This window comes from Celeribacter indicus (genome assembly GCF_000819565.1).
Classification (GTDB): Bacteria; Pseudomonadota; Alphaproteobacteria; order Rhodobacterales; family Rhodobacteraceae; genus Celeribacter; species Celeribacter indicus.
Genome location: NZ_CP004393.1, coordinates 1,545,877 through 1,600,473, shown reverse-complemented (window position 1 = coordinate 1,600,473; position 54,597 = coordinate 1,545,877). Strand labels below are relative to the sequence as shown.

57 protein-coding genes (1 of these 57 only partly in view) are annotated in these 54,597 nt (G+C 68.8%); 25 read left to right on the top strand and 32 right to left on the bottom strand.

Features of this window, described 5'->3' with window-relative positions:
- Positions 1–82: 82 nt before the first annotated feature.
- Positions 83–1,084: a TRAP transporter substrate-binding protein gene (locus P73_RS08095; RefSeq protein WP_043869216.1), complete on the bottom strand. Its 1,002-nt coding sequence runs from the start codon at positions 1,082–1,084 to the stop codon at positions 83–85.
- 513 nt (positions 1,085–1,597) lie between these two features.
- On the opposite strand from P73_RS08095, the gene P73_RS08090 reads away from it, so the two are divergent.
- Both P73_RS08090 and P73_RS08085 read left to right on the top strand, forming a co-directional pair.
- Entirely contained in the window at positions 1,598–1,972 is a 375-nt protein-coding gene (locus P73_RS08090; RefSeq protein ID WP_043869215.1) for a hypothetical protein, read from the top strand.
- Complete coding sequence (locus tag P73_RS08085) at positions 1,969–2,178, top strand: helix-turn-helix transcriptional regulator (protein WP_043869214.1); 210 nt, start codon at positions 1,969–1,971, stop codon at positions 2,176–2,178. Before P73_RS08090 ends, P73_RS08085 begins: the two co-directional genes overlap by 4 nt.
- On the opposite strand, the gene P73_RS08080 is transcribed toward P73_RS08085, so the two are convergent.
- Positions 2,169–3,407, bottom strand: coding sequence for a sigma-54-dependent transcriptional regulator (locus P73_RS08080; protein ID WP_043869213.1), 1,239 nt, complete (start codon positions 3,405–3,407; stop codon positions 2,169–2,171). The two genes, P73_RS08085 and P73_RS08080, sit on opposite strands and share 10 nt — an antisense overlap.
- Positions 3,404–5,209, bottom strand: coding sequence for an ATP-binding protein (locus P73_RS08075; protein ID WP_082033153.1), 1,806 nt, complete (start codon positions 5,207–5,209; stop codon positions 3,404–3,406). Before P73_RS08075 ends, P73_RS08080 begins: the two co-directional genes overlap by 4 nt.
- 61 nt (positions 5,210–5,270) lie before the next feature.
- On the opposite strand from P73_RS08075, the gene P73_RS08070 reads away from it, so the two are divergent.
- The 5 genes from P73_RS08070 to lexA all read left to right on the top strand — a co-directional run bounded on the left by P73_RS08070 (position 5,271) and on the right by lexA (position 10,011).
- The gene (locus tag P73_RS08070; RefSeq protein WP_043869212.1) at positions 5,271–6,455 is read left to right on the top strand and encodes a cytochrome P450; all 1,185 of its coding nucleotides are present in this window, start codon (positions 5,271–5,273) and stop codon (positions 6,453–6,455) included.
- Between the two features lie 46 nt (positions 6,456–6,501).
- Positions 6,502–7,308, top strand: coding sequence for an indole-3-glycerol phosphate synthase TrpC (gene trpC / locus P73_RS08065; RefSeq protein ID WP_043869211.1), 807 nt, complete (start codon positions 6,502–6,504; stop codon positions 7,306–7,308).
- A gap of 11 nt (positions 7,309–7,319) precedes the next feature.
- The gene (gene moaC / locus P73_RS08060) at positions 7,320–7,796 is read left to right on the top strand and encodes a cyclic pyranopterin monophosphate synthase MoaC (RefSeq protein ID WP_043869210.1); all 477 of its coding nucleotides are present in this window, start codon (positions 7,320–7,322) and stop codon (positions 7,794–7,796) included.
- On the top strand, positions 7,797–8,969 hold the full coding sequence (locus P73_RS08055; protein ID WP_043869209.1) for a molybdopterin molybdotransferase MoeA: 1,173 nt from the start codon (positions 7,797–7,799) through the stop codon (positions 8,967–8,969).
- A 337-nt stretch (positions 8,970–9,306) separates the two neighbouring features.
- Positions 9,307–10,011: a transcriptional repressor LexA gene (lexA, locus tag P73_RS08050; RefSeq protein WP_043871504.1), complete on the top strand. Its 705-nt coding sequence runs from the start codon at positions 9,307–9,309 to the stop codon at positions 10,009–10,011.
- 410 nt (positions 10,012–10,421) lie between these two features.
- On the opposite strand, the gene P73_RS08045 is transcribed toward lexA, so the two are convergent.
- On the bottom strand, positions 10,422–12,584 hold the full coding sequence (locus P73_RS08045) for a ComEC/Rec2 family competence protein (RefSeq protein ID WP_074743139.1): 2,163 nt from the start codon (positions 12,582–12,584) through the stop codon (positions 10,422–10,424).
- A gap of 80 nt (positions 12,585–12,664) precedes the next feature.
- Here P73_RS08045 and gltX point away from each other — a divergent pair, with 80 nt between their 5' ends.
- Both gltX and gltA read left to right on the top strand, forming a co-directional pair.
- Entirely contained in the window at positions 12,665–14,095 is a 1,431-nt protein-coding gene (gene gltX, locus P73_RS08040) for a glutamate--tRNA ligase (protein ID WP_043869208.1), read from the top strand.
- A gap of 197 nt (positions 14,096–14,292) precedes the next feature.
- On the top strand, positions 14,293–15,591 hold the full coding sequence (gene gltA, locus P73_RS08035) for a citrate synthase (protein ID WP_043869207.1): 1,299 nt from the start codon (positions 14,293–14,295) through the stop codon (positions 15,589–15,591).
- 121 nt (positions 15,592–15,712) lie between these two features.
- Here gltA and P73_RS08030 read toward each other — a convergent pair whose 3' ends face one another.
- The 11 genes from P73_RS08030 to P73_RS07985 form a co-directional block, all read right to left on the bottom strand.
- Positions 15,713–16,489, bottom strand: coding sequence for an enoyl-CoA hydratase-related protein (locus P73_RS08030; protein WP_043869206.1), 777 nt, complete (start codon positions 16,487–16,489; stop codon positions 15,713–15,715).
- Positions 16,490–16,676: 187 nt separating this feature from the next.
- Positions 16,677–17,126, bottom strand: coding sequence for a cytochrome c-type biogenesis protein (locus P73_RS08025; RefSeq protein WP_043869205.1), 450 nt, complete (start codon positions 17,124–17,126; stop codon positions 16,677–16,679).
- Entirely contained in the window at positions 17,123–19,093 is a 1,971-nt protein-coding gene (locus P73_RS08020) for a heme lyase CcmF/NrfE family subunit (protein ID WP_043869204.1), read from the bottom strand. Before P73_RS08020 ends, P73_RS08025 begins: the two co-directional genes overlap by 4 nt.
- Positions 19,094–19,253: 160 nt before the next feature.
- The gene (locus P73_RS08015; RefSeq protein ID WP_043869203.1) at positions 19,254–19,676 is read right to left on the bottom strand and encodes a hypothetical protein; all 423 of its coding nucleotides are present in this window, start codon (positions 19,674–19,676) and stop codon (positions 19,254–19,256) included.
- Between the two features lie 138 nt (positions 19,677–19,814).
- Complete coding sequence (locus P73_RS26180; protein ID WP_169747680.1) at positions 19,815–19,991, bottom strand: hypothetical protein; 177 nt, start codon at positions 19,989–19,991, stop codon at positions 19,815–19,817.
- A complete protein-coding gene (locus P73_RS08010; RefSeq protein ID WP_043869202.1) occupies positions 19,988–20,569 on the bottom strand; it encodes a holin family protein in 582 nt (193 codons plus the stop codon). Before P73_RS08010 ends, P73_RS26180 begins: the two co-directional genes overlap by 4 nt.
- Entirely contained in the window at positions 20,560–21,171 is a 612-nt protein-coding gene (locus P73_RS08005; RefSeq protein ID WP_043869201.1) for a holin-associated N-acetylmuramidase, read from the bottom strand. The genes P73_RS08010 and P73_RS08005 overlap by 10 nt, the downstream gene beginning before the upstream one ends.
- Before the next feature lie 105 nt (positions 21,172–21,276).
- Entirely contained in the window at positions 21,277–21,738 is a 462-nt protein-coding gene (gene ccmE / locus P73_RS08000; RefSeq protein ID WP_043869200.1) for a cytochrome c maturation protein CcmE, read from the bottom strand.
- An 18-nt stretch (positions 21,739–21,756) separates the two neighbouring features.
- Positions 21,757–22,785 carry an N-acetyl-gamma-glutamyl-phosphate reductase gene (gene argC, locus P73_RS07995; protein WP_043869199.1) on the bottom strand — a complete coding sequence of 343 codons (1,029 nt, stop codon included), beginning with the start codon at positions 22,783–22,785 and terminating at the stop codon, positions 21,757–21,759.
- A 110-nt stretch (positions 22,786–22,895) separates the two neighbouring features.
- Complete coding sequence (locus P73_RS07990) at positions 22,896–23,708, bottom strand: glutamate racemase (protein WP_043869198.1); 813 nt, start codon at positions 23,706–23,708, stop codon at positions 22,896–22,898.
- Position 23,709: 1 nt separating this feature from the next.
- Entirely contained in the window at positions 23,710–24,669 is a 960-nt protein-coding gene (locus P73_RS07985) for a lysophospholipid acyltransferase family protein (protein ID WP_052453112.1), read from the bottom strand.
- A 247-nt stretch (positions 24,670–24,916) separates the two neighbouring features.
- On the opposite strand from P73_RS07985, the gene P73_RS07980 reads away from it, so the two are divergent.
- The 5 genes from P73_RS07980 (at position 24,917) to grxD (ending at position 29,614) form a co-directional block, all read left to right on the top strand.
- Positions 24,917–25,822 carry a LysR family transcriptional regulator gene (locus P73_RS07980; protein ID WP_043869197.1) on the top strand — a complete coding sequence of 302 codons (906 nt, stop codon included), beginning with the start codon at positions 24,917–24,919 and terminating at the stop codon, positions 25,820–25,822.
- A gap of 373 nt (positions 25,823–26,195) precedes the next feature.
- The gene (gene purL, locus P73_RS07975) at positions 26,196–28,355 is read left to right on the top strand and encodes a phosphoribosylformylglycinamidine synthase subunit PurL (RefSeq protein ID WP_043869196.1); all 2,160 of its coding nucleotides are present in this window, start codon (positions 26,196–26,198) and stop codon (positions 28,353–28,355) included.
- Positions 28,356–28,426: 71 nt separating this feature from the next.
- Complete coding sequence (locus P73_RS07970; RefSeq protein WP_052453111.1) at positions 28,427–28,921, top strand: hypothetical protein; 495 nt, start codon at positions 28,427–28,429, stop codon at positions 28,919–28,921.
- 70 nt (positions 28,922–28,991) lie between these two features.
- On the top strand, positions 28,992–29,222 hold the full coding sequence (locus tag P73_RS07965) for a BolA family protein (protein ID WP_043869195.1): 231 nt from the start codon (positions 28,992–28,994) through the stop codon (positions 29,220–29,222).
- A gap of 32 nt (positions 29,223–29,254) precedes the next feature.
- Entirely contained in the window at positions 29,255–29,614 is a 360-nt protein-coding gene (gene grxD, locus P73_RS07960) for a Grx4 family monothiol glutaredoxin (RefSeq protein ID WP_043869194.1), read from the top strand.
- A gap of 118 nt (positions 29,615–29,732) precedes the next feature.
- Here the strand turns inward: grxD and P73_RS07955 are convergent, their stop codons facing one another.
- The 3 genes from P73_RS07955 to P73_RS07945 are packed head-to-tail and all read right to left on the bottom strand — an operon-like array spanning position 29,733 to position 31,020.
- Positions 29,733–30,089 carry an MliC family protein gene (locus tag P73_RS07955; protein ID WP_052453110.1) on the bottom strand — a complete coding sequence of 119 codons (357 nt, stop codon included), beginning with the start codon at positions 30,087–30,089 and terminating at the stop codon, positions 29,733–29,735.
- The gene (locus tag P73_RS07950) at positions 30,079–30,486 is read right to left on the bottom strand and encodes a cell division protein ZapA (protein WP_043869193.1); all 408 of its coding nucleotides are present in this window, start codon (positions 30,484–30,486) and stop codon (positions 30,079–30,081) included. The genes P73_RS07955 and P73_RS07950 overlap by 11 nt, the downstream gene beginning before the upstream one ends.
- A 3-nt stretch (positions 30,487–30,489) precedes the next feature.
- Positions 30,490–31,020 (bottom strand): hypothetical protein, encoded by a 531-nt coding sequence (locus P73_RS07945; RefSeq protein ID WP_043869192.1) that lies wholly within the window; start codon positions 31,018–31,020, stop codon positions 30,490–30,492.
- Positions 31,021–31,344: 324 nt separating this feature from the next.
- Between P73_RS07945 and tkt the strand changes: the two genes are divergently transcribed.
- The 6 genes from tkt to P73_RS26100 all read left to right on the top strand — a co-directional run bounded on the left by tkt (position 31,345) and on the right by P73_RS26100 (position 37,159).
- Positions 31,345–33,366 carry a transketolase gene (tkt, locus tag P73_RS07940; protein WP_043869191.1) on the top strand — a complete coding sequence of 674 codons (2,022 nt, stop codon included), beginning with the start codon at positions 31,345–31,347 and terminating at the stop codon, positions 33,364–33,366.
- Between the two features lie 271 nt (positions 33,367–33,637).
- A complete protein-coding gene (gap, locus tag P73_RS07935; protein WP_043869190.1) occupies positions 33,638–34,636 on the top strand; it encodes a type I glyceraldehyde-3-phosphate dehydrogenase in 999 nt (332 codons plus the stop codon).
- A gap of 152 nt (positions 34,637–34,788) precedes the next feature.
- Entirely contained in the window at positions 34,789–34,932 is a 144-nt protein-coding gene (locus P73_RS26175; RefSeq protein WP_043869189.1) for a hypothetical protein, read from the top strand.
- Positions 34,933–35,087: 155 nt separating this feature from the next.
- Positions 35,088–36,089: a type I glyceraldehyde-3-phosphate dehydrogenase gene (gap, locus tag P73_RS07925; protein ID WP_043869188.1), complete on the top strand. Its 1,002-nt coding sequence runs from the start codon at positions 35,088–35,090 to the stop codon at positions 36,087–36,089.
- Between the two features lie 124 nt (positions 36,090–36,213).
- A complete protein-coding gene (locus P73_RS07920) occupies positions 36,214–36,864 on the top strand; it encodes a MarC family protein (RefSeq protein ID WP_082033151.1) in 651 nt (216 codons plus the stop codon).
- Between the two features lie 136 nt (positions 36,865–37,000).
- The gene (locus tag P73_RS26100) at positions 37,001–37,159 is read left to right on the top strand and encodes a DUF1127 domain-containing protein (protein WP_139267102.1); all 159 of its coding nucleotides are present in this window, start codon (positions 37,001–37,003) and stop codon (positions 37,157–37,159) included.
- Positions 37,160–37,165: 6 nt separating this feature from the next.
- On the opposite strand, the gene coaD is transcribed toward P73_RS26100, so the two are convergent.
- The 3 genes from coaD to P73_RS07905 all read right to left on the bottom strand — a co-directional run bounded on the left by coaD (position 37,166) and on the right by P73_RS07905 (position 39,211).
- A complete protein-coding gene (gene coaD / locus P73_RS07915; protein WP_043869187.1) occupies positions 37,166–37,660 on the bottom strand; it encodes a pantetheine-phosphate adenylyltransferase in 495 nt (164 codons plus the stop codon).
- 121 nt (positions 37,661–37,781) lie between these two features.
- Entirely contained in the window at positions 37,782–38,216 is a 435-nt protein-coding gene (locus tag P73_RS07910; protein ID WP_043869186.1) for a CBS domain-containing protein, read from the bottom strand.
- Positions 38,217–38,311: 95 nt separating this feature from the next.
- Positions 38,312–39,211, bottom strand: a complete 900-nt coding sequence (locus P73_RS07905; protein WP_139267101.1) for a LysR family transcriptional regulator — start codon at positions 39,209–39,211, stop codon at positions 38,312–38,314.
- A gap of 102 nt (positions 39,212–39,313) precedes the next feature.
- On the opposite strand from P73_RS07905, the gene P73_RS07900 reads away from it, so the two are divergent.
- The gene (locus P73_RS07900) at positions 39,314–40,813 is read left to right on the top strand and encodes a CoA-acylating methylmalonate-semialdehyde dehydrogenase (protein ID WP_043869185.1); all 1,500 of its coding nucleotides are present in this window, start codon (positions 39,314–39,316) and stop codon (positions 40,811–40,813) included.
- 168 nt (positions 40,814–40,981) lie between these two features.
- A complete protein-coding gene (locus P73_RS07895; RefSeq protein WP_043869184.1) occupies positions 40,982–41,185 on the top strand; it encodes a YgaP family membrane protein in 204 nt (67 codons plus the stop codon).
- 15 nt (positions 41,186–41,200) lie between these two features.
- Here P73_RS07895 and P73_RS07890 read toward each other — a convergent pair whose 3' ends face one another.
- Genes P73_RS07890 through P73_RS07880 form a run of 3 tightly spaced genes read right to left on the bottom strand, consistent with a single transcriptional unit; the run spans position 41,201 to position 42,676 of the window.
- Complete coding sequence (locus tag P73_RS07890) at positions 41,201–41,857, bottom strand: Crp/Fnr family transcriptional regulator (protein ID WP_043869183.1); 657 nt, start codon at positions 41,855–41,857, stop codon at positions 41,201–41,203.
- A 49-nt stretch (positions 41,858–41,906) separates the two neighbouring features.
- Complete coding sequence (gene soxZ, locus P73_RS07885) at positions 41,907–42,236, bottom strand: thiosulfate oxidation carrier complex protein SoxZ (RefSeq protein ID WP_043869182.1); 330 nt, start codon at positions 42,234–42,236, stop codon at positions 41,907–41,909.
- Between the two features lie 14 nt (positions 42,237–42,250).
- The gene (locus P73_RS07880; protein WP_043869181.1) at positions 42,251–42,676 is read right to left on the bottom strand and encodes a thiosulfate oxidation carrier protein SoxY; all 426 of its coding nucleotides are present in this window, start codon (positions 42,674–42,676) and stop codon (positions 42,251–42,253) included.
- A 652-nt stretch (positions 42,677–43,328) separates the two neighbouring features.
- Between P73_RS07880 and P73_RS07870 the strand changes: the two genes are divergently transcribed.
- On the top strand, positions 43,329–43,658 hold the full coding sequence (locus P73_RS07870) for an ArsR/SmtB family transcription factor (RefSeq protein ID WP_052453547.1): 330 nt from the start codon (positions 43,329–43,331) through the stop codon (positions 43,656–43,658).
- Positions 43,659–43,735: 77 nt separating this feature from the next.
- Here P73_RS07870 and P73_RS07865 read toward each other — a convergent pair whose 3' ends face one another.
- The gene (locus P73_RS07865; protein ID WP_052453546.1) at positions 43,736–44,983 is read right to left on the bottom strand and encodes a glycerate kinase type-2 family protein; all 1,248 of its coding nucleotides are present in this window, start codon (positions 44,981–44,983) and stop codon (positions 43,736–43,738) included.
- A gap of 632 nt (positions 44,984–45,615) precedes the next feature.
- On the opposite strand from P73_RS07865, the gene P73_RS07860 reads away from it, so the two are divergent.
- Entirely contained in the window at positions 45,616–46,725 is a 1,110-nt protein-coding gene (locus P73_RS07860; RefSeq protein WP_043869178.1) for an S-(hydroxymethyl)glutathione dehydrogenase/class III alcohol dehydrogenase, read from the top strand.
- Positions 46,725–47,564, top strand: coding sequence for an S-formylglutathione hydrolase (fghA, locus tag P73_RS07855; RefSeq protein ID WP_043869177.1), 840 nt, complete (start codon positions 46,725–46,727; stop codon positions 47,562–47,564). Before P73_RS07860 ends, fghA begins: the two co-directional genes overlap by 1 nt.
- 15 nt (positions 47,565–47,579) lie before the next feature.
- On the opposite strand, the gene P73_RS07850 is transcribed toward fghA, so the two are convergent.
- The 7 genes from P73_RS07850 to P73_RS07820 all read right to left on the bottom strand — a co-directional run.
- Positions 47,580–47,783, bottom strand: a complete 204-nt coding sequence (locus tag P73_RS07850; protein ID WP_043869176.1) for a formate dehydrogenase subunit delta — start codon at positions 47,781–47,783, stop codon at positions 47,580–47,582.
- Positions 47,780–48,502, bottom strand: coding sequence for a formate dehydrogenase accessory sulfurtransferase FdhD (gene fdhD, locus P73_RS07845; protein ID WP_052453109.1), 723 nt, complete (start codon positions 48,500–48,502; stop codon positions 47,780–47,782). The genes P73_RS07850 and fdhD overlap by 4 nt, the downstream gene beginning before the upstream one ends.
- The gene (gene fdhF, locus P73_RS07840) at positions 48,499–51,402 is read right to left on the bottom strand and encodes a formate dehydrogenase subunit alpha (RefSeq protein WP_043869175.1); all 2,904 of its coding nucleotides are present in this window, start codon (positions 51,400–51,402) and stop codon (positions 48,499–48,501) included. The genes fdhD and fdhF overlap by 4 nt, the downstream gene beginning before the upstream one ends.
- Positions 51,399–52,916 carry a formate dehydrogenase beta subunit gene (locus P73_RS07835; protein ID WP_043869174.1) on the bottom strand — a complete coding sequence of 506 codons (1,518 nt, stop codon included), beginning with the start codon at positions 52,914–52,916 and terminating at the stop codon, positions 51,399–51,401. The genes fdhF and P73_RS07835 overlap by 4 nt, the downstream gene beginning before the upstream one ends.
- Positions 52,913–53,386, bottom strand: coding sequence for a formate dehydrogenase subunit gamma (locus tag P73_RS07830; RefSeq protein ID WP_043869173.1), 474 nt, complete (start codon positions 53,384–53,386; stop codon positions 52,913–52,915). Before P73_RS07830 ends, P73_RS07835 begins: the two co-directional genes overlap by 4 nt.
- A gap of 119 nt (positions 53,387–53,505) precedes the next feature.
- Positions 53,506–54,396: a LysR family transcriptional regulator gene (locus tag P73_RS07825; protein WP_043869172.1), complete on the bottom strand. Its 891-nt coding sequence runs from the start codon at positions 54,394–54,396 to the stop codon at positions 53,506–53,508.
- 56 nt (positions 54,397–54,452) lie between these two features.
- Positions 54,453–54,597, bottom strand: the final stretch of a protein-coding gene (locus P73_RS07820; protein WP_052453108.1) for a cupin domain-containing protein. It continues 428 nt past the right edge of the window; only the last 145 of its 573 coding nucleotides appear in the window; its start codon lies off the right edge, out of view — the gene reads right to left on this strand; it ends in the stop codon at positions 54,453–54,455.

The window sequence follows — 54,597 nt, the reverse complement described above, 5'->3', positions numbered from 1 at the left end:
CCGCGGCGCGCGCCCGCGCGCGGGATGCGGGCGGCGCGGCCCCGCCCTGTCGGAGGACGGGACCGGCCGGCGGCCGGCGCGGTCAGTGTTTCGCGTTGATCTCCTGGGCGAGCGCGATGTTGTCGGCGCCCACGCCGTCCTCGAACTGCGCCCAGACCGGCTTCATCACGTCGACCCAGGCCTGGCGCTGTTCGTCGGTCAGCTCGCGGATCTCGCCGCCCGCCTCGAGGATCGCCTGACGGCTCTCCGCCTCGACCTCTTCCACGGCGGCGTTCCGCTCGACCGTCACCTCGTGCATGATGGTCTGGAGCTGGTCGCGCACCTCCGGCTCGAGCCCGTCCCACCAGTCCGAGGAGGTCACGACGAGATAGTCGAGCACGCCATGGTTGGTCTCGGTGATGCCGTCCTGCACCTCGAAGAATTTCTGGCCGTAGGTGTTCGACCAGGTATTCTCCTGCCCGTCCACGACGCCGGTCTGGAGCGCGCCGTAGACCTCGGAAAAGGCCATCGGCTGCGGGCTCGCGCCCAGCGCCTGCATCTGCGCCACGAGCACGTCGGAGGGCTGCACCCGGAACTTCAGGCCGCGCGCGTCTTCCGGCAGGATCAGCGGCTTGTTGGCCGAGAACTGCTTCATCCCGGAATGCCAGAATTCGAGCCCGGTGAGCCCGCGGCGCTCCATCGAGGATTTCATCGCCTGGCCGGCTTCGGAATTCTGGAACTCGTCCACGGCGGGCATGTTCTTGAACATGAAGGGCAGGTCGAACAGGCCGAACACCTTGGTGAAGGTCTCGAATTTCGACAGGCTGGGCGCGGCCATCTGCACATCGCCCTGGAGCATCGCCTCGAGCACCTGGTCGTCGTTGTAGAGCGTGGAGTTCGGATAGACCTCGACGCAGGCGGTGCCGTCCATCTCCTCGTCGACCCGGTCGGCAAAGAGCTGGGCCGCGATCCCCTTCGGGTGCTTGTCGCCGTTCGTCACATGGCTGAACTTGATCACCATCTCGCCCGCGTCGCAGGCGGCGAAGGCGGTGGTGGCGGTCGTGGTCAGCGCGAGCGCGGTGGCTGCGGTGGCAAGAAATCTCATGTCTGTCCTCCCGTTCATGATCATCCGTGACACCGCACGACGGTGCGCGGCGGTGTCACCTGCGCCAAGGAAGACCGGGCGCGCAGAGCCGGGCAAGGGGAGCGGCGCGTCGGCGGGAATTTTCCTGAAAGCCACGCCTTAACAACCCGTTACGCCTCACAGCAAACGCATATCCGCCATGCACCTTGCGCAAGTGTGCGATTTTCCGCACGCAACTTTCTTGCGCATGTGCAGGATTCCGCACATCGCCCGGCGGCGACTCGCCGGTCCGTCCGCCTCCGGCCTGGGCGCGCGCCCTGCTTTTTGCTGCCGGAAATACTCGAAACGGCGCGCCCCTGGCCGGCCGCGCGACGTGAGTATTTGGCGCAGCAAAAAAGCGCCATGCTGCGCGGTCGGACGCCGCGCGGGCGGTGTTCGGGAGGTTCGGTCGGCTTGTCGGACTGTAAAGCTCGCTTGACAGCCTCTCGGCGGCGGGATATGTAAAGCAAACTTTACATTTCGCGGAGTCGTCCCATGCACGCCAAAGCCCTCCGACGCGCCCTTCTCGGGCTCCTGCCCTATCCTGTGCTGCTTGTGGCGGCGAACGCTCTCTCCAGCCGCCTGCCCGGCGACAGTCCGCTGCAGATCGCCCTCGTCGCCCTGCCGGTGATCGGCTGCCTCGCGGTGCTCCGGGCCGTCACGGACACGATCCGCAGCCTCGACGAATACCAGCGCAAGCAGAGTTTTGAGGCGATCGTCTTCGCCTTCGCCGCGACGGCGCTGACCACGTTCACCTGGGGCTTCTTCGAGGATGCCGGGATGCCGAAACTGCCGACCTTCGCCATCTGGCCGGTCATGGCCGGCTACTGGCTTCTCGGCGGGGCCTGGGTGAGCGTCCGCAGCCGATGAAGAACCGGCTCAAGGAATTGCGCGCCGAATTCGGACTGAGCCAGCAGGAGCTCGCCACGCGCGCGGGGGTATCGCGCCAGACCGTGATCGCCGTCGAGAAGGGCAGATACGATCCCTCCCTGCCGCTGGCCTTCGTCCTCTCGGGCATCTTCGGGCGGCCGATCGAACGGATCTTCACGCCGGACACCGATCCCGCTCAGCGGTAATCCTCCGCCCGCACCCCGTGGCGGGTGAGCTTGTCGTAGAAGGTCTTGCGCGGCAGTTTCAGCCCGCGCGCGGCTTCCGTCGCGTTGCCGCAATGGCGTTGCAGCGCGGCGATGAGGAGCGAGCGTTCGACCTGGGCGAGCTGTTCGGCGAGGCCGAGCTCCTCCTGCGCCTCGCCCTCCGTCAGACCCATGGCGAAGCGCATCGCGGCATTCATCAGCGAGCGCGCGTTGCCCGGCCAGTCCTGCGCCATCAGCCGGGCGATCACCTCGGGCGTGATCTCCGGCACGGGAAGGTCGGATTGTTCGCAGGCGATGTCGACGTAATGGCGAAACAGCGTCGGAATGTCCTCGCGCCGCTCGCGCAGCGGCGGAATGCGGATCACGGCGGCGTCGAGGCGATAGAACAGGTCGGGGGAGAAGCGGCCGAGCTCGACCTCGCCGGCGAGATCGGCATAGGTGCCCGCGATCAGCCGCGGGCGGTCGTGCGCCTCGAGCAGTTCGAGCAGCGCGAACTGCACCGGGCTCGACAGCCCCATGATCTCGTCGAGGAAGACCGAGCCCTCCTTCGCCGCGCCGAACAGCCCCGCGAGGCTGTCGGGCGTCATCGCCGCGGCGGGCTGCTTGACGAAGGGCGCCATCGAGCCCGCCGACAGCAGGTGCACGACCTCGGCCATCTTCGCCGTACCGACGCCGGGCTCGCCGGTGACGAGCACATCCGCACCCGACCGCGCCAGCGCGCGCGCCTCCGCCCGCATCCGCTTCGACAGATCGGAGGTGCCGCGCAGCAGCCGCGCGGCGGCATCGCCGCGCTCGACCTGGCGCTTCAGCCGCCGGTTCTCGAGCACGAGGGCGCGGGTCTTCAGCGCCTTTTCGACCACCGCGATCAGATCCTTCGGCGCGCAGGGCTTCTCGAGGAAGTCGAAGGCCCCGCCGGAGATCCCGCGCACCGCCATCGGCACGTCGCCCTCCCCGGTCAACAGGATCACCGGCAATTCGGGATCGACCGACTGGGCATGGTCCAGAAGCGCGAACCCGTCCTTTCCGGGCATGCGGATGTCGGTGACGACGATGCCCGCGAAATCGCGCGCGATATGGTCCTTCGCCTCGATATAGCTGCCCGCGGGGATCGGGCGGAGGTCGGCCAGTTCGAGCGTCTGGCCCAGCGCCTCGCGCACGCTCGCGTCGTCGTCCACGAGAAGCACCCGCTCGGGTGTCGATGTCCGGCTCATTCCGCGGCCTCCCCCGGTGTCGTGACGCGCGCCGGCGTCAGTTCGATGGTGAACTCGGCCCCGCCGCCCGCGCGGTTCGCCCCGCGGATCCGCCCGCCGAAGGACTGGATCAGGCCATAGGAGATCGACAGGCCGAGGCCCATCCCCTCGGAGGCGCCGACCGGCTTGGTCGTGTAGAACGGATCGAAGATCTTCTCCGGCTCCGCGATCCCGCCCCCGGTGTCGCTGACGCGGAGCCGGGTCGGATCGCCCGGCTCGATGCGGATCCCGAGGCGTTTCTCCGGGCTCTCGCGCATCGCGTCCACCGCGTTCGACAGCAGGTTCATCACCACCTGCTGCAACCGCACCTCCCCGCCCCGCACCCAGACCGGCCCCGCCGGCGCCCAGTCGAGCGTGACGCCGGCGTTGGCGATCTTCGCCTGGGTCATCTCCAGCGCGGCCTCGACGACCGAGGTCAGCTCGACATCGGTGATCGTCTCCGGCTCCTGCCGCGCGAAGGCGCGCAGGTTCTTGATGATCCGCCCCATGCGCCGCGCCAGTTCGGAGATCCGTTCGAGATTGTCGGCGGCGCGGTCCGGCCGGTCGCGGTCGAGGAAGGTGCGGGCATTCTCCGCGAAGGAGCGGATCGCCATCAGCGGCTGGTTGAGCTCGTGGGAGATCCCCGCCGACATCTCGCCCAGCGCGGAGAGCTTTCCGGCCTGCACCAGATCGGCCTGCGCGCGTTTCAGCCGCGCCTCCGCCTCCTCGCGCTCGTGCACCTCGCGCAGGAGTTCGCGGTTCGCCACCTCGAGCGCCTCGGTGCGTGCGGCGACGCGCGCCTCGAGCCGGGCGTTGGCCTCTGCGAGCGCGCGCCGCCGTTCGGCCACGAAGATCAGCGCCATCACGAAGAGCAGCACCACGACCGCCGCCATGCCGCCCTGCAACCCGGCGCGCGAGAGGACCGGGGCGAGATCCATCAGCAGTTCCGCCTCGAGCCCCACGACCGGCAGCGGCTGTGTCAGATGCAGCGCCGGCGAGGGGATATAGGGCCCGGCGGAGAGGCGCCAGATGTCGTGCCCGCCGATCCTGTGCCGCGCCTCGACCGGCATCGGCCCGGCCAGCCCGCCGCGCAGGATCAGCTCGCTGCGGTTGGAGACGAAGACGACGCCGTAATCGTCGGTGAAGAATGCCGCCGAGGGCTCGCTGGGCCAGCCCCATTCGATCAGCGCGACATCGACATTGACGATCACCGCCGCCGCCGCGCGGCCGCCCCCGGCAAAGACCGGCGCGGCGAAGACATAGCGCCGGCGTCCGCGGGAATCGACGAAATGGGCGATGCCGAGCGCGCCGGTCATCGCGCGCGCATGGGCGGCCTGCGCGCCCCTCGGCCGCTGTTCCTCCCCCGCGGCGGCGAGCACGCGGCCGTCGCGGGCGACCAGCATCAGCGATTGCGCCCCGGTCTTGTCGGCCATGCCCTGCATCAGCTCCACCGCCGCCCCGACCGTCGCCGCGCCCGGTGCGCCGCCCGGTGCCCCGCCGCTCTCCGCCGTCCCCGCCCGCGAGAGGGCGAGCACGGTCGGATGGTCGGAGAGGAACACCGCAAGCTCGCGATAACGCTGAAGCCCCGCCGCGAGCCGGTCGGAGGCGAGCGCGAGATCCGCCCGGCCCCGCTCCGCCGCCTGGTCGAGTTCCGCACGCAGGCTCAGCGCGAAGACGGCAAGGCCGAAGGCGACCACCGCGACGAGCCCCGCCACGGGCCAGACCAGCCGGTGGAACACGGGCCGGGGCAGGTCTGCGGGCATGTCGGGCGTCGGGGCGGTCATGGGCGCGCAGGATAGGAAAGCTCTCTTGCAAAGGGAAGAGCGCGCGGGGCAGTCTGGCGGCATGAAACGCTTTTCCATGCCGCCCTCCGATCCCGCCTTCGTCCAGGATCCCTATCCGTTCTACGACCGGCTGCGCGCGGGCGGGCGGATGGTGCATTGGGAGGAGCTCGACCTTCCGGTGATCGCGGGCCATGACGGCGTGTCGATGGCGCTGCGCGACACGCGCTTCGGCCGTGAGGCGCCGGAGGGATTCGCCCCCGCGATCCCCGACCACCTGCGGCCCTTCTACGAGATCGAGGCGCATTCCATGCTCGAGCTCGAGGGCGAGCGGCACAGGCGCCTGCGGTCGCTGGTGCTGCGCGCCTTCACCTCCCGCCGGGTGCGCGCGCTGCTCCCCGATCTCGAGGAGATCACCGACGGTCTGATCGACCGCTTCCCCGCCGGGGAGGCCTTCGACCTGCTGCCGGCCTTCTGCCAGCAGGTGCCGATCCGGGTGATCTCCCGCCTGCTGGGCGTGCCGGAGGAGATGGGGCCGCGCCTGCTCGGCTGGTCGCATGCGATGGTGGCGGTCTACACCCCCACCCGCACCCGCGCGATGGAGGAGGCCGCCGCGCGCGCCGCGACCGAATTCGCGGAATTCCTGCGCGGCTATGTCGAGGAGCGCCGGGCGCGGCCCGCCGACGATCTCATCACCCATCTGATCGCCGCCGAATCCGAGGGCGAGAGGCTGTCGACCGACGAGCTGATCTCCACCTGCGTGCTGCTTCTGAACGCGGGTCACGAGGCGACGGTCCATGCGCTCGGCCTCGCCGTGAAGACGCTGCTGGAGCGGCGGACGCCGCCCGCGTTCCTTGGGGCGGACCGGATCGACGGCACGGTCGAGGAGCTGTTGCGCTTCGACCCGCCGCTGCACCTGTTCCAGCGCTGGGTCAACGAGGACACGGTGTTCCTCGGGCAGGAGCTGAAACGCGGAGACCGGATCGGGCTGTTGCTCGGGGCGGCGAACCGCGACGACGACGCCTGGGACGATCCACATGCCTTCGATCCCGCGCGGAAGGTGAAACAGAACATGTCCTTCGGCGCAGGCCTGCATTTCTGCGTCGGCGCGCCGCTCGCGCGGCTCGAGATGCGCGTCGCCCTGCCGCGCCTGTTCGACCGCTGCCCCGGCCTGCACCTGACCGAGCCGCCGGTCTATGCCGACACATGGCATTTCCACGGGCTCGACCGGCTGATGGTGCGCCTGTGACGCATTGGTTCTTTCCATCGCGGGGTCACGGCTGTATCACGATCCCATGACAACCGTTCTCGACAAGATCAAGGCCTACAAGCTCGAAGAGGTCGCCGCCGCGAAACAGGCGGTGCCGCTCTCCGCGCTCGAGGCCGAGGCCCGCGCGCATTCCGCGCCCCGCGGCTTTGCGGCGGCACTGCAACAGGCGGCGAAGACCGGCTACGGCCTGATCGCGGAGATCAAGAAGGCCTCGCCCTCCAAGGGCCTGATCCGGCCCGATTTCGACCCGCCCGCGCTGGCCCGCGCCTATGAGGCGGGGGGCGCGACCTGCCTGTCGGTGCTGACCGACACGCCGTCCTTCCAGGGCGCGCCGGATTATCTGAAGGCCGCGCGGGCGGAGGTCGCCCTGCCGGTGCTGCGCAAGGATTTCATGTATGACACCTATCAGGTCGCGGAGGCCCGCGCCTGGGGCGCCGATGCGATCCTGATCATCCTGGCCTCGGTCGAAGATGCCCAGGCCGCCGAGCTCGAGGCGGCGGCGGCGGACTGGGGCATGGACGTGCTCGTCGAGGTGCACGACGCACGGGAACTCGAGCGCGCGAGCCTGCTGAAATCGCCGCTCCTCGGCATCAACAACCGCAATCTCAAGACCTTCGAGACCTCGCTCGACACCACGCGGACGCTCTCGCGCCTCGCGCCGGCGGACCGGACGCTCGTCTGCGAAAGCGGGCTGTTCACCCCCGGCGACCTCGCCGACATGGCCGCCTATGGCGCGCGCTGCTTCCTCATCGGGGAAAGCCTGATGCGGCAGGAGGACGTGGAAACCGCGACGCGCGCGCTGCTGGCCGATCCGGTCTCCGGCAGGATGTGAGGGGGCCCGGCATGGCGGAGCTGACCCATTTCGACGAGGGCGGAAACGCCCATATGGTCGATGTCTCCGGCAAGGCGGTGACCGACCGCCTCGCCATCGCGGAAAGCGCGGTGAGGATGCGGCCGGAGACGCTGGCCCTCGTCACCGAGGGCACGGCGAAGAAGGGCGACGTGCTGGGCGTCGCGCGGCTCGCGGGCATCATGGGGGCGAAGAAGACCGCCGACCTGATCCCGCTCTGCCATCCCCTGCCGGTGACGAAGGTCACGCTCGACCTCACCCCCGACGAAAGCCTGCCCGGCGTGCGCATCCGCGCGAGCGTGAAGACCTCCGGCCAGACCGGGGTGGAAATGGAGGCGCTCACCGCCGCCACCGTCGCCGCGCTCACCGTCTACGACATGCTGAAAGCCGCCGAGAAGGGGATGGAGATCGTCTCCACCCGCCTGCTGCGCAAGGAAGGCGGCAAATCCGGCACCTATGAGGCCGATTAGATGATCTCCGTGTCCGACGCCCTCGAGAACGTGCTCGCCCTCTGCGCCCCGCTGCCGACGGAGACCGTGCCGCTGCGCGCCGCCCATGGCCGGGTGCTCGCGCGCGATGCGCTGGCCCGGCGCGACCAGCCGCCCTTCGCGGCCTCGGCGATGGACGGCTACGCGCTGCGCTCCGCCGACTGCGCGCCCGGCGCGTCCTTTGCCGTCGTGGGCGAAAGCGCGGCGGGCCACGGGTTCGACGGGACCGTCGGCACCGGGCAGACCGTGCGGATCTTCACCGGCGCGCCGGTGCCCGCCGGGGCCGACCGCGTCGTCATCCAGGAGGACGTCACGCGGGCGGGCGACCGGATCACCCTCTCCGCACCGATCGGGGACAACACCAACATCCGTCCCGCCGGCGGCGATTTCCGCGCCGGCGACCGGCTGGAGGCCCCGCGCCGGCTGACCCCGCGCGATGTCGTGCTGCTCGCGGCGATGAACCTGCCGGAGGTCGAGGTCTACCGCCGCCCCGAGGTCGCGCTCATCGCCACCGGCGACGAGCTCGTGATGCCCGGCGAAGAGCCCGGCCCGTCGCAGATCATCGCCTCCAACACCTTCGGCCTCGCCGCCATGGTGGAGGCGGCGGGCGGCGTGGCGCGCGTGCTGCCGATCGCGCCCGACGACGAGCCCCTCCTGCGCCAGAGCTTCGCGCTGGCCGGGGGCGCGGACCTGATCGTGACCATCGGCGGCGCCTCCGTCGGGGATCACGATCTCGTCGGGAAGGTCGCCGCGGACCTCGGCCTCGCGCGGGCCTTCTACAAGGTCGCGATGCGGCCCGGAAAGCCGCTGATGGCCGGGCGCATGGGCGGCTCCGTGATGCTGGGCCTGCCGGGCAATCCCGTCTCCTCCATGGTGACGGCGCAGGTCTTCATGCTGCCCGCCCTCGCCGCGATGCAGGGCCTGCCGCCCGCCCCGCCGGTGCCGCAGAGCGCGCCCCTGCTCGAGGATGTGGCCGCGAACGGACCGCGCACCCATTACATGCGCGCGATCCGCGAGGCCGGCGGCATCCGCCCCTTCGCCAGCCAGGACAGTTCGCTCGTCTCGATCCTGTCGCGCGCCGATGCGCTGATCCTGCGCCCGCCCCACGATCCCGCCCGCCGCAGGGGCGAGCCGGTCGATTACCTCGCGATCTGAGGCGCCCGCCCCGCCGCCGCGGCACGCTTAACCCCGAATTAACCGCTGTCCCTCTTTCCTGCTCCCGAGGCGCCGGACGCCTCCGTTTCGAAGGAGAGGAAAGTTGACACATTTCGGGAACACCGGTAGAACATTTTCAGAACATGCGTCGAAAGCCGTCTGGCATCTCGTGGAGACGGGCGGACCTGTCGCCTTCGGGCGGGCGCCGGAAACGGGCGGGATGCGCATATCGGGCGCGCAGCCGCCGGTGCCGGTGCTCCGGGATCCCCGCGGGGGCGGCGGCACGACCGGCGCGCAATGGCGACACCCGCAGGAGACGGGACAGAGGAGCGAGCAGATGCTGACGAAGAAACAACTCCAGCTTTTGGACTTCATCCACACGCGCATGGCGCGGGACGGCGTGCCGCCCTCCTTCGACGAGATGAAGGAGGCGCTCGACCTGCGCTCCAAATCCGGCATCCACCGGCTGATCACCGCGCTCGAGGAACGCGGCTTCATCCGCCGCCTCGCCCATCGCGCGCGCGCCATCGAGATCGTGAAACTGCCCGACAGCCTCGCCGGCACGGCGGGCACCGCGCCCGGCTTCGCCCCCCGCGTGATCGACGGCGACCGCCCCGACGCGCCGCCGCACGCCGCCGCGATTGAGGTCTCCGCCGCCGCCGTGAGCCTGCCCGTCATGGGCAAGATCGCCGCCGGCGTGCCGATCGAGGCGATCGCGGACGGGGCGGTGACCGTCGCTGTGCCGGGCTCGATGCTCTCCGGGCGGGGCAACCATTACGCGCTCGAGGTCAAGGGCGAGTCGATGATCGACGCCGGGATCAACAGCGGCGACATCGTCGTGATCCGGGAAACGTCCAGCGCGGAGACCGGCGGTATCGTCGTGGCCATGGTCGAGGGCTACGAGACCACGCTCAAGCGCTACCGCCGCCAGGGCGACATGGTCGTGCTCGAGGCGGCAAACCCCGCCTTCGAGGATCGCGTGTTGCCCGCCGACAAGGTCGAGGTACAGGGCCGCCTCGTCGGGCTGATCCGCAGCTACTGACCCGCGCCCCGACATGCGGCCGCGCCTGACGCGGGCCGGTCGGGCGCTCACGGCGGGGCCGGACGGCACCGGCCACGTCACAGCCTGCGGAAGCCCGCCGCCGTCGCGGTTTGTGCACCGCCCGACATGCGGCCGTGCCTGACACCTGACCACCCCCGCGCTCCCGGCGGGACCGGACGACACCAGCCACGTCACCGCCTGCGAAGGCCAGCCGCCCCCGGCGGCTTACGCCCGTCCGGCTTGCGGCCGCGCCTGACGCCTGACCACCCCGCCCTGGCGATAGAACCGGACGACACCGGCCACGTCACAGCCAGCAACGGCCCGGCCTGCGCGGGCGCCGCGACGGCCTCGCCTGACGCCCGAGGCGCGGCGATCCCAGAGGCGCTGTCTTGCCCAAGGGACGGCTTCCCCTAATGCCCGGCCAGCCGCGCCCCGGCGGCGGGATCGAACAGCAGGCCCGACGCCCCCTGCGGCAGCGCCGCCTGTGCCGCGGCGGCGGACGGGGCGCCCGGCCCGCGCAGGGCGGGCGCGGTCCAGAGCCGCGTGCCGGCGGCCGCCTGGGCCGTCCGCAGCCGCACGCCGCCGCGCGTTTCCCCGACGGCAAGCGCACCGCTCGCCCGCAGGAAGCCGAGATCCGCGAGCAGGCAACCGCCGGGCGGCGGCGGGCCCTCCCAGAGCCGGTTGACGATCACCAGATCCTGCGCGGCACAGGCCGCCGCCGCCCGCGCCTGCCAGCCGCGCCCCGTGACATGGGCGATGCGCAGCCCGCCGATGTCGAGCGGCGGCATCGGGCGCGCGGCGGCCATCGCCTGATCCGGCAGGTCTCCGTCGTTCTCGAGCCAGACTTCGGCGGCAAAGCCGCTGCCCGTCGCCTTCGACAGCGCCCGCCCCTCCGCCCCCATCCGCCCGACCAGCCCGCCATCCCCGGAAACGAGCAGCGCCGGCCGTTCGGCAAGGCTCCAGGCCAGGACTCCCGCGACCACCGGCGCGAGGCCCAAAAGCCGCACCCGGCCGCGCCAGAGGAGGACGAAGAGGCCGCCGAGGGCGAGCAGTGGCAGGGTTTCCGGCGGCGGGGCGGGAACGCGGCTCACCGCGCCCTCCCAGCCGGAGACGGTCGCCGCGACGAAAAGCACCCAGCGGATGCCGAGCCCCATCGCCCAGAGCGCCGCGCCCGACAGGCCAAAGGGCGCAAGCACCAGCGCGACCACCGCGGCGGGCATGATGAGCGCGCCCATGACGGGCACGGCGGCGAGGTTGGCGATCAGGCCGAAATCCGCGATCCGGTTGAAATGCGCGGCGGCGACGGGCGCGGTGGCGAGCCCCGCGACGGCGGAGGAGAGCACCACCGCCGCCACGCCGCGCAGCGGTTTCGGCCAGCGCGCCATCGGGCTCCCCCGGCGCAGCAGGGTGAAGACGGCGACGAGCGCGGTGGTCGCGGCAAAGGACATCTGGAACCCCGGCTCGGGCAGCACCTCGGGACGGAAGGCGAGGATCAGCAGCGCGGCGAGCGCGACCGCGCGCAGGGAAATCGCCTGACGGTCGATCAGGATCGCGCCGAGCATGACGCAGACCATGACAAAGGCCCGCTCGGTCGCCACGTTCCAGCCCGACAGCGCCAGGTAGAACAGCCCCGCCGCCATCGCGCCCGCCGCCGCCAGCTTCTTGAGCGGCCATTTCAGCGCCGCGCCGGGGACGAGCGCCAGCGCGAGGCGCAGGGCAAAGAACACCGCCCCCGTCAGCAGCCCCATGTGCAGCCCCGAGATCGCCAGCAGATGCGACAGGTTCGCCGCGCGCAGGCTCTCGGCCGTCTCCTCCCCGATGCCGGAGCGGTCGCCGGTGAGGATCGCGGCGGCGAAGGCGCCGGTCTGGCCCGGCAGCCGGGTCTGGAGCGCGGCGGAGAGCGCCTGGCGCTGGCGGTGGATCCAGAGCGCGGCGCCGCGGTCCGTCTCACCGAGCCGCAGCACCGGCACGCGGGTGTAGCCGACCGCGCCGAGCCGGTCGAACCACGCGCTGCGCCGGAAGTCGAAGCCCCCCGGCTCCGCCGGTCCGGGCGGCGGCGACAGATGCGCCGTCAGGCCGAGACGCGCGCCCGGTTCCGGCGTGACGAAGCCCTGCGCGCCATGCAGCGAGACGCGCACGCGCAGGGGCGTGCGGTCCGGCGCCACGTCGCGGAGCCGCACCCGGTCGAGCGTGAGGCGCAGCGCGTCGGAGGCGGAGCGGTCGATCGCGACCACCCGTCCCTCCACCGGGCCGTGGTAGCGAAAGCCCAGCACCGGGGCCGCGACCGCATGGGTCCGCAGCCCCGCCGCGAGACAGCCGAGGCCGAAGGCGAGCGTGCCGACCAGCAGCGGCGCGAGGCGCGGCGGCATCCGGCGCAGGAGCAGGAGCGCCGCGGCCAAGGCGACCGCGAGGAGCGCGAGCGTGGCCCGCGCGGGGTCGTGCGGCAGCGCAAAGAACAGGCCGACACCGCCGCCGAAGCAGACCGGCAGCCAGAGGACCAGCCGGCCGCGCTGCGCCTCGACGAGATCGGGCAGACCTCCGGCCGCTCTCCGCAGGGGGTGCAGCCTTGTCACCCTTGTGTCCCTTTCCGCGTTATCCTATGCCCTTCTCACCATTCATCCGCCATCCTGGTTACCAAAGGCTTAACATTCCCATGTCCGCGACCCCCGCCGCCCGTGACGTCGTCACCCGCATCGCCCCCTCGCCCACAGGCGACATGCACATCGGCACCGCCCGCACGGCCCTGTTCAACTGGCTCTACGCCCGCGGACGCGGCGGGAAATTCCTTCTGCGGATCGAGGACACGGACCGCGCGCGCTCGACCGAGGCCGCGACGCAGGGCATCCTTGCGGGCATGGACTGGCTCGGGCTCGACCATGACGGCGAGGTGGTGAGCCAGTTCGCCCGCGCCGGCCGCCATGCCGAGGTCGCGCGCCAGATGCTCGCGGAGGGCAAGGCCTACAAGTGTTTCTCCACCCAGGAGGAGATCGAGGCCTTCCGCGAGGCCGCCCGTGCCGGGGGCCGCTCGACGCTGTTTCAAAGCCCGTGGCGCGACGCCCCGCCCGAGACCCATCCCGACGCGCCCTATGCGATCCGCGTGAAGGCGCCGCGCGAGGGCGTGACGGTGATCCGCGACGAGGTCCAGGGCGATGTGACGATCCGCAACGACCAGCTCGACGACATGATCGTGCTGCGCTCCGACGGCACACCGACCTACATGCTCGCCGTTGTCGTCGACGATCACGACATGGGCGTGACCCATGTGATCCGCGGGGACGACCATCTCAACAACGCCGCGCGGCAGATGCTGATCTATGCCGCGATGGAATGGCCCCTGCCCGTCTACGCCCATATCCCGCTGATCTTCGGCCCCGACGGCAAGAAGATGTCGAAGCGTCACGGCGCCACCGGCGTCGCGGAGTACAAGGCCATGGGCTATCCCGCCGCCGGCATGCGCAACTACCTCGCGCGGCTCGGATGGAGCCACGGGGACGACGAATTCTTCACCGACGATCAGGCGCGGGAGTGGTTCGACCTGTCGGGAATCAACAAGGCCCCGGCGCGGTTCGACACGAAGAAACTGGAGAATATCTGCGGCCAGCACCTCGCGATCATGGAAGATGCTGAAATCTTGGGCGAAGTCGCCGGGTATCTCGAGGCGAGCGGTCAACCCGCATTGATGCAGAGCCAGCTTGCGCGTCTTGGGCAAGCCCTGCCCTTTCTCAAGACCGCGGCAAAGATCTATCCGCAACTCCTTGAAAAAGCCCGGTTCGCCCTGGTCGAACGGCCCGTGGATCTCGACGAGAAAGCCGCGAAACAGCTCGGCTCTGTATCCAACGGTATACTGGAAGAATTGACGCCGCACCTGCAAAATGTTAGCTGGAAGCGCGACGATCTGGAGGAGGCCGTCGGCCGGGTGATGGAGGCGCAGGACATCGGGTTCGGCAAGGTGGCCGGCCCCCTGAGAGCCGCACTCGCCGGCCGCACCGTCACCCCCAGCGTCCTCGACATGATGATCGTGCTGGGCCGCGAGGAAACGCTGGCCCGCCTCAAGGACTTCATGGCGCAGGGACGCGCGGCCTGAGCGGTCGGGTCCGCGGACGGGGGGTCGGATCTCCGGCCGTCCCCGCGGCGCGGGATCGCGGGACGAATTTCGGGATCCTCCGCGGATCCCCAGCCTGGACGGCGCCCGGCAGCCGGGTGCCCGCCTGACCACCAACGGCGCATCCGCGTCCCGCGAAGGCGGAGCGGGGGCGTTCGTTGCCAACCGAAGGAACGATTATGGCAGACACTCAGAAAACAGCGACACTCACGCTTGACGGCAAGTCCTACGAGCTTCCCGTTCTCTCGCCCACCGCCGGACCTGACGTGATCGACATCCGCAAGCTCTATGGCCAGGCCGACGTGTTCACCTACGATCCCGGCTTCACCTCCACCGCCTCCTGCGACAGTGCGATCACCTATATCGACGGCGAGGCGGGCCTGCTGCTGCACCGCGGGTATCCGATCGGCGACCTCGCCGAAAAGTCGCATTTCCTCGAAGTCTGCTATCTCCTGCTCTACGGGGAACTGCCGACCGCCGCGCAGATGGAGGATTTCGAAGGCCGCATCACCAAGCACACGATGGTGCATGAGCAGATGCTGAAATTCTTCTCCGGCTTCCGCCGCGACGCGCATCCGATGGCGATCATGGTCGGGGTCGTGGGCGCGATGTCCGCCTTCTACCACGACAGCACCGACATCTCGGACCCCTGGCAGCGCGAGGTCGCCACGATCCGCCTGATCGCCAAGATGCCGACCATCGCCGCGATGGCCTATAAATACACGATCGGCCAGCCCTTCGTCTATCCGCGCAACGATCTCGACTATGCGTCGAACTTCCTGCGCATGTGCTTCTCCGTCCCGGCGGAGGAATACGAGGTGAACCCGATCCTCGCCCGCGCGATGGACCGCATCTTCATGCTCCACGCCGACCACGAGCAGAACGCCTCCACCTCCACCGTGCGCCTCGCCTCCTCCTCGGGCGCCAACCCCTTCGCCTGTATCGCGGCGGGCATCGCCTGCCTCTGGGGCCCGGCCCATGGCGGCGCGAACCAGGCCTGCCTCGAGATGCTGCGCGAGATCGGTTCGGTGGACCGCATCCCGGAATTCATCGCCCGCGCCAAGGACAAGAACGATCCGTTCCGCCTGATGGGTTTCGGCCACCGGGTCTACAAGAACTTCGACCCGCGCGCGACCGTGATGAAACAGTCCGCCGACGAGGTTCTGGAGCTTCTGGGCATCGAGAACAACCCGACCCTCCAGGTCGCCAAGGAACTCGAAAAGCAAGCGCTGGAAGATCCGTATTTCACGGAGAAGAAACTCTTCCCGAACGTGGATTTCTACTCCGGCATCATCCTCGAGGCGATGGGCTTCCCGACCTCGATGTTCACCCCGATCTTCGCGCTGTCGCGCACGGTCGGCTGGATTTCCCAGTGGAAGGAGATGATCGAGGATCCGGCGATGAAGATCGGCCGCCCGCGCCAGCTCTACACCGGCGCCACCGAACGCCCCTATGTGGATATCGAGAACCGCGGCTGAGGCCGGCGCTCTCGCCCCGACGGAAAACCCGGCCTCGCGGCCGGGTTTTTTCATGCCGGGACCGGCACCCGCACCGCGACGCTCAGGCGGCGGCGCGCCCCCCCGGACGCGCCCGCCGCGCTCAGCGTCCCTCGTAGGAGGGTTTGCGCTTCTCGAGGAAGGCGAGCACGCCTTCCTTGAAATCGCGGGTGCTGCCGCATTGGGTCTGGAGCTTTGCCTCGAGCGCAAGCTGGTCCTTCAGGCTGTTGTCGAAGGACGCGTGCATCGCCCGTTTCACATTGCGGTAGGCGACCGTCGGCCCCTTGGCCAGATAGGCCGCCCGCGCGCGCCAGTGCGCCTCGAAATCGCTGTCGGGCACCGCCTCGTAGATCATGCCCCAGGCCATCGCCTGCGCCGCCGAGATCTCGTCGGCGAAAAGCGCCGAGCCCATGGCGCGGGCCAGCCCCACGAGCCGCGGCAGCACATAGGTACCGCCCGCGTCCGGGATCAGGCCGATGCGGGAGAAGGCCTGGACGAAGACCGCCGATTGCGTCGCGATCACCACGTCGCAGGCCAGCGCGAGCGAGGCGCCCGCCCCCGCCGCCGCGCCGTTGACCGCGGCGATGGTGGGCGCCGGGCTGTCGTGGATCGCATGCAGCATCGGCTCGTATTCGTCGCGCAGCGTCCGTTCGAGATCCGCCGTCGCGGCATTCACCCCGTCCCCGAGATCCTGGCCCGAGCAGAAGGCGCGGCCCCCGCCGGTGAGCACGATCACCCGCGCCGATGCCGCGGCATCGCGCACCGCATGGGTGATCTCCGCCCGCATCTGCGTGTTGAGCGCGTTGCGCACCGCCGGGCGGTCGAGCGTCACGACGGCAACCCCGTCCTCGCGCGCGACGCGAATGGTCTCGTACTGCATGCGGATATCCTCCCTCGCCTGGTCGCCCTCAGGATAGGGATCGGCCGGCGCTTGGAAAGCGGAACGCCCCGTCACGCAGGGATTTCATGGGTCCATGGTGCGGGCATCGGGCGTCTGTCGGGGGCGCCCGCGCCCGGCCGGGGCGCGCGCGGCGGCCGGGTCATGAGTATTTGGAGCAGCAAAAAGCCTAGTCGTTCAGCAGCGACCGGAGGCGTTTCTCCTCCTCCTCGGTGAGATCGGCCTGTTCGGGCGCATGGCCGCGGCGGCGGATGAAGGCGAAGCCGATGCCGAGCGCGACGAGCAGCATCGCCGGGCCCGCGATCCAGAGGAGCTTGTTGGCGCCGGTGAGCGTCGGTTTCAGCAGCACGTATTCGCCGTAGCGGTCGACGATATAGTCCACCGCCTCCTCGTTCGTGTCGCCCGCCACGAGCCGCTCGCGCACGAGCAGGCGCAGGTCCTTCGCGAGTTCCGCGTTCGATTCGTCGATGTTCTCGTTGCGGCAGACGAGGCAGCGCAGGCCCTGCGAGATGTCGCGCGCCCGCGCCTCGAGCGCCGGGTCGTCGAGCATCTCCTCGGGCTGGACCGCGTGAAGCGGGGCGGCGAGGCAGAGCATCAGGACGAGGAGGAGGCGTTTCATTCGGCAGGCACCTCCCTCGGGGCCGGCGCGGCCTTGCGCGCGCCCGCGGCGACGCGGTAGCGGCGGTCGGTGAGCGAGAGCACGCCGCCGAGCGCCATGATGATCGCGCCGCCCCAGATCCAGTTCGCGAGCGGCTTGATATAGGTGCGCACCGCCCAGCCGCCATTCGCCTGGACGTCGCCGATCACGAGGTAGACGTCGCGCCAGAAGCCGTTGTCGATTCCCGCCTCGGTCGTCGGCATCTGCGCCACCGGGTAGGAGCGTTTCTCCGGGTGGAGGGTGGCGACGCGCCTGTCGCCGTCGAACACCTGTATCGTCGCCATGGTGGTGACGTAGTTCGGCCCCTGCCGGCGCTCGACCGCATCGAGCGCGATGGTGTAGCCCGCGACCTCGAAGCTGTCGCCCTCCTGCACCACGCGGATGTCCTCGACCGTCCAGGCGGTCAGCCCGGCGATGCCCATCATGGTGATGCCGAGCCCGCCATGGGCGAACAGCCGGCCCCAGTCGGCGCGCGGCAGGCGGGTGAGCCGGCCGAGGTTCGGGCGCCGGCCGGTGCGCAGCAGCAGGTCCTGCACCGCCCCCGCGACGAGCCATGTGCCGAGCGCGAGGCCGATCGGGCCGAGCAGGGTCTGCTGCGTCTGGATCGCCCAGACGAGGCCCAGCACGGCGAGGGCGAGGATCAGGGAGGGGATGAGCTTTTTCGCCGTGGCGCCGAGGCGCGCGCGTTTCCACGGCAGGATCGCGCCCACGGGCAGGATGATCGCGAGGGCGGTGAAGAAGGGCGTGAAGGCCGCGTTGAAGAAGGGCGCGCCGACCGAGAGCGTGCGGTCCCAGAAGGCTTCGGCGACGAGCGGCCAGATCGTGCCGATGAAGACGACGAAGGCCGCGACGGCGAGCAGGATGTTGTTGATGACGAGCGCGCTTTCCCGCGAGACCATGGAGAAGACGCCCTTGGCCTGCATCGCGGAGGCGCGCAGGGTGAAGAGGGTGAGCGCCCCGCCCATGAAGACCGCGAGGATCAGCAGGATGAAGACGCCGCGTTCGGGATCGTTGGCGAAGGCGTGGACCGAGGTGATGACGCCCGAGCGCACGAGGAAGGTGCCGATCAGCGAGAAGCCGAAGGCGAGAATCGCGAGCAGGATGGTCCAGCTTTTCAGCGCTTCGCGTTTCTCGACGACGATGGCGGAATGCAGCAGGGCGGCGGCGAAGAGCCAGGGCATGAAGGAGGCGTTTTCCACCGGATCCCAGAACCAGAACCCGCCCCAGCCGAGTTCGTAATAGGCCCACCACGACCCGAGCGCGATGCCGATGGTGAGGAAGACCCAGGCCGCGAGCGTCCAGGGCCGCACCCAGCGGCCCCAGGCGGCGTCCACCCGGCCCTCGAGCAGGGCGGCGACGGCGAAGGAGAAGGTCATCGAGAGCCCGACATAGCCGAGGTAGAGGAAGGGCGGGTGGAAGGCCAGGCCGGGATCCTGGAGGAGCGGGTTGAGATCCTGCCCGTTCATCGGCGGCATGGCGAGGCGCTGGAACGGGTTGGAGGTGAAGAGGATGAAGGCGAGGAAGGCGACCCCGATCGCGGCCTGGACGCCGAGGACGCGGGCGCGCAGCGTCACGGGCAGGTTGCCGCCGAACAGCGCCGCCGCGCCGCCGAAGAGCGCGAGGATCAGCACCCAGAGGAGCATCGAGCCCTCGTGGTTGCCCCAGACGCCGGCGACCTTGTAGAGCATGGGTTTGAGCGTATGCGAATTCTCGACCACCACCCTCAGCGAGAAATCCGAGGTGACGAAGGCATAGGTCAGCGCGCAGAAGGAAAAGGCGATGAGCGCGAGCTGCACCATCGCCGCGGGTTCGCCGGCCGCCATCAGCGCGCGCCGGCCGGTCTGTGCGCCCCAGAGCGGCAGCACGGTCTGGACCACGGCCACGAAGAAGGCCAGCACGAGGGCGAAATGTCCAAGTTCCACGATCATCGGGGATCTCCTCTTTGTCTGATGTTCTACACGGAATTGCCCGGCCTCGCCAATGGGCTGCGCGCCGATGTCGCAAGGGCCGGCGTACAGGCCTGCGCCTGCGCGGGAGAGGGACCGCGCGGGCCCCTCTCCCTGTCTCCTTTCCCCGTCCGCTCCGACGCTACAGGAGCAGGACCACCCCGAAGGAGACGAGCGCCGCCGCCAGGACCGGCACGAGGAAGGCCCCACCCCTGAGGCCGAACGTGCCCTGGATCACCGCGAAGTGAAGGACGGCGCCGCAGATCAGGATCGACAGGACGACGAAGAGCGCGGCCGCCTCCTGTCCCCAGGCGGGATGGTCCGCGATCTCGAGGAGCCACCACCAGCCGATCGTGAGCCCCGATCCGGCCCAGGAGAGCGACATGCCGAGCGCGAGCGGCGTCGCGCGCAGCTGCCACAGCCACAGGAAGGTGGCGGAGATCATCAGCGCCATGAGCGCGATCGTCCCGTAGGCCAGGAGCATCGCCGCCTCGTAGCCGAGGCCGCGCATGGCGAGGGCGCTGGCGCTCAGGACCAGGGCGTAAAGCGAAACGAGCTGTCTCATGGGGTCAACATCTCCCTCACGGCGGCATCGAGCGCATCGGCCGCCTCGCGGTTTCGTCTCAGCGCCCGGACGAGCGAAGGCCCGGACAGGAGGTCTCTCACGAGGCCGGCGAGCCGGCGTGCAAGGCATGTCATCGGCTCACCCCCTCGGCAGGCGTTCGCGGATCATCGTGGTCATCTCCACGAGGATCTGGGTGTTCTTGTCGAGCGTCGCGCGGGTCGCGTGATCGCGTTGCAGGTCGCGGTGCAGCAGGAAGACCACCAGCAGCGCCCAGGGCCCCTGTTCGGTGAGGGCCAGCACGAGAGCGTCGGTCATCCCCGTCCCTCCCGCCAGGCGGCGAGCGCGGGATTGGCGGCCCCGGCGCCGGGCAGGTCGCCCGCCTCCGCCCCGGCGCCGGAAACGGGCGGTCCCGCGCCCTCCGCCCCCGCCCCGAGCGCCCTCAGCGCGGCGAGATTGGCCTTCACCACCGGCGCCTGCGCCATCGTCGCCGCGACGGAGCGCTGGAATTCCTGCGACTTCACCTGATAGCGCGCACCGAAATAGAAGGAGACGATGGTGCCCAGGAGCCACCACATCGGTTCGGGAATGAGGGCGATGCCCTGCATCCGGGAGGCGAACCAGATCGGGTCGACCATGGCCGAGATGCAGAGCCCGATCGTGCCGAAGGCCATGAGCGGGCGCGGCACGCGGTTGAGCGCGTCCATGACGCGGTCGAAATACCCCGTGCGCGGTGCGGCGAATTCGGCGGCGAACTGCTCCATCGCCGCCTTTCGGTGGCCCGCCTCGCGGTCCGCCGCGCCTTCGGCATTCTCGAAGAAGACCTCCGCCGTGTCCTTCACGACATTGCGTCCGTCGCCGAACATCAGCTCGAAGATGCGTCCGATCAGCCCCATGGCGCCACCCGTGCGGCATGCTCGGCCTCCGTCAGGTGATAGCGCGGGGAGATGAACTCCTCTGCCCGGCGGATCCAGCCGCCCTTGCCGCCGTCGCGCCGGCGCGCGTATTTGCGCGAGGCCGGGCGGCGGTCGGCGAGGGCATAATAGTAGTTGCGCCGGGCGATCCCGTAGGCATCCGCGAGGTGATGCGGCGCAAGCGATTGCGCGAGAAGGGCGGCCTCGATGGTCTTCGGCCCGATGAGGCCGTCCACGGCGATCCCCTGCCCCATGTCGTTCAGAAGGCGCTGGAGGATGCGCACCGCATTCGCCCCCGCGTTCACATACATGTCGAAGACGCTCGCCTGGAGCAGCGGCGGCAATTCGTCGATCCGCGGGCGGCGGAAGTAATGTTCGACGAAGATGTCGCGCGCCCCCTCGCGGGTGAGCTTGCGCAGGTCGCCCTCCGTCACCCGCCCGTCGCCGTCGAGATCCATGCCCAGCGCGCGCATCGTGCCGATGGTCACGCCGTATTTCGTCGCCCCGCCCGGATCGTCGGGATCGTTCACGAACCCGCCCTCCCGCGCGATGATGTCATCTGCGATCTGCTGAACTGTCTGCATTGCCTCTGTCCCACCAGTTGATGAGACAAGCATCGCGCAAAAAGGTTAACGCCCGCGAACCAGAGCGCGCGGGCTTTAAACGGATCCTTATCCAGGACGCGAGATTCAGCTTTCGGGGGCGTCGGGGGACTTGTAGACGCCCTGTTCCTTGAGCGCGTCCATCACTTCCTTGGGCATGTAGGTCTCGTCATGCTTGGCCAGGATCTCCGAGGCGACGAACACGCCCTCGACCAGCGTGCCGGTGCCGATCATGCCCTGATTCTCCCCGAAGAGATCGGGCAGCACGCCGGTGAAGCGCACCGGCACCGTCGCGCCGCCGTCGGTGACGGAAAAGCGCACCTCCGTCCCGGCGCCGCGCACGAGGGAGCCGTCCTCGACGAGCCCGCCCAGGCGGAAGATCTCGCCCTCGCGCGGCGGCTCCTCGGCCACCTGGGTGGGGGAGCGGAACAGGTTGATCCCGTCGCGCATCGCATAGCCGATCATCGCGGTGGACAGCGCGAGCGCCACCGCGGCCACCGCGAAGATCTGGATGCGGCGTTTCTTCTTGAGGTTCTTCAAACCGGCCATGGCTGTCTCCAAAATCTCCTACGGATAGACGGGCGCGGCCATGAGCCCCGCCGTCTCCTCGAGTCCGAGCATCAGGTTGGCGTTCTGGATCGCCTGCCCCGAAGAGCCCTTCGTGAGGTTGTCGAGCGTCCCGACGACGATGGTGCGCCCCGGAATCCGGTCCTCGACCACGCCAATATGACAGAAATTGGAGGCCCGCACATCCTTCATCGAGGGGGCTGCGCCGAAAGGAAGCACCTTGATGAACGGTTCGTTCATATAGGCATCCGCGAGCGCGTAATGCACCGCCCCGGCCTCGCCCTGCACATAGGCGGTGGCGAGGATGCCGCGGGTCGCGGGGATGAGCGTCGGGGTGAACTGGATCTTCACCTCGCGCCCGGCGACGCGGGAGAATTCCTGGTCGAATTCGCCCAGGTGCCGGTGCCGGCCGCCGAGGGAATAGCCGAAGACATTGTCGTGCAGCTCCCCGAACAGCAGGTGCTCCTTGAGCGAGCGGCCCGCGCCCGAGACGGCGACCTTCAGGTCGAGGATGATCTGGTCGAGGTCGATCACCCCGGCGGCGATCAGCGGGCGCAGGATGAACTGTCCCGTCGCCGCGTTGCAGCCCGTGCCGGCGACGAGCCGCGCGCCGCGGATCTCCTCCCGGTAGAATTCGGTGAGGCCGTAGACGGCCTCCTTCTGGAGCTCCGGGGCGGAATGCGGCTTGCCATACCAGGCCTCGTAGGCCGCGGGATCGCGCAGCCGGAAATCGGCGGAGAGGTCCACCACCTTCACCTCTGCGGGAAGCGCGCCGATCACCGCCTGCGAGGTCGCATGCGGCAGGGCGCAGAACACCAGATCGACGCCCGCGACGTCGATCTCCTCGATCCTGCACAGCTCCGGCAGGTCCATGTGGCGCAGATGCGGATAGACCTCTGCCATTGCCATGCCGGCCTTGCGGTCGCCCGAGAGCGCCACGATCTCCATCTCGGGATGGGTGGCGATCAGTCGGACGAGTTCGGCTCCGGTATAGCCCGAGGCTCCGAGAATGGCGATTTTCCTGGTCATGAGGTGCTCTTTCATATTGTCGGGCCCGTTGCCTTTGATCCAGGTCAGGATCGGGCCATAAAACTGGGGATTGCGGTGGCATGTCGCAAGAAGGGGACGCGGTCCGGCGGTCAGACCTTCACGAAATCGACCTTTCGTCGCAGGAACTGCGTCGCGCCGCGGCCGACCTTCACCGGGTCGCCGGTGGTGAGGAACTTGCCCTGCGTCCCGCTGCCGAGCATGCCGGGATGGCGTTGCAGGTAGTCGGCGAGGCTCGCGGCGACGAGGCTCGCCTGGCTGTAGACGGTGACCTCCGGCCCGAGCGCGTCCTTGAACGCCTCCTCCATCATCGGATAATGGGTACAGCCGAGGATCGCCGCGTCGGGATGGGGCATCTTGCGCCGGAGCGCGTCGACATGGGACCGCACCAGCGCATCCGCGAGGATCAGGTCGCCGTCCTCGATCGCATCGACCACGCCGCCGCAGGCCTGCGCCTCCACATCCACGCCGATCGCGCGGAAGGCGAGCTCGCGCTGGAAGGCACGGGAGGCCACGGTCGCGGGCGTGGCGAAGAGCGCGACATGTTTCACCGCCACCTCGCGCGGCGGGGAATTGTCGCCCCAGTGCCGTTCGGTCAGCGCCTCGATCAGCGGCACGAAGACGCCGAGCACCCGCTTCTCGCGCGGGATCCAGCTTTCCTGCATCCGCCGCAGCGCCGCCGCCGAGGCGGTGTTGCAGGCGAGGATGACGAGGTCGCAGCCTTCCTCCCAGAGCCTTTCGACCGCCCGCGTGGTCAGCGCATAGATGTCGTCCGCCGTGCGCACGCCATAGGGCGCATGGGCGCTGTCGGCGAAATAGACGAAAGGCACCTCCGGCAACCGCTTCGTCACCGCGTCGAGCACGGTCAGCCCGCCCAGTCCACTGTCGAAAATGCCCACTGCCATCTCAATACCGGTCCTTCAGGCCCTTTCTCGGCGCCCCGCCCGCCCTGCCGCGTGCGCCCGGCCGATGTTTTTCCTCGAACTCGAAGCCAAGGCCGGGGTCGGCCAGAGGCGTCGGAGATAACGCATAGGTCTCGGCGCGCAGAAAATCCATAAGCATTTTCGGATCGCCGCGGAAACGCGCAAGCTCCGCCGCCGGGATCGGACGCCCGATCGCGACCCGGACCGGCGCGCCGGTGCGGGCGCGGAATTCCCGGATCAGGAGCCCCATGCGCAGCGTGCCGTGCAGGTGGCTCGCAAGCTGGAAGAGCCGGGAATTCGCGCCGTCGAAATAGACCGGCACCACCGTCGCCCCGGATTTCGCCACCATCTTCGCGGTGAAGGCCCGCCAGCCCGGATCCATCGGCCGCCCCAGCGGCCGCGCCGCCGTGGAGACGGTGCCGCCCGGAAAGATCCCGATGCAGCCGCCCGCGCCCAGCAGATCCACCGCCGCCCTGCGCGTGGCGAGGTTGAGCGCCACCGCCTCCTTCGTCTCCTCGAAGGAGACCGGCAGGATGACCCGCTCGAGATCCTCCGCCTTCCTGAAGACGCGATGCGCGAGGATGCGGAACTCCGGCCGCCGGACCGACAGGATATGGCCCAGCATCAGCCCATCGAGAATGCCGTAGGGATGGTTGGCGACCACGACCAGCGGCCCCTCGCGCGGGATGTCGTCGAGCCGCCCGCGCGCGATCTCGAGCTCGAGCCCGTATCGCTCCACCATCACCGCCCAGAAATCGCGTCCCGCCGCCACCTCGCGGTCGTAGCCCTCGGCCCGCCGGATCAGCGCCATCCGCCCGGTCGCGTTCTCCATCAGCCGGATGAGCACGCGCCCCGTCCGGCTCCGCGCGGAATGCGCATAGGTGATGTCGCGCGCGATCTGCCGTGCCGACGGCCCGTCCTGCCCGCCTGTGTGTGTCCGCATGCCTGTCCGGTCTCCTCGCCTCGCCCCATCCTACACCGGCGGGACGGACCGGGACAATTTGTCCGCCTGCCCGAAATTCCGGCAATCGTGCAGACTGTCTTCATAAAATCGTGTTAGCGTCCCGACTGCGCCTTGCGATCCGCGCAAAAAACCAGAATGAAGCGCCCGAATTGCCTCGCGCGGCCGTGGTCTCGTCGTATGATGACCGCGCCCGAGGAGGACCGGGCACAGGGAACAGGGTGAGAGTATGGACTGGGACAAACTGAGAATTTTTCACGCGGTGGCCGATGCGGGCTCGCTCACCCATGCCGGCGACATCCTGCATCTGAGCCAGTCCGCCGTCTCCCGCCAGATCCGCGCGCTCGAGGAATCGCTCGGCACGACGCTGTTCCACCGCCACGCCCGCGGCCTGATCCTGACCGAACAGGGCGAACTCCTGTTCGAGGCGACCCGCGCCATGGCCAAGCGGCTCGAAGCCGCCGCCGCGCGGATCCGCGACAGCGAGGAGGAGGTCTATGGCGAGTTGCGCGTCACCACCGCCACCGGCTTCGGCACGCTCTGGCTCGCCCCGCGCCTGTCGAAGCTCTATGACAAGTACCCGGATCTCAAGATCGACCTGATGCTCGAGGAGCGCGTGCTCGACCTGCCGATGCGCGAGGCCGATATCGCCATCCGCATGAAGGAGCCGTCCCAGGCCGACCTCATCCGCAAGCGCCTGATGAACATCCGCATGCGGCTGTTCGCGACCCAGCATTACATCGACGCCCACGGCATGCCGGAGACGATGGCCGACCTCGCCCATCACCGGCTGATCTGCCAGAACCCGAACGCGCCGCAGGTCGCCGCCGGCGCGCGGCTCGTCGAGGAGCTCAACGAATACGACATCCGCTCGAAGCTTTTCGTGAACAACTATTTCGGGGTGTTGCAGGCGGTGCTGAACCACCTCGGCATCGGCGTGCTGCCCGATTACCTCGTCGAGAGCTCGCCCAACCTCGTGCGCGTCCTGCCCGACGTGGAAAGCGGCGAAGTCCCCGTCTTCCTCGCCTATCCCGAGGAATTGCGGCACTCGAAGCGGGTCGAGGTCTTCCGCGACTTCATCACCGAAGAGATCAACGCCCATCGCCGCCAGATGCGCGAGGACGAGGATTTCTGAACGCGCGGGCGCGGGTCCCCGCCGCCTCCGCCGGGGGGCCGCCCGGACCGGCGCTTTCGCCCTTGTCTGCAAGGGATATGCAATCCCTGCATAGCGGCATTGCGCCGCGCAGGGGCGAAAATCCTTGAACCGTTCACAAACCGCCCCTAAATGCATCATTGAAGCCGCCGGATGAGGCAACTCATGGCGGTTTTACCTCCCTGTTGGACTTGGGCCGAGCTTTGCTCGGCCTTTTTTTTGCGCCGGCGCCCTCTCCCCCGCCTCTCCCCCGCCTGTGCTCCCTTTCGGCACCGCAGATGCCTTCCCCCTTTTCCCGATGCCCGCCATGCCCTAAGAGAGCGCGAGCATGACGACTGCCGCCCGAGGGGAATCCATGACCGAACCTGCCATCACCGAAGAGATCATCGCCGCCCATGGCCTCAAGCCGGAGGAATACGCCCGGATCCTGCGTATCCTGAACCGCGAACCGAGCTTCACCGAACTCGGGATCTTTTCGGCGATGTGGAACGAACACTGTTCCTACAAATCCTCGAAGAAACACCTGCGCACCCTGCCCACCACCGGTCCGCAGGTGATCTGCGGCCCCGGCGAGAATGCCGGCGTCGTGGATATCGGCGACGGTCAGGCCGTGGTCTTCAAGATGGAGAGCCACAACCACCCCTCCTATATCGAGCCCTACCAGGGCGCCGCGACCGGCGTCGGCGGCATCCTGCGCGACGTCTTCACCATGGGCGCGCGCCCGGTCGCGGCGATGAATTCGCTCTCCTTCGGCACGAAGGAGCACCGGAAGACCAGGCAGCTCGTCCATGGCGTCGTCGAGGGCGTCGGCGGCTACGGCAACTGTTTCGGCGTGCCGACCGTGGGCGGCGAGGTGCGCTTCCACGCCGCCTATAACGGCAACTGCCTCGTGAACGCCTTTGCCGCCGGCCTGGCGGACGCGGACAGGATTTTCTACTCGGCGGCCTCCGGCGTCGGCATGCCCGTCGTCTACCTCGGCGCGAAGACCGGCCGCGACGGCGTCGGCGGCGCGACGATGGCCTCGGCCGAATTCGACGACACGATCGAGGAGAAGCGCCCCACCGTCCAGGTCGGCGACCCGTTCACCGAGAAACGGCTGATGGAGGCGACGCTCGAACTGATGCAGACCGGCGCGGTGATCTCGATCCAGGACATGGGCGCGGCGGGCCTCACCTGTTCGGCCGTGGAGATGGGCGACAAGGGCGGGCTCGGCATCCGCCTCGATCTCGAGAACGTGCCGCAGCGCGAGACGGGCATGACCGCCTACGAGATGATGCTGTCGGAAAGCCAGGAGCGCATGCTCATGGTGCTCAAGCCCGAGAAGGAGGCCGAGGCCCGCGCCGTGTTCGAGAAATGGGATCTCGATTTCGCCATCGTGGGCGAGACGATTTCGGAGGACCGCTTCCTCATCATGCACGACGGCCGCTGCATGGCCGACCTGCCGCTCTCCACCCTCGCCTCCTCCGCGCCGGAATACGACCGCCCCTGGGTGCCGACGCCGGTGGCGGAGCCGCTTGCCGAGGTGCCGCAGATCGACCCGATCGACGGGCTCAGGGGGCTGATCTCCTCGCCCAACTACGCCTCCAGGGGCTGGGTCTACGAACAATACGACACGCAGGTGATGGCCGACACCGTGCGCCGGCCGGGGCTCGGCGCCGGGGTGATCCGGGTGCACGGCACGGAGAAGATGCTCGCCTTCACCTCCGACGTCACCCCGCGCTACGTGCGCGCCAACCCGGTCGAGGGCGGCAAGCAGGCCGTGGCCGAAGCCTATCGCAACCTCACCGCCGTGGGGGCGAAACCGCTCGCGACCACCGACAACCTCAATTTCGGCAATCCCGAAAAGCCGGAGATCATGGGCCAGTTCGTCGGCGCGCTGGACGGCATCGGCCAGGCGGTCGCCTTCCTCGACATGCCGATCGTCTCCGGCAACGTGTCGCTCTACAACGAGACCGACGGCGAGGCGATCCTGCCCACGCCCACGATCGGCGCGGTCGGCCTCATCGCCTCCGCCGGGGATCTCATCCAGGGCCAGCCGCGGCCGGGCGACATCGCCGTGCTGATCGGCGAGACCGCCGGCCACCTCGGCCAGTCCGCCCTGCTTTACGAGGTGTTCAACCGCGAGGACGGCGACGCGCCGCATGTGGATCTCGCCGCCGAGAAGCGCAACGGCGAGTTCGTCCGCGCCAACCGCGCGCTCTTTTCCGCCGTCACCGACCTCTCCGACGGCGGCCTCGCGCTTGCCGCCTTCGAGATGGCCGAGGATGCCGGCCTCGGCGTCACGCTGGAGAGCGGCGACACCGCGACGCTCTTCGGAGAGGACCAGGCGCGCTATCTCGTCGCCTGCTCCTTCGACCAGGCCGAGGCGCTGATGGTCGCCGCCGGCCAGGCGGGCGTGCCCGTCGCCACGGTCGGCCGGTTCGGCGGCGACACGGTGAGGTTCGACGGCTCGGAGGCGCCGCTGTCCGACCTGTCCGCCCTCTACCGCGGCACCTTCGGCGAGATCTTCGGCTGAGTCTCCTTTGTGCCCCAAATACTCAGTCAAAGGCCCGCACCCCGCGGGCCTTTCGTGGTAAGGTCACGGCCATGACCGACCTGCCCGACCTGCCCGATCTTACCTCCGATTGCAGCCGGTGCGCCGCGCTGTGCTGCGTCGGCCTCAGGCTCGAGAAGGGCGAGCTCTTCGCCTTCGACAAGCCCGCGGGCGCGCCCTGCCCGAACCTCGAAGGCCACCTCTGCGCGATCCATGACCGGCTCGCGGAGAGCGGCAATCCGGGCTGCGTGCTCTACGACTGTGCCGGGGCGGGGCAGCGCGTGGTGCAGATGCGCTTCAACGGCGAGAGCTGGCGCGAGGATCCGACGCTCCTGCCGGCGATGCTGCGCGATTTCGCGGCGCTCAAACCCCTGCACGAACGCATGGCGCAGCTTGTGGAGGCCGGCGCGATGGACCTGCCGCCGGAGCTCGAGGCGGAGCGCCTGCGGCTGTTGCGCAGATGTGCGCGGCTCTGGTCGGACAGCGATGCGCTCGCCGCCGGCTACGCCGCCTTCCTCGACCGGCTCGCGCCCTTCGCCGCCCGCTAGCGGCTTGCAGCGGACGCCTGCCTCTCCTACATTCAGCCACGAAGACAGAACCGCCGAGGAGCGTCCCCGCATGGCCATCACCGCCGCCGATATCGAGCACCTCATCCGTGAGGCTTTCCCGAACGCCCGGATCACCGTCCAGGGCGACGACGGCCAGCATTTCGCCGCCGAGGTGGTGGACCCCTCCTTCAAGGGCATGAATCGTGTGCAGCAACAGCGCGCGGTGAATGCCGCCATCCGCGACAAGCTCGACAGCGGCGAATTGCACGCGCTTGCGCTCACCACCCGTTCGCCGGACTAATCCGCCCGCCACGGGCCGAAAGGATCATCGACATGACCGCCCAGGAGACCATCCAGAAAACCGTCGACGAGAACGATGTCGTTCTCTTCATGAAGGGCACGAAGCTCATGCCGCAATGCGGGTTTTCCTCCCGCGTCGCGGGCGTGCTGAATTTCATGGGCGTCGACTATCTCGACGTCAACGTCCTTGCCGACGAGGCCATCCGCCAGGGGATCAAGGACTTCTCCGACTGGCCGACCATCCCGCAGCTCTATGTCAAGGGCGAGTTCGTCGGCGGCTGCGACATCATCACGGAGATGACCCTGTCGGGCGAGCTCGACCAGGTCTTCGCCGACAAGGGCGTCGCCTTCGACCGCGAGAAGGCGGAACAGATCCGCGCCGCCAACGCCTGACCGTCGTTTGACCGGGGCCTGAGCGGGCGCGACCGCAGGCGCGCGGGCGGTGTTTCCCCGCGCGCGCCTCTCGAGCGGCCCCGGACCGCCTCCCGATCGCCCGGCCCCGCGCCCGGCGTCAGCCCGCCTTGCAGAAGGCGTAGAGCGTCACGCTCTCTCCCACCTCGGCGTCGAAATAGTTGAGCATGGCCTCGCCGCCCTTTTCCCACCATTCATAGGCCGACACCTTGCCGGTGGCCCCGAGGTAGCGCGCGCCGGAGGCGGAGACCGCGCGGCCCAGCGACAAGAGCCGCCCCTCGGCCTGCACCACCGCGTAATCCTGCCCGGCATAGACCACGTCGATCTCCACGCCGCGCTCGCAGGTATAGGTGACGACCTCGGGCGCGGGCACCGTCTCCGGGACGTCCTGCGCCGTGGCGGCGAGCGGCACGAGAAGGAGCGCCAGCGCCAGGGGACGGCTGCGGTCAGGTGCCATTGACCATCCCCAGCCGCTCCTCGAGCGCATCCGCCATCGCCTCCGCCCGCGCGGCCATTTCCGCGAGCGTGTCCGTCACTTCCGCGGGCACGACCGGCACCTCGATCTTCTCGGGCTCGGGCGCGGGGCGGGCGCGCATCTCCTCGATCAGCGCCTCCTGCGCGCCGAGCTTGTCCTCGAGCCCGCGCATCTGTTCTTCCATCCCCGCGGTCTTGTCCGCGAGCATGAGCCCCGCCATCAGCAGCATCCGCTCCGGCGGCAGGCGGCCGATCTGGCTTGCGAGCACCGTCGCCTCGTTGTCGAGCAGGGCCGCGGCGGCCTTGAGGAAATGCTCCTCCCCGTCCTGGCAGGCGACGTCGAATTCCTTGCCGCCGATGGAGATTCTCACTTCAGGCATGGCTCAGGCCTCCCCGGATTGCTGTGCGCCCGGCACGCGGGCCATGACCGCCTTCAGCTCCGCGAGGATCGCGTCGAGCTCGGTCGCCTCGGCCGAGCGCGCGGCCTTCAGCGCCTCGAGCTCCGCCCGCATCCCCGCGTCGATCAGCGCGGGATCTCCGACGCCTTCGGAATTGGCGCCGCGCAGCGCGGCGTTGTTCTCGCGCAGCTGCGCATTCACCGCCCGCAGCGTCTGCATCCCGCGGTCGTGATCCGCGAGCTGGCGCCGCAGCGTCTCCACCTCCTGCTCGAGTGCTGCGACATGGCCCTCCTGCCGCTCGTGGATCGCCTTCACCCGCTCCTCGAGCTGGTGGTTCGAGGCCTTCTCCGCCTCGAGCGCCGCGCTCAGCCGGGCGGTTTCCGCCTCGAGACCGGCGGTCGCGGCGCCCTCCGGCGCCCCCGCCGTCTCGGCCCGTTCCTCGGCGGCGGAGACCGCCCGTCCGATCCGTTCCAGCGCCGCGCTGATCCGCGCCTCGAATTGGGAAATTTCGCTCATCCGTGTTTACTCACACCCTGCTCTGGTCGTGTTGCATCGCGGCGCGGTCCGCCCGCTGTGCCCGCCGGCGCGGGGCGATGCCGAAACTTCCTTTGGCATCAACGCCGAAGCGGGCGGGCTTCGTCCCGCCTTCCGTTGATTCGAGAGCCTAGCGCATGGGGCGCGCTTTACCAATACGGCAGGGCGGGCGCGGGAAAAAGCGGCGGATCCGGGGCGCCCCCGCCTTGCGTGCCTTGCACTTTGGCGCGTTATCGTTATCAGGAGACAGGACGAGGCCCGGACGACGCTCCCGGCCGCCTTAGGGAGTTGAAGGAGATCCAACCCGTGGATATCGCAAAGCTGCGCGAGGCGCACCCCGACCACTGGCTGAAAGCCGCCGCCATCCGCACCCTGACGCTCGACGCCGTCGCCGCGGCGAAGTCCGGGCATTCGGGGATGCCGATGGGCATGGCCGACGTGGCCACCGTGCTCTTCGGCAGGCATCTCAGGTTCGACGCCTCCGCGCCGCACTGGCCCGACCGCGACCGCTTCATCCTGTCGAACGGCCACGGCTCGATGCTGATCTATTCGCTGCTCTACCTCACCGGCTACAAGGAAGTGACGATCGAGGAGATCCGCAACTTCCGCCAGTCCGGCTCGAAGACCGCGGGCCACCCGGAGAACTTCCTGCTCGACGCCGTCGAGACCACGACCGGCCCGCTCGGCCAGGGCATCGCCAATTCCGTCGGTTTCGCGATGGCCGAGGAATCCCTGCGCGCGCGCTTCGGCGCGAAGCTCATGGATCACCACACCTATGTCTTCGCCGGCGACGGCTGCCTGATGGAGGGCGTCTCCCAGGAGGCGATCGCGCTGGCCGGCCGCCAGAAGCTCGGCAAGCTCATCGTCTTCTGGGACAACAACAGCATCACCATCGACGGCCCGCTCGACCTTGCCGACCGCACCGACCAGGTCGCCCGCTTCAAGGCGGCGGGCTGGCATGTCCAGTCCGTCGACGGCCACGACCCGGAGGCGATCGACGCCGCCATCGAGGCCGCGAAGGCGTCGAAAAAGCCGTCGATGATCGACTGCAAGACCCATATCGCGCTCGGCCACAAGGCCCAGGACACCTCCAAGGGCCACGGCGCGCTCACCGACGCCGACCAGCTCCGCGCCGCGAAGGAAGCCTATGGCGTGAGCTGGGGCCCGTTCGAGGTCGCCGAGGAAGTGAAGAAACAGTGGGAGGAGATCGGCGCGCGCGGCCGCGAGGACCGCGTCACCTGGGAAGCCCGCTTCGAGGAGCAGTCCGAGCGTCGCCAGGCGGAGTTCAACCGCGTCTTCGCGGGCGAGGCGCCGAAGAAGCTCTCCGCCACGATCAAGGCGTTCAAGAAGCAGATTTCCGAGGAGCGGCCGAAGCTCGCGACCCGCGCCTCCTCGCAGAAGGTGCTCGAGGTGGTGAACCCGATCATGCCCGAGACCCTCGGCGGCTCGGCGGATCTCACCGGCTCGAACAACACGCTGACCGAGGGGCTCGGCGTCTTCGACGAGACCAACCGCAAGGGCCGCTACGTCTATTACGGCATCCGCGAACATGGCATGGCGGCGGCGATGAACGGGCTCGCGCTGCACGGCGGCGTGCGCCCCTATGGCGGCACCTTCTTCTGCTTCACCGATTACGCGCGTCCGGCGATGCGCCTGTCGGCGCTGATGCAGGTGCCGGTGACCTATGTCATGACCCATGATTCCATCGGTCTCGGCGAGGACGGCCCGACCCACCAGCCGGTCGAGCATCTCGCGATCTGCCGCGCCACGCCCAACACGCTGACGATCCGCCCCTGCGACACGGTGGAGACCGCCGAGGCCTGGGAAATCGCCCTCACCTCGCAAAAGACGCCGACGGTGCTCGTGCTGACGCGCCAGAACCTGCCGACGCTGCGCACCGAGCACAAGTCCAACAACCTCGTAGCGAAGGGCGCCTATGTGCTCGCCGAGGCCGAGGGCAAGCGGGAGGCGATCCTGATCGCCACCGGCTCCGAGGTCGAGATCGCCATGGCGGCGCGCGAAACGCTCCAGGCGGAAGGCATCGGCACCCGCGTCGTCTCCATGCCCTCCATGGAGCTGTTTGCCGAGCAGGACGAGGCCTACCGCCGCAAGGTGCTGCCCGCGGGCCCGGTGCGGGTCGGCATCGAGGCCGCGATGCGCGCCGGCGGCTGGGACCGCTGGCTGCTGGGCGAGCGCGGTCGCGAGAGCCGGCAGGCCTTCGTCGGCATGACCCGCTTCGGCGCCTCCGCCCCGGCCGAGGAGCTTTACGAGAAGTTCGGCATCACCGCCGGAAACGTCGTGGCGCAGGTCAGGGCGCTGCTGGGCTGACCCCCGCCGCAGGGGGAGGACAGGACGGACCCGCGCCGCCGGCGCGGGTCTTTGCCGTTGCGCGCGGCGCCGGAGGCAAAGGGGCGCTGCCCCTTTGGAACCCCGAGATATTTCCGAGCAGATGAAGGGGAGGCGCCGCATTGCCGGGCACGTTAGCGCAAACAGCGGATGTTTTCGCTAACATGTTGGCGCTAAATACTTTTCCTCGATTGCACACCTCCGTATACGGAGGGGCGAAACCGCCGGCGCATCACATCTCGGGAGACGTATCATGACGATCAGACTTGGTATCAACGGGTTCGGCCGCATCGGCCGCTGCACGCTCGCCCATATCGCCGAGGCCGGCCTCAACGAGGTCGAGGTGGTGAAGATCAACGCCACCGGCCCGATCGAGACCAATGCGCATCTCCTGAAATACGACAGCGTCCACGGCCGCTTCGGCGGCACCGTCCGCATCGAGGGCAACACGATGGACATCGGCCACGGGCCGATGCAGGTCATGTCGACCTACGATCCGAACGAGCTCGACTGGGAAGGCGTCGACGTGGTGCTCGAATGCACCGGCAAGTTCAACGACGGCCACACATCCGCCATCCATCTCGACCGCGGCGCCAAGAAGGTGCTGATCTCCGCCCCGGCGAAGAACGTGGACCGCACCGTGGTCTATGGCGTGAACCATCGCGACCTGCGCGCGGAGGAGCGCATGGTGTCGAACGGCTCCTGCACCACGAACTGCCTCGCGCCGCTCGCCAAGGTGCTCAACGACGCCATCGGGATCGAGCGCGGCATCATGACGACGATCCATTCCTACACCGGCGACCAGCCGACGCTCGACCGCCGGCACAAGGATCTCTACCGCGCCCGCGCCGCCGCGATGGCGATGATCCCGACCTCCACCGGCGCCGCGAAGGCGATCGGCGAGGTGTTGCCGGAACTCAGGGGCAAGCTCGACGGTACGGCGATGCGCGTGCCCACGCCGAACGTCTCCGCCGTGGATCTCACCTTCGAGGCGGGCCGCGACGTGACGGTGGACGACGTGAACGAGGTCGTGCGCGAAGCCGCCGCCGGCCATATGGGGGCGGTGCTGGGCTACGACCCGGAGCCGAAGGTCTCCATCGACTTCAACCATACGACCCAGAGCTCGATCTTCGCGCCCGACCAGACCAAGGTGATCGGCCGCACGGTGCGCGTGCTGGCGTGGTATGACAACGAATGGGGCTTTTCCGCGCGGATGGCCGATGTCGCCGCGGCGATGGGTCGGCTGATCTAGGCCCCCGGATCTTCACGTATACGTCGCAACGACCCTGTGACGTGGCTTTCCCCGGCGGGCAACCGCCGGGTTTTTTTACCGTTTTCGGCCTGCCCCCTTTTTTTATCTCCGCAATTGCCGCATTCTGCCGGCGAACGAACGGTTGGCGCGACATGACAAATCAGATCGCCGTCGGGATCGGGATCCTCGTCGTGATCCTGCTCGGCCTCGATTTCGGACTGAACGGGGGCGACGGGTCGCTCTTCCTGACCCGGAAATTCCTGGACCTGCTCCGGTGGGTCGCCTTCTGGCGATGACGGCGGCTCTTCGAGGTTGACGTTTCACGCACGATCGCGATGTTAGCGTTAACTCGGAACGATCGGATCGCGGCGGCGTTGTCGCCACGACCCCTTTCCACAGGGAGGGCATCCCCTGCCTTTCCGCCGCCCCAAAGCGCATAGGAGGTGCTGACATGGCCGTGAAAGTAGCTATCAACGGATTTGGACGGATCGGACGCAATGTCCTGCGCGCCATCATCGAGTCGGGCCGGACCGACATCGAGGTGGTCGCGATCAACGACCTGGGTCCGGTCGAGACCAACGCCCACCTGCTGCAATTCGACTCGGTGCACGGCCGGTTCCCGGTCGAGGTGACCCATGGCGAGGACAGCATCGACGTCGGCCGCGGCCCGATCAAGGTGACGGCGATCCGCAATCCCGAGGAGCTGCCCTGGGCCGATGTCGATATCGCGCTCGAATGCACCGGCCTCTTCACCGCCAAGGAGAAGGCGGAGGCGCATCTGAAGAATGGCTCGAAGCGCGTCCTCGTCTCCGCCCCCTCGGCCGGCGCGGACAAGACCATCGTCTACGGGGTGAACCACGCGGCGCTGACGCCCGACGACCTTGTCGTCTCGAATGCCTCCTGCACGACGAACTGTCTCGCGCCGGTGGCGAAGGTGCTCAACGACGAGCTCGGCATCGTCAAGGGCTTCATGACCACGATCCACAGCTACACGGGCGACCAGCCGACCCTCGACACCTATCACAAGGATCTCTACCGCGCCCGCGCGGCGGCGCTGTCGATGATCCCGACCTCCACCGGCGCGGCGAAGGCGGTGGGCCTCGTGCTGCCCGAGCTCAACGGCAAGCTCGACGGGGTGGCGATCCGCGTGCCGACGCCGAACGTCTCCGTCGTGGACCTGACCTTCGAGGCGGCGCGCGACACCTCGGTCGAGGAGATCAACGAGAAGATCCGCGCCGCGGCGGACGGCCCGCTCAAGGGCGTCCTCGGCTATACCGACGGCAAGCTCGTCTCCTCGGACTTCAACCACGATCCGCATTCCTCGGTCTTCCACACGGACCAGACCAAGGTGATGGAAGGGTCGATGTGCCGCATCCTGTCCTGGTACGACAACGAATGGGGCTTTTCCAACCGCATGGCGGACACGGCGGTCGCTATGGGCAAGCTGATCTGAGCACGCTATACTCGCTGCCGAAACGCAGCTATCCCGCGCGAACGGGAGAAAGGCGCTCCGGGCTGTCGGTCCGGAGCGTTTTCGTGTCTCGCGCATCCGCAGGAAAGGAGACCGAGGGCCCCCGATGCCGAGCATGACGACGATTCTGAGCGAGTTCATCACCCTGTGGGTGGTCATAGATCCGATCGGCACGCTGCCGGTCTTCATCGGCGCCACCGCGCCGCTGTCGCCGAAGCTCACGCGCATGGTCGCCGCCCGTGCGGTGCTCATCGCCTTCGTCATCCTGCTGATGTTCATCGCCTTCGGCCAGACCGTGCTCGAGGCGCTCGGCCTCGGCCTCCCGTCCTTCCAGATCGCGGGCGGGCTGGTGCTCTTCCTCTTCGCGCTGACGATGATCTTCGGCGACGGCAAGCCTTCCCACGAGGCGGCGCAGGTCGCCCATCCCCAGAAGGACCAGCGGCTCCAGGCCAGGCGCGTCTCCGTCTTTCCGCTCGCCATGCCCTCCATCGCCTCCCCCGGCGCGATGCTCGCCGTGGTGATGCTCACGGACAACGACCGCTTTTCCTATGCGCATCAGGCGATGACCGCGGCGATCATGACGGTGATCCTGCTCATCACCCTGCTGCTGCTGCTCGCCGCCGAGCCGATCCTGCGCCTGCTGCGCGAGACCGGCGCGGCCATCGTCAGCCGGGTCATGGGCATGGTGCTTGCCGCCGTCGCGGTCGATGCGGTGCTCAAGGGGTTCGTCGCCATCGGCGTACTGCCGGATTTCTGATCCGCCGCGGCGTTGCAGCGGGCGCATGGCGCCCTTTCCCGCATGTCGGTTGTTTCTGCGGTGCAGCAGGCCCAGATTTCGGGAAGCGCCACCGCGCACCCCGAACGCCCCCCCGAGCCCCGAAAGGACCGGACCGATGACCATGTTCCTCTCCCTGCGAACCGCCGCCCGGAAACGCGCCGCCTATCGGCGCACGCTGGCCGAGCTCGACGCCCTGCCCGCCCGCACGAAGGCCGATCTGGCCCTCGACCATGGCCGCGCCTGCGCCCTCGCGCGCGCCGCGGTCTACGGCTGAGGCGGCTCAGCGGTCGAATTTCGCCAGAAGCCGCGTCGCCACCAGCGGGTCGACGAATTTCGAGATGTCGCCCTCGAGCCGTGCGATCTCCTTCACGAGCTTGGAGGCGATCGCCTGGTGGCGCGCGTCGGCCATGAGAAAGACCGTCTCGACCGAGCTGTCGAGGGCGCGGTTCATGCCGACCATCTGATATTCGTATTCGAAATCCGCCACCGCGCGCAGCCCGCGGATCAGGATCGAGGCATTCACGTCGCGCGCGCACTGGATCAGCAGGTTCTCGAACGGGTGCACCACGATGTCGCATCCCGTCTCCCGCGCCATGCCCCGCGTCACCGCCTGGAGCATGTCCACCCGCTCGTCGAGCGAGAACAGCGGTCCCTTGTCGCGGTTGATCGCCACGCCGATCACCAGCCGGTCCACCAGCGCGCATGCGCGCCGGATGATGTCGCCGTGACCGTGGGTCACCGGGTCGAATGTGCCGGGGTAAAGACCGATGCGCATGGATGTCCTCCTCTTGCCTTGCTGCGCACGCAACAATATTGCAGATGCGAAATCAAGGGGCTTCGGGGCGCAAGGCCCCGCAGCCGGAGGAAATCCCGCGCGACATCCGCGCGCGACGGGCTCAGTGGCCCATGATCATCCCTTCGAGCGCGTCGTTCTCCATCGCGAGCTGTTCGAGCCGCGCCTGGACCACATCGCCGATGGAGACAAGGCCGATCATCCTGTCCCCCTCCATCACCGGCATGTGGCGGAACCGGCCCGCGCTCATCTTCTCGAGCACGGCAAGCGCCGTGTCCTCCGGCGCGCAGGTGACGAGCTTTGCGGTCATGTAATCCGAGACCTTGTGCGTGAGCGCCTCTGGCCCGGCCCGGCCGATCTCGCGCACGATGTCGCGTTCCGACAGGATGCCTTCGGGCACCGCCGGCCGTGTCGCGACGATCAGCGCCCCGATCCGGCGTTCGGAGAGAACCTCCGCCGCCTCACCCAGCGTCTTGTCCGGTGCGATCGTGATGGTCTCCGCGATCGACTTGTTCTTCAGTATCTGTCCAACGAGCATGGCGCCTCCCTTTTGCCGTCTCCGGCGTGACAATGCAGTGGTCTCCGCCCCGGTTTCTCCCTGTATATCAGCGTCCTCCGAGGGTGCGCCTCCTGTCAAGCGCCGCCTTCGAGCTCCCGCACCACCGCCCGCATGTGCTCGCTCAGCGCCTCGGCAAACCGGTTCAGCCGCTCCACCTTGCGATCGTCCTCGTGCCGCACGAGATAGAAGGCGCGCCGCAGCCGCACCGCCTCGGGCAGCACGCGCACGAGCTCGGGCACATAGGGCAGGCAGAACTCGTGCACCACCCCCACGCCCAGCCCGGCGCGGATCATGTTGAGCTGGACGGAGACGGAATTCGACGTGTAATCGACCCGTTTCACGCCGATTTCCTCGAGATAGTCGAGCTCCTTGTCGAAGATCAGGTCCGGCACGTATCCCACGATCCTGTGCCGCGAGAGATCCGCCACCGTGGCGATCTGCGGGTGCTCGTGCAGGTAGGGGCGCATCGCGGAAAGCGACAGATGGTAGTCGGTGATCTTCTGGACGAGGAAGCGGCCGGCCGTCGGCGCCGACACGCTCACGACGAGGTCCACCTCGCGCTTCGAGAGGTTGAAGAGCCGCGGCTGGGCGATGATCTGCACCTCGAGCTCGGGATGGAAGGCCGCGATTCGGGCGACGACCCGCGGCAGCACGTAATTCGCGCAGCCGTCGGGCGCACCGACGCGGATCACCCCCTTGAGCCCGCGCTCCCCCTCCTCCGCGATCTCCTCGAGCCCGAGGACCACCGCCTGCTCGGCGCTCTCGACATGGGCGAGCAGACGCCCGCCGTCCCGCGTCAGCTCATAGCCCTGCGGCGATTTCGCGAAGAGCGTGGTGCCCGTCGCCTCCTCGAGCCGCGCGACGCGGCGCCCGACCGTCGCCGGGTCGATCCGCAGCAGCCGCCCCGCGCCCGACAGGCTTTCGGTGCGGACCACCGCCAGGAACACCCGAAGATCGTCCCAGTTCAGGCTCATATCCGTCCTCCCTGCATTCCTGCAAAACGTTTTTGAATTCTTCGCCCTTTTTGACCCAATTTCGCAAGAGTAACCTGCCCGCGACCAGGACAGGAGGATCCGATGGAAGACCTGACACACTATATCAACGGCGCCGGGGTGGCGGGCACCTCCGGCCGCTTTTCCGAAGTGCGCAATCCCGCGACGGGCGAGGTGATCGCCCGTGTGCCGCTTGCCACCCCCGCCGAGCTCGATGCCGCGGTGGAGAAGGCCGCCGCGGCCCAGATCGCCTGGGCCCGCGTGAACCCGCAGCGCCGCGCCCGCGTGATGATGAAATTCGGCCAGTTGATCGAGGACAACATGGACGCGCTCGCCGAATGCCTGTCGCGCGAACATGGCAAGACGCTCCCGGACGCGAAGGGCGACATCCAGCGTGGCCTCGAGGTGGTCGAGGTCTGCATGGGCGCGCCGGCGCTGCTCAAGGGCGAGTTCACCGGCGACGCCGGCCCCGGCATCGACCTCTACGCGATCCGCCAGCCGCTCGGCGTGGTTGCGGGCATCACGCCCTTCAACTTCCCGGCGATGATCCCGCTGTGGAAGATGGCCCCCGCCATCGTCTCCGGCAATGCGATGATCCTCAAGCCGTCCGAGCGCACGCCGATGACCTCGCTCATGCTCGCGGACCTCTTCACCAAGGCGGGGCTTCCCGACGGGGTGTTGCAGGTCGTGCATGGCGACAAGGACGTGGTCGACGCGATCCTCGACAACGAGACCGTCCAGGCCGTCGGCTTCGTCGGTTCCACGCCGATCGCGCAATATATCTACGGGCGCGCGGCGACCACCGGCAAGCGCGCGCAATGTTTCGGCGGCGCAAAGAACCACATGATCGTCATGCCCGATGCCGATCTCGACAAGGCCGCCGATGCGCTGATCGGGGCGGGCTACGGCGCGGCGGGCGAACGCTGCATGGCGGTCTCGGTCGCGGTGCCCGTGGGCCGGGAGACCGCCGACGCGCTGATCGGAAAGCTCGTGCCGAAGATCGAGAAGCTGAAGGTCGCCCCCTACACGGCAGGCGACGACGTGGATTACGGCCCGCTGATCACCGCGCAGGCGAAGGAGCGCGTCGAGGGGCTGATCGCCTCCGGCGTCGAGCAGGGCGCGACCCTCGTCACCGACGGGCGCGGGATCACGATCCAGGGCTACGAGAACGGCTATTTCGTCGGGCCGACCCTGTTCGACAACGTCACCCCGGAGATGGAGATCTACAGGCAGGAGATCTTCGGCCCGGTCCTGTCGACGGTGCGGACGGACAGTTACGAGGAGGCGCTCCAGCTCATCCTCGACAACGACTACGGCAACGGCACGGCGATCTATACCGCCGATGGCGACACCGCGCGCGACTTCGTTTCCCGCGTCGACGTCGGCATGGTCGGCGTCAACTTCCCGATCCCCGTGCCGCTCTCCTACTATTCCTTCGGCGGGTGGAAGAAATCGGCCTTCGGCGATCTCGACCAGTACGGGCCCGACGCCTTCCGCTTCTACACCAAGACGAAGAAGGTCACCGCGCGCTGGTTCTCCGGCATCCGCGAGGGGGCGGCGCTCAATTTCCGGGCGATGGACTGACTCCGAAAGCAGGATAAATCGCACGGCGTGGCGGGATCTCTGACGGGATTCCGCCATTTTCCTGCATGGACCGAACATCCGCCCCGGTGTGAGCCCGGTGTGAGTTTGTCACAGACGGCCGCCGCGTCCTCCCGCAGACTCGGGGGCGGTTCATCATCGGAGATCGTCATGCTCAGAAAGAATGTCGGCGGCATCGACCGCGTCCTGCGCCTCCTCGCGGGGCTCGCGCTCCTTGCGGGCTTCGTCCTCGATCCCGGCGCGTCGCTGCGCTGGCTCTACCTTCTGGGTCTCGTCCCGCTCCTCACCGGGCTGTTCGGCACCTGCCCGGTCTATACGCTGCTCGGGATCAGCACCTGCCCGAAGAGGAAATGACGCGCGACGCCCGCGCTATCCCGCCCGCGCCAGCGCCCGCAACGCCTCGGGATCGGTGAGGGTCACCTCGCCGCGGGCCGTCTCCACCCAGCCGCGGCGCTGGAAATCCTGCAACTGGCGCGACACCACCTCCCGCGCCGTGCCGAGTTCGGCGGCGAGCCGGGCATGGGTGGCCTTGAGCCGCGGCTGCCCGTCCGACAGGTCCAGAAGTTTCTGCGCCAGCCGGATGTCCACCTTGCGAAAGGCGATCTCGTCGATGACCTGGAAAAGATCGGTGAACCGGCGCGAATAGGCGGAGAAGACGAAATTGCGGAAGCTCTGCGACGTCGCGACCAGATCGTCGAAGACGCTCCGCGGGATCGCCACCGCCTCCACATCGGTTTCCGCCACGCCCTCGGCCGCGTGGTCCTCATAGGCCAGAAGGCAGGCGGTCGTCAGGACGCAGCTTTCGCCCGCGTGCACGCGGTAGAGCACGATCTCGCGCCCGCTCCCGGTCACCTGCTGCACCCGCACCGTGCCCGAGAGCAGCAGGAACAGCGTCTCCGGGCTCCTGCCCTGCCCGAACAGCAGCGTCCCCTGCGGCAGCGTCACGATGCGGGACCGGGACACGAGCCGGTCGCGGATGCCCGGCTCGAGCCCGGCGAGCCCGGTGAAATGCGTGATCCAGTCCATCGGCCGGGCCTCCTTCGCGCCTGATCCGGGGAGATCGCCGGCCGCCGCGTCAGGCGAGTGCGATCGTCTTCGTGACCTCATAGACCGATCCGTCGTCCTCATGCCAGGCAAAGCGGAACTCCCCCGCCTCCGGCACCCGCATGTCGAACGAGAACCAGGGCGCCGCGGCAATCGCCGGTTCCATCGCGATGTCGATCACCGGCGCGCCGTTGAAGGCGCAGGTGAACCGGTTGATGATCGACCGCGGGATGACATTGCCCTCGCCGTCCTTGCGCTGGCCGGATTCCATCGGATGCGAAATCAGCGTGCGGATCGTGATCACCTCGCCGGGGGCGGCCGAGGCGGGGAGCTTCACGCGGGGGTCTGCACCGTCTGCCATCGTCTTCGCCTCCGTCACCGCGCCTGCCGGGCGGCGCCGCGCCCCGCGACCGTCACCGGCAGCGAGATCCGCGTGAAGGATCCGTTCTCCATCTTCGCGACCGCCACCACCTCCTGCGACCCGGACAGGCGGATGCGGGTGGCGACCCGGCGCCGTCCCGCGAGCGGTCCGAAGGTGAAGGTCGCCACACCGGGCGCCGGATTGCCGGTGGCGAAAAGGGCGATCGCGACCGCCCCCGGCGCCTCGACGGAGACCGGGACGGCGGCGCCGCTCCGCGCGAGCTGCGGCGCGGTCAGGGTGATCCCGCCGCTGCCGGCCTCGGCGCCGCCGGTGAAGGCGGCGATGGCATCCTCCGCCGCAGCCGAGGCGCGAAACGGCAGGAGCGACGCCGCCGTCGCACCGAGACCGAGAGCCAGGGCATCGCGTCGGGTGAGTTTCATTCCGTGTTCCTCGTCAGTTCGGGGCCGCTCGCCGCCCCCGCGCCCGCCGCCATCGGCGGAGGATCGCTCACGGTCCCGCGCCGCCGCAGCGGACGAATCGGCGGCGGGATCGGCGGGGCGACGACCGCAGTATAGCCGCCCGCGGGGGTCTTGTGGCCCCCGGTTGCCGAAAATGCCGGCCGTCCCGTCACCCCCGGTGGCCTCAGGCGTCTTTTCGCCCCGGACCCTGTATATTCACGCCCGCGCGGCATGGCTGATACAGGTTTCCGCCCCGATCCGCGCATCACATTTTCGCGCGCTCCCGTCCCCTCGTCCGGACCCCGCACGAGCTGTCGGTGCCCCAGGGCCAGCAGGCGTGTCCTCTCCCTGCCCGCCGTGCCCTCCCGCCGCCGGAGGGGCCGGACCGCGCCGCACCCGGCGCCGGACTTGTGATCGGGACGGCAAGCTCTATAGTATGGCGGGATCGGCACTGTCACGCGCTCCCGCTCCGGACCGCGTCGCCGAACGCGCACAGGCGGGCTCGAGCCAATCGCAAGGGAACCCGCCTTCCGCTCTGGCGCACAGGAACGGACGGACCGGATCAGATGATTTTGAACAGGACAGAAGACGGGTGGATAACGTGACGTCGCCTATGCCGGAATTCAGGAAAGACATGTCCAGGGAAGACATGGATGCGATGATGGCGAATGCCTGCGACGCCGCGCAGTTTCTCAAGGCGCTCTCCCACGAGGGCCGGCTGATGATCCTGTGCCATCTCGTCACCGGCGAGAAATCGGTCACGGAGCTCGAGGAACTGCTCTCCGCCCGTCAGGCCGCGGTCAGCCAGCAGCTTGCCCGCCTCCGCCTCGAAGGGCTCGTCACGCCCCGGCGCGAGGGCAAGGCGATCTACTACTCGCTGAGCGACGAGCGCCCGAAACGCCTTCTCGAAGTCATCTACGACATGTTCTGCGACGCGGGCGGCCCGCGCCAGGGCACGGACTGAGCAGAGGCCACGCCAGAGGCGCGCCGCTGCCAAGAGGATCCCGGTGCGGACGGGATCAGGCGCCGATCAACACCTGATCAACACCTGATCAACACTTGGAGATCGGCCACATTCGTGCCCGTCGCCCCGATCCTGAGCAGGTCGCCCGCCGCCGCGAGCCCGTGATAGCTGTCGTTGCGCGCCAGAACCTCCTCCGGCTCGAGCCCCGCCGCGCGCATCCGTCCGAGCGTGCCGGGATCGACGATCGCCCCCGCCGCGTCGGTCGGGCCGTCGCGCCCGTCGGTGCCGCCGGAGAGGAAGACGTAGTCCGACAGCCCCGCCGCCTCCGCCAGGGTGGCGACGCGCAGCGCGAGCTCCTGGTTGCGCCCGCCGAGCCCGTCGCCCGTCACCCGGACGGTCGTCTCCCCGCCAAAAAGATAGATGCCGGGCGTCTTCGCGCTTTCCACGATGGTCTTCGCCGCCTCCGCCACGTCGCCCTCGAGCGGGATCGGGAAGACATGCACCCCGTCCGCCGCGCCGCCACCGGCGAAGCGCGCCATGGCCGCGACCGAGAGCTTGTTGGAGCCGATGAGATCGGCCGTACTCTCCGGCAGCGGGCCGAGATCCACCTCCCCGCGCCCCAGATGGGCGCGGACGGCGGCCGGCAGGCGGTCCCAGATCCCGAGCTCCCGCAGCGCCGCCGCCGCCTCGGCCCGCGTGCCGATCGGGGCAATCGTCGGACCCGAGGCGATGGCGCGCAGATCGTCTGACACGACGTCCGACAGGATCAGCGCCGTCACCTTCGCGGGTGCCGCCGCCCGCAGCAGGCCGCCCCCCTTCAGGCGCGACAGTTGCTGGCGCACGAGGTTCATCACGGTGATATCGGCCCCCGAGCCGAGCAGGAGGCGGTTCACCTCCGCCTTGTCGTCGAGGCTGACGCCGTTCGCCGGGGCGGGCAAAAGCGCCGATCCCCCGCCGGAAATCAGCGCGATCACGTCGCCCTTGGCATGGGACAGCGCCTCCTCCACCCGCAGCGCGGCCTGCGCGCCCGCGGCATCCGGCACCGGATGCCCCGCGGCCAGCACCTCCGCCCCCGGAAGCGGCGCGGCATTCTCGTAATTCGTGACCACGATGACCGGATCGGCCTGAAGATGTTTCATCGCCGCCGCCGCCATCCGGCGCGCAGCCTTCCCCACCGCCACGATCATCGGCATGTGGAAACTGTGCCCGACCAGGGCCTCCTCGACCGCCAGGGCGGGATCCGCCGCCTTCACGCCCGCAAGAAAGATCTCCTGCGCTCGGTCGCGCATCCCGGCGCGCGCGGTGTCGGCGTCCAGCGGTGTCATGGTCGGAAGATCGGGTTCGTCGCTATTCTGCATCTGCGTCATGTTGGCATGCCTTCCCTGCGGCGTCCAGCGCTCTTGCCAGGGCAGCCGGCGCGGGTCGGGCTCGCCCGAAAGATGGGGCGGTTTCGCGCCCCGGCAAGGGGACGGCTACCCCGCGTCCGTTTTCCGTCCGGGCGGGGGAAGCCCGGTCCTCCGGCGCGCGCCGTCCGGCAGGGACGCGAGGGCGCGCGGACAGCAGGAGCGATCAGAAGCGTCCGCGCGCCGATCCGGGTCCTGCTTTCGGGAAGGTCCAGATCTGCGGCGACCCTATTTCGCCTTCCGGTTGATGCGCAAGCCGCTTCTCTGCATGATTCGGCGAACGTGGGAACGAGGTGGCGGTTTTCCGCACAGGCGACGCATTTTGCAGTCCCGCCGCAGCGCGATCCGCAGGCAGAGCGGCCCGTTCCGCCCGAAAGCCGGGCGGAACATTCCCGCCGACGCACAGGGGCATCTCGGAAAAAAGCCCAGAGACGGTTTGACGCGAGAGCGGATTTCAAGCAGGTTGTCGGAAGGGCCGGACGGCCCTCAAACGTTTGTCAGCACACCGTTTTTTCCGCGACTTCGCCTGCGGGAACGGCTCATGGAGGATCCGCATGAAAACCCGCGCCGCCGTGGCCTTCGAGGCCAAGAAACCGCTCGAGATCGTCGAGCTCGACCTGGAGGGCCCGAAAGAGGGCGAAGTGCTGGTCGAGATCATGGCCACGGGGATCTGCCACACCGATGCCTACACGCTCGACGGGCTCGACAGCGAGGGGCTTTTCCCCTGCATCCTCGGCCATGAGGGCGCGGGCATCGTGCGCGAGATCGGGCCGGGCGTGAAACACGTCAAGCCCGGCGATCACGTCATCCCGCTCTACACGCCGGAATGCCGCGAGTGCAAATCCTGCACCTCCGGCAAGACGAACCTCTGCACCTCGATCCGCGCGACACAGGGCAAGGGCGTGATGCCCGACGGCACCTCGCGCTTCAGCTACAAGGGCGAGCCGATCTATCACTACATGGGCTGTTCGACCTTCTCGAACTTCACCGTCCTGCCGGAGATCGCGGTCGCCAGGATCCGCGAGGATGCGCCCTTCGACAAGGCCTGCTACATCGGCTGCGGCGTGACCACGGGCGTCGGCGCGGTGGTGAACACCGCAAAGGTGGAGCCCGGCGCCAATGTCGTCGTCTTCGGCCTCGGCGGCATCGGGCTCAACGTCATCCAGGGCGCGAGGATGGTCGGCGCGGACAAGATCATCGGCGTCGACCTCAACGACGACAAGAAAAGCTGGGGCGAACGCTTCGGCATGACCGATTTCGTCAATCCCACGAAGATCGGGGGCGACATCGTCCAGCACCTGATCGAACTGACGGACGGCGGCGCGGATTACACCTTCGACTGCACCGGCAACACCACCGTGATGCGCCAGGCGCTCGAGGCGTGCCACCGCGGCTGGGGCGTCTCCACCGTGATCGGCGTCGCGGAGGCGGGCAAGGAAATCTCCACCCGTCCGTTCCAGCTCGTGACCGGCCGTGTCTGGAAAGGCTCCGCCTTCGGCGGTGCGAAGGGCCGCACCGACGTGCCGAAGATCGTGGACTGGTACATGAACGGCAAGATCGAGATCGACCCGATGATCACCCATGTCCTCAGCCTCGAGGAGATCAACACCGGCTTCGATCTCATGCACGAGGGCAAGTCGATCCGCTCGGTGGTGGTGTTCTGATGACGCTCGGAACCGTCTCGACCAACCGCAGCCATGGCGGAACGCAGGGGGTCTACACCCACAGCTCCGCCGAGACGGGGACGGAGATGACCTTCTCCGTCTTCGTGCCCGACCACGAACCGGGGGAGAAGCTCCCGGTTCTGTGGTATCTCTCGGGCCTGACCTGCACCCATGCGAATGTCACCGAAAAGGGCGAATACCGTGCCGCCTGTGCGGAACATCGCGTGATCTTCGTCGCGCCCGACACCTCGCCGCGCGGCGAGGGCGTGCCCGACGACGCGGAGGGCGCCTATGATTTCGGCCTCGGTGCGGGCTTTTACGTCAACGCCACCGAAGCGCCCTTTGCACGGAACTACCGGATGCGCGCCTATCTCGAGGAGGAACTCCCCGATGTGATCGCGCGCAGCTTTCCCGCCGACATGGCGCGGCAGGGGATCACCGGGCATTCGATGGGCGGCCATGGCGCGCTCACCATCGCGCTGCGCAACCCGGCGCGGTTCAGATCCGTCTCCGCCTTCGCGCCGATCGTCTCCCCGCTCTCCTGCCCCTGGGGGGAGAAGGCGCTGACCGGCTATCTCGGCCCCGACAGGGAGGCGTGGCGGGACTACGACGCCTGCGCGCTGATCGAGGACGGCGCGGCGCTGGCCGATCTGCTCGTCGATCAGGGGACGGCGGACAATTTTCTCGAAAGCCAGCTCAGGCCGGAACTGCTCGAGGCGGTCTGCGCCGCGAAGGGGCAGAAGCTCACCCTGCGCATGCAGGAGGGCTATGACCACAGCTATTATTTCATCTCGAGCTTCATGGCCGATCACGTCGCCTGGCACGCCGCGCGGATGTGAACCGGACGGCCGCCGTCACAATGTCGCGGCGGCCTTTTTCACCAGCGGATCGAGCCCCGCGCCGCCCTGCGCCAGATAGGCCTTGAGCTGGTCGCGCATCCGCGGTTCCCAGAAATCGGAAATATGCGCCGCGATCCCCGCCGCCTGGTCGACACGCGGCTGGCTCCTGAAGAATGTGGCGATCTGGTTCGCCATCATCACCATCTTTTCGTTCGTCATGTCCCTTCCCCCGCATATCGCACCACCGCCTCGCGCCGGATGACGCAGAGCGTCATGCCGCAGGCACGGGCGAGTTCCACCGCCGCGCGCGTCGGGCTGGAGAGGGCGAACAGCCCCCGGATCCCGCTGCGCGCGCATTTCTGTACCAGATCGACCGACAGGCGCGAGGTCACGAGCGCCGCGCCGCGCGACAGGTCGCGCCCGGACAGCGCCCCGATCAGCTTGTCGAGCGCGTTGTGCCGCCCGACATCCTCGCGCAGGGCAATGAGCCCGCCCGCGTCGAAGAAGCCGGCCGCGTGCATCGCCCCCACATCCTCGCGCCGCGTCTGCCCCGCGTTCAGCGCATCGAGCGCGGCGCGCGCGTGATCCTCGAGCCCCTTTGCCATGGGATCCACATGCCCCGGAAAAGCCGCCGCCTGCGCCAGGCTGTCGATGCCGCACAATCCGCAGCCCATCGGCCCGACCGAGGCTCGCCGGCGCGCGTCCATCGCCCCGGCCCGGTCTTCGGGAATGCGCCCGCGCACCTCCCGGCCCTGCGGGTGGACGAGCTCGCTCACCTCCGTGACATCCTCCGCCCGCGCGACGATTCCCTCGGACAGCGCGAAGCCGCGCAGGAAATCCGGCAGGTCGAAGGGCGACGCCATCATCACCGCCGCCGTCGAGCCGTTGTAGACGAGCGCCACCGGCACTTCGTCCGGCAGCGCCTCGGCTGCGCTCATTCCGCCGCCTCGATCCGCCGCGACTGCGCGGCCTGTGCGGCATAGCGTTCCTGCCACTCCGAGGGTCCGTTCGACGGGCTGACCTGGACCGCCGTCACCTTGTATTCCGGGCAGTTGGTGGCCCAGTCGGAATAATCCGTGGTGATGACATTGGCCTGCGTGTCCGGGTGGTGGAAGGTCGTGTAGACCGTGCCGGGGCTCACGCGGTCGGTGATCTTCGCCCGCAAACTCGTCTCCCCCGAGCGCGAGGCGAGCCGCACCCAGTCGCCGTCGCGCAGCCCGCGGTTCTCCGCGTCATGCGGGTGGATCTCGAGCACGTCCTGGTCGTGCCAGACCACGTTCTCCGTCCGCCGCGTCTGCGCGCCCACGTTATACTGCGACAGGATGCGACCGGTCGTCAGCAGCAGCGGGAAGCGCGGGCCGGTCTTCTCGTCCGTGGCGACATATTCGGTCACGATGAACCGCCCCTTGCCGCGCACGAACCCGTCCACATGCATGAGCGGCGTACCGTCGGGATGCGCCTCGTTACAGGGCCATTGCACCGAGCCCTTCTCCTCGAGCAGCGCATAATCCACCCCCGCGAAGGAGGGCGTGGTCGCCGCGATCTCCGCCATGATCTCCGCCGGGTGGGTGTAGCTCCACCCTGCCCCCATCGCATTGGCGAGCATCTGCGTCACTTCCCAGTCGGCATGGCCGTTCTTCGGCGCCATGACGCGGCGCACGCGGTTGATCCGGCGCTCGGCATTGGTGAAGGTGCCGTCCTTCTCGAGGAAGGAGGAGCCGGGCAGGAAGACATGCGCGTAATTCGCGGTCTCGTTGAGGAAGAGGTCATGCACGATCACGCAGTCCATCGCCGCGAGACCCGCCGCGACATGCTTCGTGTCCGGGTCCGATTGCAGGATGTCCTCGCCCTGGCAATAGAGCCCTCTGAACGTGCCGTCCACCGCGGCATCGAGCATGTTCGGGATGCGCAGGCCGGGTTCCGGGTCGATCTCCACGCCCCAGGTGTCCTCGAAGATCTTGCGCACCTCCGGCAGCTTCACATGGCGATAGCCCGGCAGCTCATGCGGGAAGGAGCCCATGTCGCAGGAGCCCTGCACGTTGTTCTGCCCGCGCAGCGGGTTCACGCCCACGCCGGGACGCCCGACATTGCCGGTCAGCATGGCGAGGTTGGCGATGCCCATCACCGTGGTCGAGCCCTGCGAATGCTCGGTGACGCCGAGCCCGTAATAGATCGCCCCGTTGCCGCCGGTCGCAAAGGCGCGCGCGGCCTCGCGGAGCTTGTCGGCGGGAACGCCGGTCAGCGGAGCGACCGCCTCCGGCGAATGGCGCGGATCGGCGATGAAGGCGCGGTAATCCTCCCAGGCCTCGCCGTCGCAGCGCTCTGCGATGAAGGCCGCGTCCATCAGCCCCTCGGTCACGATGACATGGGCGATGGCGGAGACCACGGCGACATTGGTGCCGGGTTTCAGCGCGAGGTGGTGCCCCGCACCCATATGCGGCGTCTCCAGAAGGTCGATGCGGCGCGGATCGACGACGATCAGTGTCGCCCCCTGCCGCAGCCGCTTGCGCAGCCGGGAGGCAAAGACCGGATGGCCGTCGGTCGGGTTGGCACCGATCACCATCACCACGTCGCTGTGCTCGACCGAGTCGAAATCCTGCGTGCCCGCGGACGTGCCGAAGGTCTGGCCCAACCCGTAGCCGGTCGGGGAATGGCACACGCGCGCGCAGGTGTCGGTGTTGTTGTTGCCGAAGACCGCGCGGGCGAGTTTCTGCACGAGGAAGGTCTCCTCATTCGTGCAGCGCGAGGACGTGATGACGCCGATGGATTTCCGTCCGTATTTCTCCTGGATCCCGCGCATCTTCGCCGCGGCGAAGTCGAGCGCCTCCGTCCACGACACCTCCCGCCAGGGCTCCGCGACCGTGTCGCGGATCATCGGGTTGAGGATGCGGTCCCTGTGGGTCGCATAGCCATAGGCAAACCGGCCCTTCACGCAGCTGTGGCCGCGGTTCGCCTTGCCGTGCTTGTAGGGCACCATGCGCACGAGCTGGTCGCCCTGCATCTCCGCCTTGAAGCTGCACCCGACCCCGCAATAGGCGCAGGTGGTCACGACGGAGCGGTCGGGCGTGCCCATCTCGAGCACGGATTTCTCCTGAAGCGTGGCGGTCGGGCAGGCCTGCACGCACGCGCCGCAGGACACGCAGTCGGAGGCGAGGAAATTCTCCGCCCCCACCGACACGCGGCTGTCGAAGCCGCGCCCCTCGATGGTCAGCGCGAAGGTGCCCTGCACCTCCTCGCAGGCCCGCACGCAGCGGTTGCAGACGATACATTTGCTCGGATCGTAGGTGAAATAGGGGTTGCTGTCGTCCTTCGGCAGCCATTCCGTATTGGCCTCGCCCGAGGTGTTGCGCGGCTCGAAATGGTTGGCGAGCCCGCCCGCCGCCGGTGCCTCGTAGCGCACCTCGCGCAGGCCCACGGCCCCGGCCATGTCCTGCAACTCGCAATCGCCGTTCGCGCCGCAGGTCAGGCAGTCGAGCGGATGGTCGGAGATGTAGAGTTCCATCACGCCGCGGCGGATCCGGCGCAGCTTGTCGGTCTGGGTGTGCACCTTCATCCCGTCATGGACGGGCGTGGTGCAGGAGGCGGGCGTGCCGCGCCGCCCCTCGATCTCCACCGCGCAGAGCCGGCAGGAGCCGAAGGCCTCGAGGCTGTCGGTCGCGCAGAGCTTCGGCACCTGGATGCCCGCCTCGCTCGCCGCGCGCATCACCGAGGTGCCCGCGGGCACGGTGATCGCGATCCCGTCGATGGTGAGCGTCACCGGCTTGCCGTGTTTCTCCGGCGTGCCGCGATCGGTTTCGTCCTGGAGCCCGTCGCCCCAGGGGATGATGAAATCCTTCATTCCGCCGCCTCCTTCCGGGTTGCGAAGTCTTCGGGAAAATGCCGCAGGGCCGACATCACCGGAAACGGGGTGAAGCCGCCCAGCGCGCAGAGGGAGCCGTCCTGCATCACCTCGCAGAGATCCGTGAGCAGCTCGACCGCCGCCGCCTCGCCCGCCGCGATGCGGTCGATGGTCTCGACGCCCCGCACCGCACCGATGCGGCAGGGCGTGCACTTGCCGCAGCTTTCCACCGCACAGAATTCCATCGCGAACCGCGCCATCGCGCGCATGTCCGCGCTGTCGTCGAACACCACGAGCCCGGCATGGCCGATCAGCGCCTTCTGCCCGTCGAATTCCTCATAGCCGAAGGGCGTGTCGAACTGGTCGGGATGCAGATAGGCGCCGAGCGGTCCGCCGACCTGAACCGCCTTCACCGGCCGGCCGGAGGCGGTGCCGCCCGCGATCTCGTTCACCAGCGTGCCGAGCGGCATGCCGAAGGCCGTCTCGAACAATCCGCCGTATTTCACATTTCCCGCGATCTGGATCGGCATCGTGCCCTTCGACCGTCCGAGGCCGAATTGCGCGTACTGCGCCGCGCCCCTGGCAAAGATCACCGGCACGGTGGCGAGCGAGATCACGTTGTTCACCACGGTCGGGCGGCCGAGGAACCCCTCGAGCGCCGGAAGCGGCGGCTTCGCGCGCACCACGCCGCGCTTTCCCTCGAGCGAATTGAGAAGCGAGGTCTCCTCGCCGCAGACATAGGCGCCCGCGCCCACGCGCACCTCCATGTCGAAGGCCCGCCCCGAACCGCGCAGATCGGCGCCGAGCACGCCCGCGCCCCGCGCGATCTCCACCGCGCGGCGCATGACCCGGATCGCGTCGGGATATTCGGACCGGATATAGACATAGCCCTGCGTCGCGCCGACACCGAGGCCGGCGATGGTCATGCCCTCGATCAGGGTGAAGGGATCGCCCTCCATGAGCATCCGGTCGGCGAAGGTGCCACTGTCGCCCTCGTCGGCGTTGCAGACGATGTATTTCTGCGGCGCATGGGCAAGGCGCACCGTGTCCCATTTGATCCCGGTCGGGAACCCCGCGCCGCCGCGCCCGCGCAGCCCCGAGAGCTTCACCTCGTCGATGATCGCCTCCCCCGACATGGCGAGCGCCCGGTCGAGCCCCTCGAGCCCGCCATGGGCCGCGTAATCCGCGAGCGAGAGCGGGTCGGTGAGCCCGCAGCGGGCAAAGGTGAGCCGGGTCTGGCGCGCAAAGAACGGGATCTCCGCGACGGGGCCCAGCGTGTCGATCCGGCCGTCCAGAAGTGCCGGAACATCCGCCGCCGCAATCGGACCGTAGGCCAGCCGTTCCCCGTCGTGCTCGATCTCGACCAGCGGTTCGAGCCAGATCATCCCGCGCGTGCCGTTGCGCACGATCTCCGCCTCGATCCCGCGCGCGGCGGTCTCGCGGGCGATGGCCTCGGCCACCCGGTCCGCGCCGAGCGCCTTTGCGGCGGCGTCCATGGGAACGTAGATCTTCATGCCCTGACCTCCGCCAGAGCGCTGGCGACCCGCGCCTCGTCCGCCCGTCCGACCAGGGTGTCGTCGACCATGACGGCCGGCGCGCAGGCGCAGAGGCCGAGGCAATAGACCGGCTCCACCGTCACCCTCCCGTCCGGCGTGGTGCCGTGCCAGTCGAGCCCGAGCTTCGCGAGGAGACGTTCGGCCAGACCCGCCCCGCCCATCGACTGACAGGCCTCCGCACGGCAGATCCGCAGCACGTGCCGGCCCTGGGGCGCGTCCTTGAAATCGTGGTAGAAGCTGATCACGCCCGCCAGTTCCGCACGGGTGATCCCGGCTGCCTTGCACAGCGGGTCATGGGCGGTCTGCGGCAGGTAGCCATAGGTCTCCTGCACCCTGTGCAGCATCGGCAGGAGCGGACCTTCGAGCGCCTCGAGCGGCGCGATGAGTCCCGCGACCTCTTCGGGCGCGGGCAGGGCGTGCGTGGGCATGTGTTTCCCTTCTCGTCACAAGGACAGGGGCCTTGGCTGGCCGGATCGTCCGCCCAGACAATCACGGGCACATGCAAGGGGTCAATAACGCTATCCCGTGACTTGATAGAAATCTTCTATCAATCCACGCGCATCCGCCGCGCTTCTTCGAGCAGGGCCTCGATCACCGGCGTGTGCGGCGCGCGCTGTGGCACGACCAGCCCGACGCAATGGGCGACGCGATGCGCGAGCGGCGCCATGGGCACGAGCGACAGCCCCTTTCCGGCGGCGAGAACGCGCGCGATGTCGTCGGGCAGCACGGTGACCCAGTCCCCCTCCCCGACATTCGCGATCAGCGCGATGATGGAATTGCTCTCGATCACCGCATCCGGCGCAACGCCCGCGGCCATGAAGGCCTGGTTGACGATCCGCCGGTTCTGCATGTCCGGCGTCATCAGGGCGAGCCGCGCCCCGTCGAGCTCGGCCCAGCCGATCTCCGCCCGCCCGGCAAGGGGCGATCCCGCCGCACAGACGAGCACCAGCCGCTCCTCGGTCAGCGCCTCCGTCTCCACCCGCCCGAGCGGCTCGTTGTCGAGATAGGACAGGCCCGCGTCGATCTCGAAGCCCTCGAGCATGGCGAGGATGTCGCGCGAGGGGCGCGACAGGATGGTGAAGCGGACCTTGGGATGGCGCGCGTTCACCCGTGCCGCGAGACGGGCGGCGAGGCTGAGCGCGGTCGGGATGACGGCGAGCCGGATCTGCCCGGAGAGGCCGTGGCGCACCGAGCGCATCTCCTCGCGCAACTGCCGCGCGTCGCCGGTGATCCGCCGCGCCCAGTCGAGTGCGCGCGCCCCCTCGGGCGTCAGCCCGCCGAAGCGCGAGCCGCGGAAGATGAGCTGCACCCCGAGCTGGTCCTCGAGCTGCTTGATCCCCGCCGACAGCGTCGGCTGGGTGATGCCGAGGCTTTCCGCCGCGCGCCCGAAATGCCGCTCGCGCGCGACGGCGATGAACATGTCGAGCTTGTCGAGCACGATGGATTTCCTTCCTGGTCCGCCCCAGTCTGATCGGGGATCGCCGGCGAGACAAGTCAGAAGCTCGGCGGCGTGCAGGCGGAGAACAGCACGCAGGGCTCCGGCCCCACCTGCCGGAACCGGTGCGGCTGCCGGCTGTCGAAGTAATAGGCATCCCCCGGCCCGAGGATCTTGCGCTCCTCGCCCACGGTGACCTCGATC

Excerpts from the sequence above, each read along its gene's own strand:
- coaD (WP_043869187.1), bottom strand. The coding sequence starts at position 37,660 with ATGCGCATCGGTCTTTACCCCGGCACATTCGACCCGGTGACCCACGGT.
- P73_RS26180 (WP_169747680.1), bottom strand. The coding sequence starts at position 19,991 with ATGACCGACGCTCTCGTGCTGGCCCTCACCGAACAGGGGCCCTGGGCG.
- P73_RS08095 (WP_043869216.1), bottom strand. The coding sequence starts at position 1,084 with ATGAGATTTCTTGCCACCGCAGCCACCGCGCTCGCGCTGACCACGACC.
- P73_RS08015 (WP_043869203.1), bottom strand. The coding sequence starts at position 19,676 with ATGAGACAGCTCGTTTCGCTTTACGCCCTGGTCCTGAGCGCCAGCGCC.
- P73_RS07870 (WP_052453547.1), top strand. The coding sequence starts at position 43,329 with ATGTCCAGGGAAGACATGGATGCGATGATGGCGAATGCCTGCGACGCC.
- P73_RS08025 (WP_043869205.1), bottom strand. The coding sequence starts at position 17,126 with ATGAAACGCCTCCTCCTCGTCCTGATGCTCTGCCTCGCCGCCCCGCTT.
- P73_RS08090 (WP_043869215.1), top strand. The coding sequence starts at position 1,598 with ATGCACGCCAAAGCCCTCCGACGCGCCCTTCTCGGGCTCCTGCCCTAT.
- P73_RS07920 (WP_082033151.1), top strand. The coding sequence starts at position 36,214 with ATGCCGAGCATGACGACGATTCTGAGCGAGTTCATCACCCTGTGGGTG.
- P73_RS07890 (WP_043869183.1), bottom strand. The coding sequence starts at position 41,857 with ATGGACTGGATCACGCATTTCACCGGGCTCGCCGGGCTCGAGCCGGGC.
- gltA (WP_043869207.1), top strand. The coding sequence starts at position 14,293 with ATGGCAGACACTCAGAAAACAGCGACACTCACGCTTGACGGCAAGTCC.
- P73_RS07830 (WP_043869173.1), bottom strand. The coding sequence starts at position 53,386 with ATGCCCACGCACGCCCTGCCCGCGCCCGAAGAGGTCGCGGGACTCATC.
- argC (WP_043869199.1), bottom strand. The coding sequence starts at position 22,785 with ATGACCAGGAAAATCGCCATTCTCGGAGCCTCGGGCTATACCGGAGCC.
- fghA (WP_043869177.1), top strand. The coding sequence starts at position 46,725 with ATGACGCTCGGAACCGTCTCGACCAACCGCAGCCATGGCGGAACGCAG.
- P73_RS07860 (WP_043869178.1), top strand. The coding sequence starts at position 45,616 with ATGAAAACCCGCGCCGCCGTGGCCTTCGAGGCCAAGAAACCGCTCGAG.
- P73_RS07945 (WP_043869192.1), bottom strand. The coding sequence starts at position 31,020 with ATGAGCGAAATTTCCCAATTCGAGGCGCGGATCAGCGCGGCGCTGGAA.
- P73_RS26175 (WP_043869189.1), top strand. The coding sequence starts at position 34,789 with ATGACAAATCAGATCGCCGTCGGGATCGGGATCCTCGTCGTGATCCTG.
- soxZ (WP_043869182.1), bottom strand. The coding sequence starts at position 42,236 with ATGGCAGACGGTGCAGACCCCCGCGTGAAGCTCCCCGCCTCGGCCGCC.
- P73_RS08030 (WP_043869206.1), bottom strand. The coding sequence starts at position 16,489 with ATGCAGTACGAGACCATTCGCGTCGCGCGCGAGGACGGGGTTGCCGTC.
- P73_RS08005 (WP_043869201.1), bottom strand. The coding sequence starts at position 21,171 with ATGCAGACAGTTCAGCAGATCGCAGATGACATCATCGCGCGGGAGGGC.
- P73_RS07835 (WP_043869174.1), bottom strand. The coding sequence starts at position 52,916 with ATGAAGATCTACGTTCCCATGGACGCCGCCGCAAAGGCGCTCGGCGCG.
- P73_RS07970 (WP_052453111.1), top strand. The coding sequence starts at position 28,427 with ATGACCGACCTGCCCGACCTGCCCGATCTTACCTCCGATTGCAGCCGG.
- P73_RS07850 (WP_043869176.1), bottom strand. The coding sequence starts at position 47,783 with ATGACGAACGAAAAGATGGTGATGATGGCGAACCAGATCGCCACATTC.
- fdhD (WP_052453109.1), bottom strand. The coding sequence starts at position 48,502 with ATGAGCGCAGCCGAGGCGCTGCCGGACGAAGTGCCGGTGGCGCTCGTC.
- P73_RS07950 (WP_043869193.1), bottom strand. The coding sequence starts at position 30,486 with ATGCCTGAAGTGAGAATCTCCATCGGCGGCAAGGAATTCGACGTCGCC.
- purL (WP_043869196.1), top strand. The coding sequence starts at position 26,196 with ATGACCGAACCTGCCATCACCGAAGAGATCATCGCCGCCCATGGCCTC.
- P73_RS07905 (WP_139267101.1), bottom strand. The coding sequence starts at position 39,211 with ATGAGCCTGAACTGGGACGATCTTCGGGTGTTCCTGGCGGTGGTCCGC.
- trpC (WP_043869211.1), top strand. The coding sequence starts at position 6,502 with ATGACAACCGTTCTCGACAAGATCAAGGCCTACAAGCTCGAAGAGGTC.
- grxD (WP_043869194.1), top strand. The coding sequence starts at position 29,255 with ATGACCGCCCAGGAGACCATCCAGAAAACCGTCGACGAGAACGATGTC.
- ccmE (WP_043869200.1), bottom strand. The coding sequence starts at position 21,738 with ATGGCCGGTTTGAAGAACCTCAAGAAGAAACGCCGCATCCAGATCTTC.
- P73_RS08070 (WP_043869212.1), top strand. The coding sequence starts at position 5,271 with ATGAAACGCTTTTCCATGCCGCCCTCCGATCCCGCCTTCGTCCAGGAT.
- P73_RS08010 (WP_043869202.1), bottom strand. The coding sequence starts at position 20,569 with ATGGGGCTGATCGGACGCATCTTCGAGCTGATGTTCGGCGACGGACGC.
- P73_RS07900 (WP_043869185.1), top strand. The coding sequence starts at position 39,314 with ATGGAAGACCTGACACACTATATCAACGGCGCCGGGGTGGCGGGCACC.
- P73_RS07910 (WP_043869186.1), bottom strand. The coding sequence starts at position 38,216 with ATGCTCGTTGGACAGATACTGAAGAACAAGTCGATCGCGGAGACCATC.
- P73_RS07980 (WP_043869197.1), top strand. The coding sequence starts at position 24,917 with ATGGACTGGGACAAACTGAGAATTTTTCACGCGGTGGCCGATGCGGGC.
- P73_RS07955 (WP_052453110.1), bottom strand. The coding sequence starts at position 30,089 with ATGGCACCTGACCGCAGCCGTCCCCTGGCGCTGGCGCTCCTTCTCGTG.
- P73_RS08055 (WP_043869209.1), top strand. The coding sequence starts at position 7,797 with ATGATCTCCGTGTCCGACGCCCTCGAGAACGTGCTCGCCCTCTGCGCC.
- P73_RS07865 (WP_052453546.1), bottom strand. The coding sequence starts at position 44,983 with ATGACACCGCTGGACGCCGACACCGCGCGCGCCGGGATGCGCGACCGA.
- P73_RS08075 (WP_082033153.1), bottom strand. The coding sequence starts at position 5,209 with ATGACCGCCCCGACGCCCGACATGCCCGCAGACCTGCCCCGGCCCGTG.
- P73_RS08085 (WP_043869214.1), top strand. The coding sequence starts at position 1,969 with ATGAAGAACCGGCTCAAGGAATTGCGCGCCGAATTCGGACTGAGCCAG.
- P73_RS26100 (WP_139267102.1), top strand. The coding sequence starts at position 37,001 with ATGACCATGTTCCTCTCCCTGCGAACCGCCGCCCGGAAACGCGCCGCC.
- lexA (WP_043871504.1), top strand. The coding sequence starts at position 9,307 with ATGCTGACGAAGAAACAACTCCAGCTTTTGGACTTCATCCACACGCGC.
- P73_RS08020 (WP_043869204.1), bottom strand. The coding sequence starts at position 19,093 with ATGATCGTGGAACTTGGACATTTCGCCCTCGTGCTGGCCTTCTTCGTG.
- P73_RS07895 (WP_043869184.1), top strand. The coding sequence starts at position 40,982 with ATGCTCAGAAAGAATGTCGGCGGCATCGACCGCGTCCTGCGCCTCCTC.
- P73_RS07985 (WP_052453112.1), bottom strand. The coding sequence starts at position 24,669 with ATGCGGACACACACAGGCGGGCAGGACGGGCCGTCGGCACGGCAGATC.
- P73_RS07990 (WP_043869198.1), bottom strand. The coding sequence starts at position 23,708 with ATGGCAGTGGGCATTTTCGACAGTGGACTGGGCGGGCTGACCGTGCTC.
- P73_RS07880 (WP_043869181.1), bottom strand. The coding sequence starts at position 42,676 with ATGAAACTCACCCGACGCGATGCCCTGGCTCTCGGTCTCGGTGCGACG.
- P73_RS08080 (WP_043869213.1), bottom strand. The coding sequence starts at position 3,407 with ATGAGCCGGACATCGACACCCGAGCGGGTGCTTCTCGTGGACGACGAC.
- gltX (WP_043869208.1), top strand. The coding sequence starts at position 12,665 with ATGTCCGCGACCCCCGCCGCCCGTGACGTCGTCACCCGCATCGCCCCC.
- gap (WP_043869188.1), top strand. The coding sequence starts at position 35,088 with ATGGCCGTGAAAGTAGCTATCAACGGATTTGGACGGATCGGACGCAAT.
- fdhF (WP_043869175.1), bottom strand. The coding sequence starts at position 51,402 with ATGAAGGATTTCATCATCCCCTGGGGCGACGGGCTCCAGGACGAAACC.
- moaC (WP_043869210.1), top strand. The coding sequence starts at position 7,320 with ATGGCGGAGCTGACCCATTTCGACGAGGGCGGAAACGCCCATATGGTC.
- P73_RS07965 (WP_043869195.1), top strand. The coding sequence starts at position 28,992 with ATGGCCATCACCGCCGCCGATATCGAGCACCTCATCCGTGAGGCTTTC.
- gap (WP_043869190.1), top strand. The coding sequence starts at position 33,638 with ATGACGATCAGACTTGGTATCAACGGGTTCGGCCGCATCGGCCGCTGC.